This is a genomic window from Vogesella sp. XCS3 (assembly GCF_020616155.1).
Classification (GTDB): Bacteria; Pseudomonadota; Gammaproteobacteria; order Burkholderiales; family Chromobacteriaceae; genus Vogesella.
Map to the genome: position 1 here is coordinate 3,231,509 of NZ_CP085530.1, position 57,055 is coordinate 3,288,563.

Sequence of the window (57,055 nt, forward strand, 5' to 3'; positions counted from 1 at the left end):
CTCATCCGAGCGGGCTTTGCCTTGTTGGCTGTCTGGCCAATAAAAACGATCAGCCGTGCTGGCGCGCCAGTTGCGGCGCGTCTTCGTGTACGTCGCCGGTGGCGATGCAGGCGGCGGCGGTGAACAGCACGTCGGTGGAGCTGTTCAGCGCGGTTTCGGCCGAATCCTGTACCACGCCGATGATGAAGCCCACGGCGACCACTTGCATGGCCACATCGTTGCTGATGCCGAACAGGCTGCACGCCATCGGGATCAGCAGCAGCGAGCCGCCAGCCACGCCGGACGCGCCGCAAGCGGCGACGGTAGACAGCACCGACAGCAGCAGGGCGGTAGGCAGGTCAATGTGGATGCCCAGCGTGTGCACGGCGGCCAGGCTCAGCACCGAGATGGTAATGGCGGCACCGGCCATGTTGATGGTGGCACCCAGCGGGATGGACACGGCGTAGGTGTCTTCATTCAGGCCCAGCTTCTTGCACAGGTTCATGTTTACCGGGATGTTGGCCGCGGAGCTACGGGTAAAGAAGGCGGTCACACCGCTTTCGCGCAGGCAGGTGAAGACCAGCGGGAACGGGTTGCGGCGGATGGTGAGGCCGACGATCAGCGGGTTCACCACCAGCGCGATGAACAGCATGGCACCGACAAGTACCAGCAGCAGCTTGCTGTAGCCCAGCAGTGCCGACAGGCCGGTGGTTGCCACCGCTTCGGCCACCAGGCCGAATACGCCGATAGGGGCAAAGCGGATGATGACGCCCACAATGCGCGACACGCCGTCAGCCAGCTCGTTCAGCAGGGTTTTGGTGCTGTCGCTGGCGTGGTGTAGTGCCATGCCCAGTGCTACGGCCCAGGTGAGGATGCCGATGTAGTTACCGGTAGCGATGGCGTTGATCGGGTTATCCACAATCTGGAACACCAGGTTATTCAGTACCTGGCCGATACCGCCTGGCGGCGTGGTGCCGGTAGCGGCAGCCACCAGCTGCAGCGTGGTGGGGAAGGCGAAGCTGGCCAGCACGCCGGTAACGGCAGCCAGGAAGGTGCCCAGCAGATACAGGGTGAGTACCGGGCGCATATTGGTCTGCACGCCCTGCTTTTTATTGGCAATAGCGCTGGCCACCAGCACGAAGACCAGCACCGGGGCCACGGCTTTCAGGCCTTTGACGAACAGGCTGCCCAGGAAGGTCAGCGACTTGGCGGTGTCAGGGGCAACACTGGCTACGGCGATACCGGCCAGCAAACCGATCAGGATCTGCAGCACAATGCTGCCGTTCATGATGCGGTGGATCAGGGTAGGGTTCTGCTGCATAGGGGTTCCACGGTTCTGTCGTTATAGGTATCTGGCATGCCTGCGGGCGCGCCGGCTGGCTTGCGGCCAACCTCCAAGACGATTCAAAACTGCAGAACAATCAAACGGGTACAGCCGTACAAGCAACAGCGGGGCGCAGTGTAACAAAATTTTATTGGTGACAGAATCCTGTATCCAAAAGCTGTCAACTGTCACCATTGTCAGCCTGGTAAAAACAATCTGTTTACCCTTGCCCGCTTTATGCAGCGGCTGCCGGCGTGGCCTAATGGGTGCTGAGTGGCCTGCGCCCGCTTTGTTTGCCATGCCGCAGGCCAACGCCAGCCCCAAGGAGCCCGCATGCGCCAGTGTTATCCCTACCAGATCGTCAACGTATTTGCCGAAAGCCGCTTTGGTGGCAACCCGCTGGCGGTGTTTACCGACGCGGCCGGCCTGTCCGACGCCGACATGCAGCTGATTGCGCGTCAGTTCAACCTGTCCGAGACAGTATTCATCCACCCCGGCGACGACGCCGCGCTGGCCAGCCTGCGTATCTTTACCCCCAGCTACGAGCTGCCGTTTGCCGGGCACCCAACTATCGGTAGCGCGGCGGTGCTGCACGCGCTGCGCCAGCCGGGCGATGCCTTTACGCTGCGCACGCAGGCGGGGCTGATACCGATCACGCTGAACGATGGTGTGTTTCGCCTCACCGCTGTGGCCGCTACGCAGCGTGCGGCCAACGTTGGCTGCACCGAGGCTGCGGCCATGCTGGGGCTGGACGAGGCCGACATCGCGCTGGCACCGGTGTGGGTGAATGCCGGCAGCGAGCAGATGCTGATCCGCCTGGCCAGCCGCGAGGCGGTGTTGCGCGCGCGGCCGGACCACACGCTGTTTACCCGCCACGCCACCCTGCGGCCCGGCCGTAGCATTGCTTACCTGTGGTATCAGGCCGACGGAGTGGCCACGGTGCGGCTGTTTTTCGAGCAGCAGGGCAGCGTGATCGAAGACCCGGGTACCGGCAGCGCCTGCGCCAACCTGGGCGGCTGGTGTGTGTTGAACGGCCTGGCACCGTTGTCGTGGCGCATCGAACAGGGCGAAGCTATCCAGCGCCCCAACGTGCTATATCTGGACGTGGCGGCCGATGGCAGGGTGCAGGTAGGTGGCAAGGTGCAAGCGGTGGCCGAGGGGGTCTTTACCTTGCCCTAGGGCTAGGTGTTTCCCACAATAAAGGCAGCCGCGGCTGCCTTTTGCCATTTTGCGGTGGCACGGTGCGTTGCGAATACGCCCGTGGCGGGTAAAGCTGGCCGGCCAGCCATTGACGCTACCGCGGCGCGCTGATAATTTTCTGCGCTACGGCTAGAGCCGTAGCTCGAAACAGGCGTTTGATGGCATGAGGGGTGCCGGACGCCCACAAACACAATACGAGGGAGTACAGATGAAAACATTCGCAAAACTGGCCGTGGTGACCGCATTGAGCCTGTGCAGCAGCCTGGCGCTGGCCGCCGGCGCCGGTGGTACCTGGAAAACCATCGATGACGAAACCAAGCAGGCCAAGGCACTGGTGGAAATCACCGAAGCCGCCAACGGCGAGCTGACTGGCAAGATCATCAAACTGTTTGCTAACCCGGATGCCGTGTGCGACAAGTGCGAAGGCGCACTGAAAGGCAAGCCGGTAGTGGGCATGACCATTCTTACCGGCCTGAAAAAAGACGGCGATGACTGGGAAGGCGGCAAGATCCTGGACCCGAAATCGGGCAAGGTCTACAGCGCCAAAGCCAAGCTGACCGACGGCGGCAAGAAGCTGGAAGTGCGTGGCTTCCTGGGCGTCGCCCTGCTGGGCCGTACCCAGACCTGGGAACGCCAGTAAGCGCGCTGCGCACCCTTAGCCTGCCGGCTTGCTAGCCGCCGGGCAGTTATCGAAGCGGGATGGCTTGTGCCATCCCGTTTTGCATTGGGTACAATCGCAGCATGAACGCTACCGTCGACATCGCCAGCCAGCCCATTGTGGCCGCTGCCGCCACCGCCAAGAGGCTGGAAAAGCTGGGTCTGACCCGCCGTTTCGACCTGGTGCTGCACCTGCCACTGCGCTACGAGGACGAAACCCACCTCTACCCCATCCAGCAGGCGCCTTACGGGCAGGCGGTGCTGGTAGAGGGCGAAGTGACTAATTGCGAGGTACAGTTCCGCCCGCGCCGCCAGCTGGTGGCGCAGATCGAAGACAAAAGCGGCAAGCTGGTGTTGCGCTTCATCCATTTCTACCCCAACACCCAGCAGGCGCTGGCCAAGGGCCGCCGTGTGCGCGCGCTGGGCGAGGTGCGGCGCGGCTTCTTTGGCGACGAGATGGTGCACCCCAAGCTGCGCGAGGTGCTAGAGGGCGACCCGCTGGCCGACAGCCTGACCCCGGTCTACCCCACGGTTAACGGCCTGTCGCAGCCGGTACTGCGCCGCCTGATCCATGCCGAATTGAAAGCGCAGCCGATACCGGAAACCCTGCCCGACGAGGTGCGCCGCGGCCTGGGGCTGATGCCGCTGGCCGACGCGGTACACCTGCTGCACCGGCCGGGGCCGGAGTATTCCGCCACCCAGCTCACCGATGGCAACCTGCCGGCCTGGCAGCGGCTGAAGTTTGACGAGCTGCTGGCGCAGCAGCTGTCTATGCGGCTGGCCTACCGCGCGCGGCGCGAGGGCAGTGCGCCGGTGATCCAAGGTGACGGTAGCCTGCGTGTGCAGCTTGCGGCCAACCTGCCGTTTGCCCTGACCGGCGCGCAGCAAAAAGTATTAGGCGAGATCGTGGCCGACTTGGCGCAGCCGCACCCGATGAACCGTTTGTTGCAAGGCGACGTGGGCAGCGGCAAGACCATTGTGGCTGCCATGGCCGCGCTGGCGGCGATCGAGGCGGGGTTTCAGGTGGCGCTGATGGCGCCTACCGAGATCCTGGCCGAGCAACATTACGTGAAGTTGGCCGCATGGCTGGCACCGCTGGGCATCGAGGTGGCTTGGCTCTCCGGCAGCCTGCGCAAGAAAGCGCGGGGCGAGATGGCCGCCAAAATCGCCAGCGGCGAAGCGCGGCTGGCGGTGGGCACCCACGCGCTGTTCCAGGACGACGTGGCCTTTGAGCGGCTGGGCTTGGTGATTGTCGATGAACAGCACCGTTTTGGCGTCGGCCAGCGCCTGGCATTGCAGCAGAAAGGCGCCGAGCCGCACCAGCTGATGATGTCGGCCACGCCGATACCGCGCACGCTGGCCATGAGCTTCTACGCCGACCTGGACGTATCGGTGATCGACGAGCTACCGCCGGGGCGTACGCCTATCGTCACCAAGCTCATCAGCGCCGAGCGCCGCGACGAGGTGGTGCGCTTTGTCGACAAGGCCTGCCGCGAGGGCAACCAGGTGTACTGGGTGTGCCCGCTGATCGAAGAGTCGGAAACCCTGCAGCTGCAAACGGCAGTGGATACCCACGTGGTGCTGCAGCAAGACCTGCCGCAGTGGGGCGTAGGCTTGGTCCATGGCCGCATGAAGGCCGCCGAGAAGGCCGAGGTGATGGGGCAGTTCATCCGCAATGAACTGCAATTACTGGTAGCAACCACGGTGATCGAGGTGGGTGTGGATGTGCCCAACGCCAGCCTGATGGTGATCGAACACGCCGAGCGCATGGGCCTGGCGCAGCTGCACCAGTTGCGCGGCCGGGTAGGGCGTGGTGCGGCCAAGTCCACCTGTGTGCTGCTGTTTGATGCGCCGCTGTCGGAGCTGGCCAAGGCACGGCTGAAGGTGATCTACGAAAACACCGACGGTTTCGAGATTGCCCGTCAGGATTTGAATATCCGCGGCCCCGGCGAGTTTCTGGGCGCGCGCCAGAGCGGCCTGCCCATGCTGCGTTTTGCCGATCTGGAAGCCGATATCGAGCTGCTGGAAGCCGCGCGCGAGCTGGCGCCGCAGCTGCTGCAACGTTGGCCGCAATACGCGCAGGCGCACCTTAACCGCTGGCTGGCGGGGCGGGCACATTTCCTGAAAGCCTAGCGCAGCAGGCGGCCAAGCTGGCCGCTGTGCGGGCATGAAAAAAGGCTGCCGGTTGGCAGCCTTTTGCATGGTGCTAGCGGGTGTTATACGAACAGCTTCACACCAAAGTAGTACAGGGTAATGGCCAGGCCCATGCTTACCGGCAGGGTCAGCACCCAGGTGGTCAGGATGGTCTTCACGGTGCTCATTTGCACACCGGAGCGGTTCACCAGCATGGTACCGGCTACCGCGCTGGACAGAATCTGCGTGGTGGACACCGGTGCGCCGATGGCGCTGGCCAGACCGATGGAAACTGCCGACATGGTCTGTGCTGCCATACCTTGGGCGTAGGTCATGTCCTGTTTGCCGATTTTGGCGCCCACGGTGTTGACTACGCGTTTCCAGCCCACCATGGTACCCATACCGATGGCCAGTGCTACCGCAACAATCACCCAGGTCGGGGCGTATTCGGTGGTGGCGGACAGGTCTTTCTGGATGCCTTTGAGCTGTTTCTGGTCTACTTCGTTGATGCCGGCAACCTTGCCGATTTTCTTGGCCGCATCGCCCAAGCAGATCAGCTGGGTACGTACGTTCCAGCGCTTGTCTTCCGGCAGCTGCTGGAAGGACTTGGCATCGCCAATGGCAGACAATAGTTCGCCGGTTTCTTCGATGACTTTGGAAACGTCACACTTGTGCGAGTTGCTGGCCGGGTATTTGGCATCGATGATGGTCTGGTTGCGCTGGTACAGTTCTTTCAGCTGTACGGCGGCAATCTTGGTGTGCTCGATCTGGATAGGCTCGGCGTCCAGGTTCACCACAAAGTGGGCCGGGGCCAGGGCGATCAGTACCAGCATCACCAGGCCAACGCCTTTCTGGCCGTCGTTGGAACCGTGGGTAAAGCTCATGCCCATGGACGACACGATCAGCATGAAGCGGGCCCAGAATGGCGGGTGCTTGCGGCCTTCGATCTGCTGGCGCTGGAACGGCGATTTGTGGATGTTGGACAGCGGGCGCAGCTTCAGCAGGGTAAACAGCATCAAGCCAGCCAGGCCGGCGCCGAACAGTGGCGACATGAACAGCGACACGAATACGTCGATGGCCTTGCTCCAGTTGATGCCGTTGGCCAGCGAGTCGCCGGTAATCAGCGCATTGCCTACACCAACGCCCAGGATGGCACCGATCAGGGTGTGCGAGCTGGACGCCGGAATGCCGAAGTACCAGGTGCCCAGGTTCCACAGAATGGCGGACGTCAGCAGGGCAAATACCATCACCATGCCTTGGGCAGAGTTGATGTTCAGCAGCAGATCGGTCGGGATCAGGTTAACAATGGCGTAGGCTACAGCCAGACCACCAAAGAACACCCCCAGGAAGTTGAACAGACCGGACAGCATCACGGCGGTCTGCGGTTTCATGGACTGGGTGTAGATAACGGTTGCTACCGCGTTGGCGGTATCGTGAAAACCGTTGATGAATTCAAAAGCCAGGACAAAGGCCACCGAGAGAACCAGGGTGACTGCCAGCGTAGTGTCGAGCCCCGAGAGGAGTTCCAGCATGATGATGTGCAGTGCGTTATCAGAAAGGCGGGATTCTTGGGCTTTGAAGATGACACGTCAAGGGTTTGTAATAATCTTTTTTAGCCTTATCAAAAACCTATCAAAATTGTCATGGCGGGCTTGACAAAGGCGTATTTATTTTTGCTGTATATGCATGATTTTAAAAAGAAAAAAAGCCCTTCGGCACAGGCCGTAAGGGCTTTGTAATAAAACAGTAATAATCAGCCAAATTTGCCGGTGATGTAGTCTTCTGTTTCCTTGCGCTTCGGTGCGGTGAAGATGCCGTCGGTTTCACCAAACTCTACCAGCTCGCCCAGGTACATGTAGGCGGTGTAGTCGGACACACGCGCAGCCTGCTGCATATTGTGGGTCACGATGGCAATGGTGTAGTCCTGTTTCAGCTCGTGAATCAGTTCTTCGATGTGGCCGGTAGAGATCGGGTCCAGGGCCGAGGTCGGTTCGTCCAGCAGCAGTACTTCAGGGCGGGTGGCCACAGCGCGTGCGATACACAGGCGCTGCTGCTGGCCGCCGGACAGCGAATTACCGCTTTGCTTGAGCTTGTCTTTTACCTCGTTCCACAGCGCAGCCTTGCGCAGCGCCCATTCCACGCGGTCGTCCATTTCAGCTTTGGACAGGCTTTCGTACAGCTTCACGCCAAAGGTGATGTTGTCGTAGATGGACATCGGGAACGGCGTAGGCTTCTGGAACACCATGCCTACCTTGGCGCGCAGCATGTTCACATCCACGCTCTTGGCCAGCAGGTTTTGCGAATCCAGGAGGATCTCGCCTTCGGCACTCATGCCCGGGTACAGCTCGAACATGCGGTTGAAGGTGCGCAGCAAGGTGGACTTGCCGCAGCCGGACGGGCCGATGAAGGCGGTAACCTGGCCTGCGGGGATATCCAGATTGATGTTCTTCAGCGCGTGGAATTTGCCGTAGTAAAAGTTCAGGTTTTTGACCTGGAGCTTGATGGCGTTAGTAGTCATGGTCGTCAAGCCTTAATGAGTAGAGTTGTTTTTGCTGGCAAACCAGCGGGCCAGAATATTCAGAGTAAGAACGCTGAAGGTAATCAGCAGGGCGCCGGCCCAGGCCAGTGCGTGCCAGTCTTCGTACGGGCTCATGGCAAACTGGAAGATCACGATCGGCAGGTTGGCCATTGGCTGGTTCATATTGCTCCAGAACTGGTTGTTCAGGGCCGTGAACAGCAGTGGCGCGGTTTCACCGGAAATACGTGCTACCGCCAGCAGGATGCCGGTGATCACCCCGGCCTTGGCTGCACGCAGCGTCACGAACATGATGACTTTCCACTGTGGTGCACCCAGCGCAATAGCCGCTTCACGCAGGCTGTTGGGTACCAAGCGCAGCATGTTCTCGGTGGTGCGCACCACTACCGGAATCACCAGTAGCGCCAGTGCCATGGATCCAGCCCAGCCCGAGAAGTGCCCCACGCTAACGACATAGACTTCGTATACAAACAGGCCGATCACGATGGACGGGGCCGACAGCAGAATGTCGTTGATAAAGCGTGTGGCCGGTGCCAGCCAGCCGCGCTCGCCGTACTCTGCCAGGTAAACACCTGCCAGGATGCCGATAGGCGTGCCGAACAGGATGCCAAAGAAGGTCATCTGCAGCGAGCCGGCAATGGCGTTGGCCAAGCCGCCTGCCGAGCCCGGCGGCGGGGTGATCTGGGTAAAGACGTCGGCGGACAAGCCGGACAGACCGTGTTGCAGCAGTGTCCAGAGAATCCAGAACAGCCAGAACAGGCCAAAGCCCATCGCCAGGGTTGCTGCCAGCATGTTGAAGCCGTTTACCAGGCGACGACGGGCATAGATGGCGTTATTGCGTTGTGTAGACTGTGACATAACCTTGATCGCTTTCTCGGAGCCGATAGCTTGGCTGGTGCTCATGGCAATGCTCCGATCAGGAAGAGCGGCCTTCCTGCTTTTTCAGCTGCAGCAACAGCAGCTTGGAGCAGGACAGCACGACAAAGGTAATAAAGAACAGGATCAGACCCAGCTGGATCAGCGAGGACAGATACAGTTCACCGTTCGCCTCGGCAAACTCGTTCGCCAGGGTAGAGGCAATCGAGTTGCCAGCTTCAAACAGGCCGGTAGCGAAAATGGACGAGTTACCGATAACAAAGGTGACCGCCATGGTTTCACCCAGGGCGCGACCCAGGCCCAGCATGATGCCGCCAACCACACCGGTTTTGGTGTAGGGCAGTACCACGTAGCGGACCACTTCCCAGGTAGTGCCGCCCAGGCCGTAGGCGGACTCTTTCAGCATCGGCGGCACCACTTCAAACACGTCGCGCATGACCGAGGCAATGAACGGAATCACCATGATGGCCAGAATCAGGCCTGCGGTGAAAATGCCGATACCCATGGGCGCACCCTGGAACAGGAAGCCCACCACGGGCAGGTCGCCCATGTTTTCCAGGATCCACGGCTGCACGTGTTCGCCAAACAGCGGGGCAAACACAAACAGGCCCCACATGCCGTAAATGATGGAAGGAATACCTGCCAGCAATTCCACCGCAATACCCAGCGGACGTTTCAGCATGGGCGGGCAAAGTTCGGTCAGGAAGATGGCAATGCCAAAGCTGATGGGTACGCCAATCAGCAGGGCGATAAACGAGGTGATCAGTGTGCCGAAGATAGGTACTACAGCACCAAACTGTTCGGTAACCGGGTCCCACTCGCTACTGGTGAGAAAACCCCAGCCGAAGTGGCGAATGCTCGGCATGGCGCCGATCAGCAGCGAAATCAGGATGCCGATGAGCATGGCCAGCACAAGGAAGGCAAAGAAGCGGGTTGCCACCCGGAAGACCGAGTCAAGCAGCATCTGGCGTTTCAGATGAGCTGAGTACTGATTATTTTCCATGGGAAATCTCTAAGCGCTTGCAGACAAAAAGCCGGGAACGGGTCCCCGGCCTGCGTTGCTTGATGCCTGTGGGCATTATTTCCAGATCGGGGCGCCGGAGGCGTCAGTGATCTGTTTCCAGCTATTGCGAATGGTTGTCTTCACATTAGCCGGCATTGGTACGTAGTCCAGCTGGTTAGCTGTGGCGTCACCGTTGGTGTAAGCCCAGTCGAAGAACTTCAGTGCTTCCTGGCCTTGCACCGGTTTGTCCTGTTTCTTGTGCATCAGGATGAAGGTGGCGCCAGACAGCGGCCAAGTGTCTTTGCCTGGCTGGTTGGTCAGAATCAGGTAGAAGCCTGGTGCCTTGGCCCAGTCAGCGTTGGCCGCAGCCGCCTTGAAGGTGCTGTCATCCGGGTTGACGTAGGCACCGGAGGCGTTCTGCATCTGGGTATGGGCAATCTTGTTCTGCTTGGCGTAAGCGTATTCAACGTAGCCGATCGCACCCTTGATGCGGGTTACATAGTTGGCCACACCTTCGTTACCTTTACCGCCCACACCGACAGTCCACTTCACTGCGGAGTTTGCGCCGATGGTGCTGTTCCATTCTGGCGATACTTTGGACAGGTAGTTGGTGAAGATAAAGGTCGTGCCGGAGCCGTCAGAGCGGCGTACCACAGTAATTTTCTGGTCTGGCAGCTTGACGCCCGGGTTCAGCTTGGCGATGGCAGCATCGTTCCAGTTAGCGACTTTGCCAAGATAAATGTCAGCCAGCAGCGGGCCGGTCATTTTTAGTTGGCCAGCGCTCACGCCTGGCACGTTGATTACCGGTACCACGCCACCAATAACGGTCGGGAACTGGGTCAGGCCGGCTTTATCCAGTTCTTCCGGTTTCAGCGGCATGTCGGAGGCGCCGAAATCGACGGTTTTGGACTGGATTTGTTTAATACCACCACCAGAGCCGATGGACTGGTAGTTCATGTTGTTGTTGGTCTTGGCTTTGTAAGCTTCTGCCCATTTGGCGTACAGCGGGTACGGGAAGGTTGCGCCGGCGCCAGTGATATCTGCCGCAAACGCGTGGCCTGCTACAAAACCGGAAAAAGCCAGAGTGGCGACCAGGCGGGTAGTGTGTTTCATTGCGTGCTCCAAAGTTTAACGGCGTGTTTCGATGGAGTGCATCGTAATGCTTGGTGATTTCAGAAATATTACAGTTCGTCACATTGCAGCCGGTGGGGTTGGCGCGGGTATAATCCGCCCATTCTTAATGGTTCACCTAGAGGCAGGGCGCAATGGATAGCAAGCTGGTAATTGGCAACTGGAAGATGAACGGGCGGACTGCGGCCAACCAGGCCTTGGTGGCCGGCATGCTGGCGGATGCCGACATCAATCGTGCCGGTGTGGGTATTGCTGCGCCTGACATCTATCTTTCACAGCTGGCAACTATGCTGCAGGGCAGCCAGATGGCCGTGGCAGCGCAAGACGCCAGCCGTTTTGCTGCTGATGGTGCATTTACCGGCGAGACCAGTGCCGCCATGCTGGCCGATATTGGCTGTCGCTACGTATTGGTAGGTCATTCCGAGCGTCGCCAGTACTTTGCAGAGGATAATGCGGTATTGTCTGCCAAGCTGCAGTCTGTCGTGGCCGCCGGCATGGTGCCGGTATTGTGCGTGGGCGAAACACTGGCGCAGCGTGAAGCAGGCCAGGTTGAAGTAGTGATTGGCCAACAACTCGAAGCACTAGCTGCTATAAAAGGACAGCACTACGTCGTAGCGTACGAGCCAGTCTGGGCGATTGGCACAGGCAAGGTCGCAACTATCGAACAAATAGACGAAGTGCATAAGCAGATCCTGGATGTCGTGTTGCAATGCTATGGTGCGTCTGATAGTATTCGCGTCCTCTACGGCGGAAGCGTAAAGGCAGACAATGCCGACGCAATCCTGTCGCTGGCAAGTGTCGGTGGCGCCTTGGTTGGTGGTGCGTCCCTCGAGGTTAACGGATTTGGCAAGATTTGCCAGGCTGCTAAAAAGTTGATATAGTATGGAACTCTTGAATACGTTTGCACTTGTCGCGCTGCTGGTTTCTGCGCTGGCAATTATTGTCCTTGTCTTGATGCAGCATGGCAAGGGGGCTGATATGGGAGCTGCTTTTGGTAGCGGCTCTTCGGGAAGCCTATTTGGTGCAAGTGGTTCCGCTAATTTCCTGAGCAGGGCAACCGCCGTGTCGGCTGCTGTGTTCTTTTCGATGTTGATGTTGATTAGTTACTTGCACGTCGCAAATGATAGCAAGCTTGGCGTAATGGACTCGGCAATCGAAAAAGCGACATCGCAAATCCCGGGCGGTGCTGCTAAGGGTAATGCCTCCGGCGTGATTCCGGAATAAAAGTTAAAATTGTGCCGACATGGTGAAATTGGTAGACACGCTATCTTGAGGGGGTAGTGGCCGTAGGCTGTGTGAGTTCGAGTCTCACTGTCGGCACCACATTCAAAAAACAGGCCGCCGGGATTCCGGTGGCCTGTTTTGTTTGGAGTCAAGGAGGTCTGTCCTCCTTTCTTTTAGGGGTGTGCGGGAAATGCTGCAAAATTACTTTCCCATTCTGTTGTTTGTCGTCGTCGGCCTCTTGGTCGGGGTAGGTCCGCTGGTTCTGGGCTGGTTGCTCGCTCCTAACAGACCTGATCCTGAGAAACTGTCTCCTTACGAGTGCGGTTTTGAAGCCTTCGAAGACGCACGAATGAAGTTTGATGTCAGGTATTACCTGATAGCCATTCTTTTTATCCTTTTCGATCTCGAGGTCGCATTTCTGGTTCCTTGGGCGGTCGTATTTAAGGAATTGGGCGTGTACGGCTTTGGCGTCATGCTGGAATTCCTGACCGTTCTGACACTTGGCTTTATTTACATGTGGAAAAAAGGAGCGCTGGAATGGGAGTAGAAGGCATTCTCGAAAAGGGTTTTGTCACTACCACTGCTGACAAGCTGATCAACTGGACGCGTACCGGCTCGCTGTGGCCGATGACGTTCGGCCTGGCCTGTTGTGCCGTAGAGATGATGCACGCAGGTGCAGCCCGCTACGACCTGGACCGCTTCGGTATCGTGTTCCGACCAAGCCCGCGTCAGTCTGACCTGATGATTGTGGCTGGTACCCTGTGCAACAAGATGGCACCCGCCTTGCGCAAGGTTTACGACCAGATGGCCGAGCCGCGCTGGGTAATCTCCATGGGTTCCTGTGCCAACGGTGGTGGCTACTACCACTATTCTTATTCTGTCGTGCGCGGCTGCGACCGCATCGTGCCGGTAGATGTCTATGTTCCAGGCTGTCCTCCTACTGCAGAAGCCCTGCTGTACGGCATCATTCAGCTGCAGAACAAGATCAAGCGTACCAACACCATCGCCCGCTGAGGTAAAACCATGTCATTGAAAATGGAAGAGCTCAAGTCGGCGGTTGAACAGGTGCTCGGCGACAAGCTGGTTAGCGCCAAAATCGCGCTGGACGAGCTAACGATTGTCTGTAAATCCGCTGATACGCTCTCTGTGATGACTTCGCTGCGTGACAACGCTGCGCTGTCGTTTGAGCAGTGCATCGACATCTGCGGTATGGACTACAGCACCTATAAAGACGAGCCACAAGATGGCCCGCGCTTTGCCGTTGTCTACCACCTGCTTTCCCTGACGCATAACACCCGCATCCGTGTGCGCATTTTTGCCGAGGACGACAGCTTCCCTGTTGTGCCTAGCGTGAATGACATCTGGTCTGCGGCCAACTGGTTCGAGCGCGAAGCATTCGACCTGTTCGGTATCGTTTTCGAAGGCCATCCGGACCTGCGCCGCCTGCTGACCGACTACGGTTTTGTCGGCCACCCGTTCCGCAAGGATTTCCCGGTGTCTGGTCATGTGGAAATGCGCTATGACGCAGCCCAGCAGCGAGTCATCTACCAGCCTGTAACCATCGAGCCGCGCGAAATTACGCCGCGTATCGTCCGCGAGGAGAACTACGGTGGCTGAAATCCGTAACTACACGCTGAACTTTGGTCCACAGCACCCGGCCGCGCACGGTGTTTTGCGTCTGGTTCTGGAGCTGGATGGTGAAGTGGTACAGCGTGCCGACCCGCATATCGGCCTGCTGCATCGCGGCACCGAGAAGCTGGCGGAAAGCAAGACTTTCATCCAGTCCCTGCCATACATGGACCGTCTGGACTACGTGTCCATGATGTGTAACGAGCACGCTTACTGCCTGGCCATCGAAAAGCTGATGGGCATCGAAGTACCGGAGCGTGCGCAGTACATCCGTGTGATGTTTGCCGAAATCACCCGTGTGCTGAACCACTTGCTGTGGATCGGTGCACACTCCATCGATATCGGCGCCATGACCATGTTCCTGTACGCTTTCCGCGAGCGTGAGGACCTGATGGACTGCTACGAGGCCGTATCGGGTGCCCGCCTGCACGCAGCGTACTTCCGCCCGGGTGGTGTGTATCGCGACCTGCCGGACAGCATGCCACAGTACAAGGCTTCCAAGATCCGCAATGCCAAAGAAATCGCGCGCCTGAACGCAACCCGTGCCGGCACCATGCTCGATTTCATCGAAGACTTCACCCAGCGCTTCCCGGCTTGTATCGATGATTACGAAACCCTGCTGACAGATAACCGTATCTGGAAACAGCGTACCGTAAACATCGGTATCGTTACCCCTGAGCGCGCCAAGAACCTGGGCATGACCGGCCCGATGCTGCGTGGCTCCGGTATCGCTTGGGATCTGCGCAAGACCCAGCCGTACGATGTATACGACCGTATGGACTTCGACGTGCCGGTTGGCGTAACAGGCGACTGCTACGACCGCTATCTGGTGCGCGTGGAAGAAATGCGCCAGTCCAACCGCATCATCGCGCAGTGCGTGCAATGGCTGAAAGCCAACCCGGGTCCGGTGATTACCGATAACCACAAGGTGGCACCGCCTAGCCGTGAAGGCATGAAGTCGAATATGGAAGAGCTGATCCATCACTTCAAGCTGTTCACCGAAGGCATGCACGTACCGGAAGGCGAAGCTTACGCTGCGGTAGAGCATCCAAAAGGCGAGTTCGGTATCTATCTGGTGTCCGATGGCGCGAACAAGCCATACCGCCTGAAGATTCGTGCCCCTGGCTATGCCCACCTGGCCAGCCTGGATGAAATGTCGCGTGGCCATATGATTGCCGACGTGGTGGCCATCATTGGTACTCAGGATATCGTGTTTGGGGAGATTGACCGCTGATGTTATCCGCAGAATCGCTAGCCAAGATTGATCGCGAACTGGCCAAGTACCCAGCCGATCAATTCCGTTCCGCGGCCATGTCGGCGCTGCGCATTGCGCTGACCGAACGTCGTGAAACGGGGGCAACGCCAGAAGAGCGTTGCCTGAATGCAGACGTGATCGAGTTCGTGGCCAACTACATCGGCATTCCGCCGGTAGCGGCCTACGAAGTGGCCACGTTCTACAACATGTACGACATGAAGCCGGTAGGCAAGTACAAGATCACGGTCTGTACCAACCTGCCATGCGCGCTGCAAGGCGGCGTGAATGCTGCCCAGTACATCTCCGGCAAGCTGGGTATCGCCCTGGGCGAAACCAGTGCCGACGGCAAGTACACCTTGCTGGAAGGGGAGTGCATGGGTGCTTGTGGTGATGCACCGGTACTGCTGCTGAACAACCACAAGATGTGCAGCTTCATGACCCCTGAAGCCATCGATAAAAAACTGGCGGAGTTGGAATAATGGCAGTCTTCGTCAATGGTGTGATTTTCGAGGGGGTGGATACCCACGCCCCGGATTGCTGGCGCATCGATGCCTATATGGCTCGTGGCGGCTACCAGGCGCTGAAAAAGATCCTGGAAGCCAATATGCCGCAGGAAGACGTGATTGCCGAGGTGAAAAACTCCGGCCTTCGCGGTCGCGGCGGCGCTGGTTTCCCTACCGGTCTGAAGTGGAGCTTCATGCCGCGTTCCTTCCCGGGTGACAAGTACGTCGTCTGCAATACAGATGAGGGCGAACCGGGCACCTTCAAGGACCGCGACATCTTGCTGTACAACCCGCACGCGCTGATCGAAGGCATGATCATCGCCGGCTACGCCATGGGTTGCAAAGCCGGTTACAACTACATTCACGGTGAAATCTTCGAAGCTTACGAGCTGTTCGAAGAGGCGCTGGACGAAGCACGCAAGGCCGGCTTCCTGGGTGAAAAAATCCTGGGTACCGACTTCAGCTTCGACCTGTTCGCCCACCACGGCTACGGTGCCTATATCTGTGGCGAGGAAACCGCGCTGCTCGAATCGCTGGAAGGCAAAAAAGGCCAGCCGCGCTTCAAGCCGCCATTCCCGGCCAGCTTCGGCCTGTACGGCAAACCCACCACCATCAACAACACCGAATCGTTTGCGTCGGTGCCGTTCATCATTCGCGACGGCGGCCAGAAATTCCTGGAAGCCGGCAAGCCGAATAACGGTGGTACCAAGCTGTTCTCGATCTCCGGCCATGTCAATCGTCCGGGTAACTACGAGATTCCGCTGGGCACCCCGTTTGCCACCTTGCTGGAAATGGCGGGCGGCATGAAAGACGGCAAGAAGCTGAAAGCGGTCATCCCGGGTGGTTCGTCTGCTCCGGTTCTGCCTGGCGACGTGATGATGGGCCTGACCATGGATTACGACAGCATCTCCAAAGCCGGCTCCATGCTGGGTTCGGGTGCCGTAATCGTGATGAACGAAGATGTCTGCATGGTAAAAGCGCTGGAGCGTCTGGCTTACTTCTACCATGAAGAATCTTGCGGCCAGTGCACGCCGTGCCGCGAAGGCACCGGCTGGCTGTACAAGGTCATCCATCGCATTGCCAACGGCGAAGGCCGCCCAGGCGATCTTGAGTTGCTGGACTCGGTAGGCAACAACATGGCTGGTCGCACCATCTGCGCCCTGGCCGATGCCGCTGTGTTCCCGGTTCGTAGCTTCACCAAACACTTCCGCAATGAGTTCGAGTACCTCATCGAGCACAAGAAGTCTTTGGTGGATCACAAATGGTGTTGAGCGATGCTTGAAATCGAAATCGACGGTAAAAAACTGACAGTCAACCAGGGCAGCACCATTATTGATGCCGCCCATACTGCCGGTACCTACATCCCTCACTTCTGCTACCACAAGAAGCTGTCCATTGCGGCCAACTGCCGCATGTGCCTGGTAGAAGTGGAGAAAGCACCGAAGCCGCTGCCGGCCTGCGCCACGCCGGTAACAGATGGCATGAAAGTGCACACTGCGTCCCCGCTGGCCAAAAAGGCCCAGCAAGGCGTAATGGAATTCCTGCTGATCAACCACCCGCTGGATTGCCCTATCTGCGACCAGGGCGGTGAGTGCCAGCTGCAAGATCTGGCCGTGGGCTACGGTAATTCCGGCTCCCGTTACCAGGAAGAAAAGCGTGTTGTGGTAGGCAAAGACATGGGCCCGCTGGTTTCCGCCGAGGAAATGAGCCGCTGCATTCATTGCACCCGCTGCGTACGCTTCACCGACGAAATCGGTGGCTTCCAGGAAATCGGTATGGCTAACCGTAGCGAATTCTCGGAAATCATGCCGTACCTGGGCAAAACCGTGAATTCGGAAATCTCCGGTAACGTGATCGACCTGTGCCCGGTGGGCGCGCTCACTTCCAAGCCGTTCCGTTACAGCACCCGTGCCTGGGAGCTGTCGCGTCGCAAGTCGGTGAGCCCGCACGACGGCCTGGGTGCCAACCTGATCGTGCAGGTCAAACAGAACGAAGTCATGCGCGTTCTGCCACTGGAAAACGAAGCCATCAACGAATGCTGGCTGGCCGACCGTGACCGCTTCTCCTACGAAGGCCTGAACAGCGCCGAGCGTCTGCACAAGCCGATGATCAAGTTCGACGGCAAGTGGCACGAAACCGACTGGCAGACTGCGCTGGAATACGTAGTGAAAGGCCTGAACGGCGTATCTGCCGACCATGGCAAAGACGCTATCGGCTTCCTGACCAGCCCGCACAGCACCACCGAAGAGCTGTATCTGGCCCAGAAACTGGCCCGCAGCTTCGGCGTAAACAACATCGACGCCGCCCTGCGCCGTAGCGACAGCCGCGTAGCAGCCGCCCAGCAAGGTGCACTGTGGCTGGGCTCCTCCATCACCGAGTTGGCCGCGGCCAAGTCGCTGCTGGTAGTGGGTTCCTCGCAGCGCCAGGAACAGCCGCTGCTGGCTTCCCGTATTCGCCAATCGGTGAAAAAGGGTACCCAGCTGAACGTGATTCACGTTGCCGACGACGAGCTGTTTACCACGCTGAATGCCAAGCTGATCGTTTCCCCGGCTGCGCTGGTGAATGGTCTGGCCCAGGTACTGAAGGCTGCCGTGTCGATCAAGGGTGCGGAAAGTGCGCTGGATCTGTCTGCGGCCAACGTGGGCGAGCAGGCGCAAGCCATCGCCGCCAGCCTGTGCGCAACTGATAACGCCGCCATCATCCTGGGTAACGTAGCGCAACACCACCCGGCGTTCTCTGAGCTGCTGTCGCTGGCGCAAGAACTGTCCCGCGTGACTGGCGCACGTTTCGGTATTACTGCCGAAGCCGCCAACAGCGTAGGTGCCGACGTAGCGGGCGCGAACCCGGCACGTGGCCCTATGGGTGCTGCCGTGACGGCCGGCCTGTCCGCTGCCGCCATGCTGGCTGCCCCGCGCAAGGCTTACTTCCTGCTGAACGCCGAAGTGGAAGCCGATACCTATAACGGCCAGCAAGCCGTTGCTGCCATGAAACAGGCTGCCACCGTGATTGCGCTGACTGCTTATAAAGGTGCCGGTCTGCTGGACTACGCCGACGTACTGCTGCCGGTAGCGCCGTTCTCCGAAACTGCCGGCTCTTTCGTGAACATGGAAGGCAAGCTGCAGAGCTTCAACGGTGTGGTGCGCCCGCAAGGTGAAGCGCGTCCGGGGTGGAAGGTGCTGCGCGTGCTGGGCAATATGCTGAGCCTGGACGGCTTCGAGCAAAACTCCGCCGAAGACGTACGCGCTGAGCTGCTGGCCAAGGGTGACATCGCCGCCAAGCTGAATAATGCACTGGCTACCACTGCGGCCAACGTGGCTGCACCGGCTGCTGCCGGCCTGGTACGTGTGGGTGAGGTACCGCTGTACCACGCCGACCCGATCTGCCGCCGTGCACCGTCCCTGCAGCAAACCGAAGCCGCCGCTACTCCGGTAGTGCGCGTTAGCCCTGTCGATGCCGCCCGTCTGGGCCTGAACGACGGTGACGCCGTTGTGGTAGAGCAGGGTGGTGCCTCGGTAAGCCTGCAAGTACGTGCCGACAAGGCGCTGGCTGAAGGAGTGGTACGCGTTGCTGCGGCTCATCCTGCTACCCAGGCGCTGGCTGGCATGTTCGAACCGATTCAGATCAAGCGAGGTTAATCCATGGAACTTCTGCAAAGTTTGCTGGGTAGCGAGGCCGGTATGGCAGTGTGGACACTGCTGAAAATCCTGGCCATTGTTGCCCCGCTGATGATTGGTGTGGCCTACCTGACGCTCGCAGAGCGCAAGGTGATCGGCTACATGCAGATCCGTATCGGCCCCAACCGCGTCGGCCCGAAAGGGCTGCTGCAGCCACTGGCTGACGGTGTGAAACTGCTGATGAAGGAAATCATCCTGCCGACCCAGTCGAGCAAGGGTCTTTTCCTGCTGGCTCCGGTGCTGTCCATCATGCCGGCGCTGGCTGCCTGGGCGGTGATCCCGTTCAACGACACCATGGTGCTGGCTAACATCAACGCCTCGCTGCTGTACATCATGGCCATTACGTCCATGGGCGTGTATGGCGTGATCGTGGCCGGCTGGGCGGGTAACTCCAAGTACTCCTTCCTGGGTGCGCTGCGCTCTTCGGCTCAGATCGTGTCCTACGAACTGGCCATGGGCTTTGCGCTGGTAGGTGTACTGATGGTGTCCAGCAGCCTGAACCTGGTGGATATCGTGAACCAGCAAGGCCAGGGCATTGCCGGTGGCTCGATCTTCTCCTGGAACTGGCTGCCGCTGTTCCCGCTGTTCATCGTGTACCTGGTATCCGGTGTAGCAGAAACCAACCGTGCCCCGTTTGACGTGGCCGAGGGTGAGTCCGAGATCGTGGCCGGTTTCCACGTGGAATACTCCGGTATGGCTTTCGCCATCTTCTTCCTGGCCGAATACGCCAACATGATCCTGGTGGCAGCACTGACTTCCATCATGTTCCTGGGTGGCTGGCTGTCGCCGTTCCCGGCAAGCTGGGGCGCACTGGGTGCATCCAGCATTGTCTGGCTGCTGGTGAAGATGTCCGCGGTACTGTTCTGCTTCCTGTGGTTCCGTGCAACGTTCCCGCGTTATCGCTATGACCAGATCATGCGTCTGGGCTGGAAAGTGTTTATTCCGGTAACGCTGGTGTCGATTCTGGTTCTGGGCCTGTGGATGCTGAGTCCGCTGTCGCTCTGGAAGTGATGGAGCTTAAAGCATGGAAATGATCCGCAATTTTTTCAAAACCTTCCTGCTGGTTGAACTGGTGCAGGGCTTGATGGTGACCGGTCGTCACTTCTTTGCCCGCAAGATCACCGTTCAGTTCCCGGAAGAGAAGACGCCGATTTCACCGCGCTTCCGCGGCCTGCATGCGCAGCGCCGTTACGCCAACGGTGAAGAGCGCTGCATCGCCTGTAAGTTGTGCGAAGCAGTGTGCCCGGCCATGGCCATCACCATCGAGTCCGAACAGCGCGACGACGGCACCCGCCGTACCAGCCGCTACGATATCGACCTGACAAAGTGCATTTTCTGCGGTTTCTGCGAAGAAGCCTGCCCGGTAGATGCCATCGTCGAGACGCATATCTTCGAATATCACGGCGAGAAGCGTGGCGATCTGTACTACACCAAACCGATGCTGCTGGCGGTAGGTGACAAGTACGAAGCTGAAATCGCGGCCAACAAGGCTGCCGATGCCAAGTATCGCTAAGGGGGACTCATGAGCTTTCAGGCTGTCGTTTTTTATATTCTGTCGGCGATCCTGATCTTCGCGGGTTTCCGCGTGGTGACGGCTAAAAACCCGGTACATGCTGCACTGTACTTGGTGCTGGCTTTCTTTACTGCGTCCGGCCACTGGCTGCTGCTGCAGGCCGAGTTCCTGGCGATTGCCCTGGTACTGGTCTACGTCGGCGCGGTGATGGTGCTGTTCCTGTTTGTGGTGATGATGCTGGACATCAACGTAGAGAAACTGCGTGAAGGTTTCTGGCGTCATTTCCCGCAGGCCGCCACCGTGGCGCTGATCATGATGGCCGAGATCGTACTGGTTTTGTCCAGCCCGGAAGCGCATCTTGCCGATGTGAAACCGGCTGCTGCCGCTGCTGCGGCAGGCGAGATCAGCAACGTGAAGGTGCTGGGTCGTCAGCTTTACACCACGTACCTGCTGGCCTTTGAAGCTGCGGCCGTGATTCTGCTGGTAGCCATGGTGGCTGCGATCGGTATCACCATCCGTCAGCGTAAAGACAGCAAGTATGTTGATCCGGGGGTACAAGTACGCGTGCAGAGCAAAGACCGCGTACGTGTCGTGAAAATGGCAGCTACCAAGCGCCAGGACGACGCCGTATCCGATTCTAACGAGCAACAGGCCTGACGGCCGTAGATTGGGAGGACACGTGCTTACACTCACACACTTCCTGGTGCTGGCCGGCATCCTGTTCGCCATCAGCGTACTGGGTATTTTCCTGAACCGGAAAAACCTCATCGTGCTGTTGATGGCCATCGAGCTGATGCTGCTCGCGGTGAACTACAACTTCATCGCTTTCTCGCACTTCCTGTCGGATTCGGCAGGGCAGATTTTCGTCTTCTTCATCCTGACCGTTGCTGCCGCTGAGTCGGCAATCGGTCTGGCTATCCTGGTGGTACTGTTCCGCAATATGGACACCATCAACGTAGAAGACTTGGGCAGCCTCAAAGGCTAAAGAAACCGGATTTCAATTCTAAAAAGCACGACAAACATGGATATGAAGAGCTTATACCTGCTGATTGCGCTCTCACCTCTGGTGGGGTCGGTCATTGCAGGCCTGTTTGGATGGGCGATTGGTCGCCGTGCTGCTCACGTCGTGACAATTCTCGGCGTGGCGGTATCGGCGGTTCTCTCGATTGGCGTACTGAAGGGCTTCCTTGATGGAAGCGCCCAGGTATTCAATGGCCCTGTCTATACCTGGTTGACGGTGAATGGTTTTGAATTCTCTGTCGGCTTCCTGGTGGACTCCCTCACCGCGATGATGCTGGTCGTAGTCACCAGCGTTTCGCTGATGGTGCACATCTACACAATCGGCTACATGCACGAAGACCCGGGTTATCAGCGTTTCTTCAGTTACATCTCGCTGTTTACCTTCTCCATGCTGATGCTGGTGATGTCCAACAACTTCATCCAGCTGTTCTTCGGCTGGGAAGCTGTGGGCCTGGTGTCCTACCTGCTGATCGGTTTCTGGTTCAAGCGCCCGACGGCGACTTTTGCCAACCTGAAAGCGTTCCTGGTGAACCGTGTGGGTGACTTCGGCTTCCTGTTGGGTATCGGTCTGGTACTGGCGTATTTCGGCGGCTCGCTGAACTACACCGACGTGTTTGCTGCCGCGCCTGCGCTGGCCAGCAAAACCATCCAGATCATTCCTGGCGTGGAGTGGTCGCTGCTGACGGTCACCTGCATCCTGCTGTTCGTGGGTGCCATGGGTAAGTCTGCCCAGTTCCCGCTGCACGTGTGGCTGCCGGATTCCATGGAAGGCCCGACCCCGATCTCCGCGCTGATCCACGCTGCCACCATGGTGACAGCCGGTATCTTCATGGTGTCGCGCATGAGCCCGCTGTTCGAGATGTCTGATACCGCACTGAACGTGGTGATGGTAGCCGGCTCGATTACCGCGCTGTTCATGGGCTTCCTGGGTATTGTGCAGAACGACATCAAGCGCGTGGTGGCTTACTCCACCCTGTCGCAGCTGGGTTACATGACTGTTGCGCTGGGCGCGTCTGCCTACTCGGTAGCCATGTTCCACGTGATGACCCACGCCTTCTTCAAAGCCCTGCTGTTCCTGGGCGCCGGTTCCGTGATCATGGGCATGCACCATGACCAGGACATGCGCAATATGGGCGGCCTGCGCAAGTACATGCCGATTACCTGGCTGACTTCGCTGCTGGGCTCGCTGGCGCTGATCGGTACGCCGTTCTTCTCCGGCTTCTACTCCAAGGATTCCATCATCCTGGCGGTACAGGCGAGCAATCTGTCGGCATCGGGCTTTGCCTACTTTGCCGTGATTGCCGGTGTATTCGTTACCGCGTTCTACTCCTTCCGTATGTACTTCCTGGTCTTCCATGGCAAGGAGCGCTGGATGGAGGTGAAGCACGATCACCATCACCACGATGATGATCACGGTGACGAGCACCATCATGGTCTGGGCCCGAACGACAAGCCGCACGAATCGCCATGGGTGGTAACCCTGCCGCTGGTGATGCTGGCGATTCCGTCCGTGCTGATCGGTTTCTTTGCCCTGCACCCTCTGGTAGGTGGCGAGTTCTTCAAAGGCGTGATCTTCACCAACCTGGAGAAACACCCGGGTCTGGAGGCGGCCATGCACCACGCACACGATGCCGTGGCCATGGGTACGCATGCCTTTGTTAGCCTGCCGTTCTGGTTGGCCGCAGCTGGTGTGGCACTGGCCTGGTTCTTCTACATGAAGGCGCCGCATATTCCGGCCGCTATCAAGCAGAAGTGCTCCGGTGTGCATGCCCTGCTGGAAAACAAATACTACCTGGACGAAATCTATTTCGCCGTGTTCGCCAAAGGCTCTCGTGCGCTGGGTACTTTCTTCTGGAAAGTCGGCGACATGCTGCTGATTGACGGCTTGCTGGTAAACGGCACAGCGCGTCTGGTGGGCTACTTCTCCAGCGTGGTTCGCAAGCTGCAAACCGGCTTCATCTACAGCTACGCCGCCATCATGATTGTGGGCGTGCTGGTATTGATGACTTACTGGTTCAAGCCGCTGATCCTGCGCTAGGGTTGGTTACCGGAATCGATTTAACAAATAGGCTATCTATATGTTTTCTAATCCTTTGAGTCTGGTGATCTGGACTCCGATTGTGGCGGGCCTTCTGGTGCTGGCCACCGGCGGTGACCAGCGTGCCACGCTGGCGCGCTGGCTGGCACTGGCTGGTGCCCTGGCGGGGTTCCTGGTATCGCTGCCGCTGTTTACCCAGTTCAACAACCTGCATGGCGGCATGCAGTTTGTTGAGAACCTGCCGTGGATCGAATCCCTGGGGATTCGCTACCACCTGGGTGTAGACGGCATCTCCATGTTGTTTATCGTGCTGAACAGCTTTACCACCCTGATGGTGGTACTGGCTGGCTGGGAAGTTATCCAGAAACGTGCCGGCCATTACATGGCCGCCTTCCTGATCATGTCGGGCCTGATCAACGGTGCTTTTGCAGCACTGGATGCCATCCTGTTCTACGTGTTCTTCGAAGGCATGCTGATCCCGATGTACCTGATCATCGGTATCTGGGGCGGCCCGCGCCGTGTATACGCATCGGTGAAGTTCTTCCTGTACACCCTGCTGGGTTCCCTGCTGATGCTGGTAGCGTTCATCTACCTGTATTTCCAGGCTGGCAAGACTTTCGAGATCGAAGCCTTTCAGGCATTGGCCAAGATCCCGCGTGATGTGCAGCTGCTGCTGTTTGTAGCGTTCTTCCTGTCGTTTGCGGTGAAAGTGCCGATGTGGCCAGTTCACACCTGGCTGCCGGATGCCCACGTGGAAGCGCCTACCGGTGGCTCCATGGTACTGGCTGCTATCACCCTGAAGATCGGTGCTTACGGTTTCCTGCGATTTGCCCTGCCTATCGTGCCGGACGCTGCGCTGGAAGTGGCCCCGATCATGGTGGGCCTGTCGCTGGTCGCCGTGGTGTATATCGGCCTGGTGGCACTGGTGCAAACCGACATGAAAAAGCTGGTGGCGTACTCGTCCATCTCGCACATGGGTTTTGTTACTCTGGGCATGTTCCTGTTTACCGGTAGCCAGATGAACGTCTGGGCGCTGGAAGGCGCGCTGGTGCAGATGGTGTCGCACGGCTTCATTTCTGCCGGCATGTTCTTCTGCATTGGTGTGATGTACGACCGCGTGCATAGCCGCAATATCGCCGACTACGGTGGTGTGGCCAACAAGATGCCTATCTTTGCTGCCTTCATGATGCTGTTTGCCATGTCCAACTCCGGCCTGCCGGCTACCTCCGGTTTCGTGGGCGAGTTCATGGTGATCATGGGCGCGGTACAGGTGAACTTCTGGGTTGCTGCTTTGGCTGCCACTACCCTGATCTTCGGTGCTGCGTACACCCTGTGGATGTACAAGCGCGTGATCTTCGGTGAAGTAGGCAACGACCACGTAGAACACATGCAAGACGTGAACAAGCGCGAGTTCCTGGTGCTGGCCATCCTGGCGCTGGCGGTACTGGGCATGGGTCTGTACCCGCAGCTGTTCGTGGAGAAGATGCACCTCTCCGTGAACGATCTGATTGCGCACGTTGCGCAAAGCAAGCTCTAAGCTTACAAGGACAACGCTAATGAATTGGGCTGATCTCAACCTGATGCCGGCATTGCCCGAGATGTTTCTGCTCGGAGCTTTGCTGGTCATCCTGATGCTTGACCTCTTTATCTCGGATGCCAAGCGCGGCATTACCTACGGCCTGTCCCTGGTGACACTGGCGGTAGCTGCGTTCCTGCAGGTATCTACTTTTGAAACCTTCAGCACCATTACCCTTAGTGGCCTGTTTGTCGATGACCCGATGGCGGACATCGTCAAGGTCGCCATGTATGGCGTAACTGCTACTGTGCTGGTGTACACCCGCCAGTATGTAAAAGATCGTGGCCTGTTCAAGGGCGAGTACTACACCCTGGCGCTGTTTGCGCTGCTGGGCATGAACATCATGGTGTCGGCCGGTAACTTCATCAGCCTGTACATGGGCCTGGAGCTGCTGTCGCTGTCGCTGTGCTCGCTGATTGCCCTGCAACGTGACTCGGTAAAAGCCACTGAAGCCGCGATGAAGTACTTCGTACTGAGCGCACTAGCTTCCGGCCTGCTGCTGTACGGCATGTCCATGGTGTACGGTGCTACCGGCACACTGGATCTGGCTACCGTGGCGAAAGCCGTTGCCGGTGGCAGTGCCAATACCACCCTGATGGTCTTCGGCCTGGTGTTCATCGTAGCGGGTCTGGCGTTCAAACTGGGCGCCGTACCGTTCCACATGTGGGTGCCGGACGTTTACCAGGGTTCGCCTACTGCGCTGACGCTGATGATTGGTGCCGCGCCGAAACTGGCCGCCTTCGTGTTTGTCATCCGTATCCTGGTACAGGGTCTGGGTGCCATGGTGGCGGATTGGCAGGGCATGCTGATCATCATCGCGGTACTGTCCATGGCAATCGGTAACATTACCGCCATTGCCCAGACCAATATCAAGCGCATGCTGGCTTACTCCACCATCTCGCACATGGGTTTCCTGCTGCTGGGCCTGATCGCGGGTACACCGGAAGGCTACGCCTCGGCACTGTTCTATGCCGTGGTATACGTGCTGACCACGCTGGTAGGCTTCGGCATCTTGCTGGGTCTGTCGCGCGCCGGTTTTGAGTGCGAAACCCTGGACGACCTGAAAGGCCTGAACGGCCGCAACAGCTGGTACGCCCTGCTAATGCTGCTGGCGCTGTTCTCCATGGCTGGTATTCCGCCGCTGGCTGGCTTCTATGCCAAGTTTGCCGTGATCCAGGCTGTCGTGAACATCAACCTGGTATGGCTGGCCGTGGTGGCTGTGATCATGTCGCTGATCGGCGCCTTCTACTACTTGCGCGCCGTGAAAGTGATGTACTTCGATGAAGTACAGGACAACAGCCCGATTGCCATGCCGGCAGACATGAAGCTGGTACTGTCGGTAAACGGTATTGCCCTGCTGGTATTGGGCGTGGTGCCGGAACGTTTGGTGGCCATGTGTGTCGAAGCGATGCAATTGTCGCTTCACAGCCTGTAATCAAGGAATAGTTGATGGAAACCAGCGTTATCACCCTGCTCGTTCTGGCCTTTGTTGCGGCCAACCTGCCTTTCGCTACCCAGCGTCTGGCAGGTATCAAGAAACTGGCCAACAAGCATTTTGGCTGGCACTTGCTGGAGCTGGTAGCGCTGTACCTGTTGCTGGGTCTGCTGGCGCGCGTGCTGGAGGGCCGTATCAGCCCTGTGCACGTGCAGAACTGGCAGTTCTATGTGACAACGTTTTCGCTGTTCATGGTTTTTGCCTTCCCGGGCTTTGTCGCCCGGTATTTCTGGCAGGCACGCAGCCACTAAGTTGGCCGCATGAAAAAGCCCGGCGCATGCCGGGCTTTTTTCGTTTCTGTGCTGGCGTGTGGTATCCAGTATAAGTAGTAGTGACTGATGATCCCCGCCCCTGCGTCAGCTGTTTTCTTGTGCTGCGGCCAACCTTGCAGGCATGGCAAGGCTTGATGCTTGTGCGCATGGTTTGCACGGGCTGGCTAGGCAGCATGGCTGCCAGTGGGCGGGGGGATAAGGATGGAAGCTGGTGTTGATAGATCAATAAAAAACCGCTGCACTGGCAGCGGCTTTTTGCATGCGGGGCAGCGGGCTTAGTAAAAGCGCGCCTCGCCTTGCGGGCGGCTCTTGAAGCGCTTGTGCAGCCAGAAATACTGTGCCGGCGTTTCGCGGATGCGCTCTTCCAGGAAGGCATTCATGCGGCGGGTATCGGCTACCACGTCATCCGACGGGTAGTTTTCCCACGCCGGGTAGATGTCCAGCACAAAACGGCTACCTTCGCGGCGGGCAATGGCCGGTACCACCTTGGCGCGGGCCAGCCCGGCAATGCGCGACAGGCCGGTAATGGTGGCGGCGTCGGTTTCAAAGAACTTCACGAATACCGAGTCGCGTGCGCCAAAGTCCTGGTCGGGTAGATACAGGAATGGCGTGTGGTCCTTGCGCATGGCCTTGATGATGCTGCGCAGGCTTTCCTGGCGCGACACGATGTAGGCGTTATTAAAGCGGTTGCGGCCTTTGTAGAACTGTTCGTCCAGCGTCTTGTTTTTCTGGTGCGCATAGACGCTGACCAGCGGTACTTCCAGGTTCAGACGGTAGGCGCACATTTCGAAGGCGACAAAATGCGGGTAGAACAGGATGACATCTTCGCCGGCGTCGCGCAGGCGGCTAAGGTGCTCCAGGCCGCGTATCTCGACCAGATTGCGTAACCTGTCCGGCGACGACCACCACACCACGCCGTATTCCAGTACCAGTTTCATCATTTCGACAAAGTGGGCGCGTATCAGCGTACGCCGCTGCGCCGGGCTCATGTCGGGGAAGCACAGGCGCAGGTTGATCAGCCCCACGCGACGGCGTTCTTTGGCTAGTGCGTAAGCCAGCTGGCCCAGCAGCCAGGCCAGGGCATGAATGAGGCGCAGGGGGAGCAGGTGAATCAGCCACAACAGGGCCAGAGCAAGTTTCATCAGACAGCTTTCATTCGGAATCAGGGGCAGGCGCGCCAGCCGGGCGCTTGTAACGGTTGTAGCTCCACAGGTACTGGGCAGGCCAGCGGCGGATCAGGCTTTCCACTTCGGCGTTCAGGATGGCGCCATCCTGCTGCTTGTCCCCGGTAAAGGGTACGTTTTGCGGTTGGATGTGCACGGCAAAGCCTTGGCCATTCGCCAGGCGCTCGCCAGTAAACCACAGCACGGCAACGTCCTGCATCTGCGCCAGGCGCGGCAACAGGCTCATGGTAAACGCAGGTTGGCCGAAAAATGGTGCCCAGACGCCCTCGCCACTGCCTGGCACCTGGTCGGGCAGGATGATGGTGGCTTCGCCGGATTTCAGTGCCTTCATCAGCAGGCGCACACCGGCACCCGTTGCGGGGGCCGTTTTGGCGCTACCACGCGCACGGCCTTCGTTCATGATGGGTTCCAGCCAGGCCAGTTTCGAGGGCTTGTACATGGCGGTAAGCGGGAAGGGCAGGCGCGAGCTGAGATAGCGGCCGGCAATGTCGTAGCTGCCTAGGTGAGGCGTGACAAAGATCAGCCCCTTGCCTGCGGCCAACGCTGCCTCGACGTGCTCCCAGCCATGGCATTGTTTCACCAGCGATATCATATAGGCCGGCTCACGACACCACGCTATCGATAACTCCAGCATGCCTTTACCGCTTTCTGCGGCAGACTGTTTGACGAGGGCTTGATAAAGCTGATAACTTCCAGCGATTTTACTCGTGTCGAGATTCTCGCGTATGCGCGAGCGGACACGGGGTGACGCATAATAAAGCATTCGCCCAAGCAAGCTGCCCAAGGCATGCAACACAGGCAGGGGCAGGGACGCGAGTGCCTGCAGTATCAAACGTGCGAGTCGGGTCATGGGCTTGTACGCTAACGAAACGCGCTATTTTACCTTAACTCACTGGCCATTATCTGGAACGAAGACAATGAGCGAATATCTCTTTACCTCTGAATCGGTCTCGGAAGGTCACCCGGACAAAGTAGCGGACCAGATTTCCGATGCGATTCTGGACGCCATCCTGACCCAGGACAAATACGCCCGCGTAGCGGCCGAGACGCTTGTGAACACCGGCCTGGCCGTACTGGCCGGCGAAATCACCACCACGGCCAACGTGGACTACATCAAGATTGCGCGCGAAACCATCAAGCGCATCGGTTACGACAGCTCCGAAATGGGCTTCGACTATAACGGCTGCGCCGTGATGGTGTGCTACGACAAGCAGTCGCCGGATATCGCCCAGGGCGTGAACGAAGGCCAGGGCCTGGACCTGGAACAAGGCGCTGGCGACCAGGGCCTGATGTTCGGCTACGCTTGCGACGAAACGCCAACCCTGATGCCGTTCCCGATCTACTACGCGCACCGCCTGGTGCAGCGTCAGGCGGAGCTGCGCAAGGACGGCCGCCTGCCATGGCTGCGCCCGGATGCCAAGAGCCAGATCACCTGCGTATACGATACCGCTACCGGCCTGCCCAAGCGTATCGATACTGTCGTACTGTCTACCCAGCACCACCCGGATGTGGACTACGACACCCTGCGCGAAGCGGTAATCGAGCAGATCATCAAGCCGGTACTGCCGCCAGAGATGCTCACCGCTGAAACCAAATACCTGATCAACCCGACCGGCCGCTTTGTTATCGGCGGCCCGCAAGGCGATTGCGGCCTGACCGGTCGCAAGATCATTGTGGACACCTACGGTGGTGCCGCACCGCACGGCGGTGGCGCGTTCTCCGGTAAAGATCCGTCCAAGGTAGACCGCTCTGCCGCCTACGCTTGCCGCTACGTGGCCAAGAACATCGTTGCTGCCGGTCTGGCTCGCCAGTGCCAGGTACAGGTTTCCTACGCTATTGGCGTGGCGCAGCCTACCTCCATCGCCGTGGATACCTTCGGTACCAACGCGATCCCGAACGAGCAAATCGTCGAGCTGGTTAAACAGCACTTCGACCTGCGCCCGAAAGGCATCGTGCAGATGCTGGACCTGCTGCGCCCGATCTACGCCAAGACCGCCGCTTACGGCCACTTCGGTCGCGAAGAGCCGGAGTTCACCTGGGAGCGTACCGACAAGGTAGAAGCGCTGCGCGCTGCTGCCGGTCTGTAAGGCCCAAGGTTGGCCGCATACTGCGGCTTGCCATCCGCGCCCTGCCTGTTACCAGGTGGGGCGTTTTTACGTCTGGAGGCTTGTATGGCGCGGCCAGGCGGTAGAACACGCATGCCGGTGGGGCTGATTGTTGCGGCCTGTATTTTTTACGCGAATTGCGGCCAACCTTTTAACCATCTTCTGCCATAATGTCAGGATTCCGGGGAGCGCTGCGAGGCCATGCCCCAGGCCCGGAACAGTTCAAAACGGCGCTCACCTGCTTGTTCATCGGCCACCCTACCTGGTAGCCGGAATAACCCGTGCCGGGCACGGGATGCGCGGGTGAGCCATCCCTCCCGGCCTTCGTGATAAAGGATTTGCACGATGGCTGACTTCAACGACTACGTTGTTGCCGATATCAACCTGGCCGCCTGGGGCCGCAAAGAGCTGAACATTGCCGAAACCGAAATGCCGGGCCTGATGGCAATTCGCGAGCAGTTCAAGGATGCGCAGCCGCTGCGTGGCGCGCGCATTGCCGGTAGCCTGCACATGACCGTGCAGACTGCCGTGCTGATCGAAACCCTCACCGCGCTGGGTGCCGACGTACGCTGGGCCTCGTGCAATATCTTCTCTACACAAGACCACGCCGCCGCCGCGATTGCCGCCGCCAAGATTCCGGTATTTGCCTTCAAGGGCGAGAGCCTGGACGAGTACTGGGAATTCAGCCACAAGATCTTCGAATGGCCGGACAACCAGCCTGCCAACATGATTCTGGACGACGGCGGCGACGCCACCCTGCTGCTGATGCTGGGCAGCAAGGCCGAAAAAGACATCAGCGTGGTGGCCAACCCCACCAACGACGAAGAAACCGCGCTGTACGCCGCCATCAAGCGCTACCTGGCCATCGACCCGCAGTGGTACTCCAAACGCCTGCAGCACATCCAGGGCGTAACCGAAGAAACCACCACCGGTGTACACCGCCTGTACCAGCTGGAAAAAGACGGCGCGCTGCCGTTCCCGGCTTTCAACGTGAACGATTCCGTTACCAAGTCCAAATTCGACAACCTGTATGGCTGCCGCGAATCGCTGGTTGACGGTATCAAGCGTGCTACCGACGTGATGATCGCCGGTAAAGTAGCCGTGGTGCTGGGCTACGGCGACGTGGGCAAGGGTTGCGCACAAAGCCTGCGTGGCCTGGGCGCTACCGTATGGGTCACCGAAATTGACCCGATCTGCGCACTGCAGGCAGCGATGGAAGGCTACCGCGTGGTACGCATGGATGAAGTGGCCGACCAGGCCGACATCTTTGTGACCACCACCGGTAACGTGGGCGTGATCACCCACGACCACATGGTTCGCATGCGCAACAACGCCATCGTGTGCAATATCGGCCACTTCGACAGCGAAATCGAAGTCGCCAGCCTGCGCCAGTACCAGTGGGACAACATCAAACCACAGGTTGACCACATCATCTTCCCGGACGGCAAGCGCATCATCCTGCTGGCCGAAGGTCGTCTGGTAAACCTGGGTTGCGCCACCGGCCACCCGAGTTTCGTGATGTCCAACTCGTTTACCAACCAGGTACTGGCCCAGATCGAGATCTTCGCCAACCCGGGCAAGTACGACAGCAAAGTGTACGTGTTGCCGAAACACCTGGACGAAATGGTGGCCCGCCTGCACCTGGAGCGCATCGGTGCCCGCCTGACCGAGCTGAGCGACCAGCAAGCTGCCTACATCAGCGTGCCGAAAGAAGGCCCATATAAGCCTGCACACTATCGTTATTGATATTTGATGTCAGCGTGAAACGGGCAGGGCAGTAAAATGACCTGCCCGTTTTTGCGGCCAACGTTGGCCGCACCCGTTAGCGGCAGCAGACCGGCGCGGGGTGCCAGGGACCATCACAGACTATTTGCTAGAGTTCGCCATGACAGAACGTAACCGTACCTTCAGTTTCGAGTTTTTCCCGCCGCGCACGCCAGAAGGCGTGGCCAAGCTGCGCACGACGCGCCAGCAGCTGGCGCAGTTCAACCCGGAATTTTTCTCTGTGACCTTTGGTGCCGGAGGTACCACGCGTGACGGTACGCTGTCCACCGTGCTGGAGATCCGTAACGAGGGCTACGCCGCTGCACCGCATCTGTCGTGTATCGGCTCCACGCGCGACAACATCCGCGCCATCCTGAACGAATACCGTAATCATGGCATCCGCCATATCGTGGCGCTGCGTGGCGACATGCCATCCGGCATGGTGGAGGCGGGCGAATTCCGCTACGCCAACGAGCTGGTGAGCTTTATCCGTGAAGAACACGGTGATCACTTCCATATCGAAGTGGCGGCCTACCCGGAATTTCACCCGCAGGCCAAGTCGGCCGAAGACGACATCAACAACTTTGTGCGCAAGGTAAAGGCTGGTGCCAACTCGGCGATGACGCAGTACTTCTTTAACGCCGACGCCTACTTCCGCTTTGTGGACGAGGCACAGGCGCGTGGCGTGGACATCCCTATCGTGCCGGGCATCATGCCGATCGCCAACTTCGGCCAGCTGTGCCGCTTCTCGGACATGTGCGGCGCCGAAGTGCCGCGCTGGCTGCGTTTGCGCATGCAGGCGTATATGGACGACACCGCGTCTATCCGTGCGCTGGGGCTGGATGTGGTGACCGAGCTGTGCGACCGCCTGCTGGCAAATGGTGCGCCCGGCCTGCATTTTTACACGCTGAACCAGGCCGGTACTGTATCCACCATCTGGCAGCGTTTGGGGCTATAAATCCCGGCATGATCACAACCCCCTGCCGCGTTGCGGCAGGGGGTTTTTGTTTATGCGGATACGTCGTCGTCCAGGCCGAGTCTGGCGCTGATGACACGGTTGCGCCCCAGTTGTTTGGCTTGGTACAGGCATTGTGCTGCGGCTTCTTGCAGGGTGTTCTCATTGTCGTGTTGCGCACTATCCAGGCTGGCTACGCCCACGCTGGCTGTGATGCAGGTGGAGACGCTGGAGCTGATGTGCGGTATGCCAAGTTGCCAGATGGCTTGCCGCAGGTTTTCTGCCTGGCGGTAGGCGGCGTCGGCGCTGGTGCCGGGTAGCAGAATGCCGAATTCGTCTCCGCTCAGGCGGGCTATCACCACGGTTTGCCGGGCAAAGTGTTGTTGCAGTACGTCGGCCAGGCGTATCAGGCAGTGATCGCCTTCCAGGTGGCCAAAGCAGGCGTTGTAGTCGCTGAAGGCATCGATATTGAGCAGCAGCAGGGAAAGCGCCTGGCTGTTTTCTCTGGCTTGCTTATAGGCTTTCCGTAGTTGCAGCTGAAAGGTCGTGCGGTTTGCCAGGCCGGTCAGGCCGTCGATATTGGCCATGGCATCCAGCTTGTCACGTGCCAATGCCAGTTCTTGCCGTGTGGTTTCGTGCGTTTGCCGATATTGGCGTTGCAACAAGATATGGCTCAGCATCTCGCTGAACAGCCGCATCAGGGTGAGCTCCTTGTCCAGCCAGTCGCGCTTTTGCAGCACACTGTCGCAGCCAAAGAAGCCCAACACTTGCCCCTGATAAGACAGGGTAACCACCGCAATGCTCTGGATGCCGTGGGCGGCAAAGCGCATGCGCTCGTTATGGCCTTCTGGCGGCATATCCTCCAGCTGGCTTAAGGCCACCAGATGCTGCTTGATCAGCTGCGGCACAAACCAGGCGGACTCCTGTAGCGGGTAGTTTTCGTACAGGTGGGCTGTACTCGGTATGCCGGCACGGCACCATTCCTGGGTGTTGTGAATGCGTAGCGATGGCGCCACCCTGAACAGGTAGCAGCGATCCACTTCCAGCAAGTTACCGATGCGCGACAGGGCGATGCGGATCTCGCTTTCAATCTCGGCGTGGTCCAGCTGTATCAGGCGGCTAGACATTTCCGAGACCATCTGGTGAAAGCGTGATAGCTGGTCTAGCTCGGCGGTGCGCATGGCCAGCAGGCTGGATAACTGGTCGCGTTGTTGTGTCAGCTCGAAGCACGTTTGTCTGGTGCTTTGCAGTAGCGCCTCCCTGGCCTGGTCGTAGCGCTGCAATGTCTGGTCTAGCAGGTCGATTTCATTTTTTGCCGCGTGTACCCCGGCGCTATCCGGGCTGTGCCAACGGGTTGTCAGCTGTGCCAGTGGCGTCAGGATCTGGCGTTGCAGGTAACGCTGTGTCAGCCCTGTCATTAACAGAATAGCTACGATCAGTTCGGCCAGAGTCTGGGCGATATCCCGCCACAGTGTGTATTCGAGGCTGCGTAGCGACAAGCTTAAGCGCAGGGTGCCCAAGGGTTGTTCGCCGGTGCCTGCAGCCTGTATTGGCAGCTCGATACGATGGCTAGCCGGCAGCTGGCTGCTTAAGACCAGTTGCACCTGGCCACGGTTGTTCAGCAGGCTGACTTCTGCCACGCCCTCCAGGCTTTGTATACCCTTTAGCAGCTTTTGCTCCATGAGCGGGTCGACATCCCACACGCTTTGCGCCAGCAGTGGCATGAACTGTTGCTGCACCTGTACTGGCACGCGCTGCAAGAGCTGCTGCTGTTGCTCGCTACCCAGATAGAAGCGAACGCCTGCCACCAGCAGGCAGAATGCGCAGCTGGCGGCAACGATGGCGATGAGCCACGGGCGGGCGAGTGGATTGGCGAGTTTCAAGGCGGGCATTCCAGGGGGATATGGCTGCAATATAGGCAGTTGCAGGTGGCTTGAACAGGGGGTGGCAGGCGTGAAAAAGGCAGCCCGCAGGCTGCCTTGGTGAACCGTGTGGTTTTACTGGCCCAGGTGGTAGATGGGCAGCGAGGTGGTTTGTTTGAACTCTTTCAGGACAAAGCTGGATTTCACGTCCTCGACACCAGGCTGTTGTAGCAGCTCGTCCATGACAAAGCGCGAGAAATGTTGCAGGTCTTCAAAGTACACCTGCAGCAGGTAATCCATCTCGCCGGTCATGGCGTAGCAATTCACTACCTCTGGCCAGCGCTGCACCGCTTCCATAAAGCTGGTCAGATGCGCGCTGCCACCGCGCTTTTCCAGCGAAACACGTACAAATGCCTGCAGACCCAGGCCCAGTTTGGCTGGGTCTAGCAGTGCTACGTACTGGCGGATCACGCCGGACTCTTCCAGCTGTTTTAGCCGGCGCAGGCACGGGGAAGGGGACAGGGCAACTTTCTCGGCAAGTTCGACGTTGGTCAGACGTCCATTGGCTTGCAGGGCTGCCAACATTTTGATGTCGGTCTTGTCCAGGTTGGCCGTAAGCATGTTATCTCCTGATTTTGGGTTTGCTCTGGAATATTGTTTTATGTTTTTTACTTTCTCGGCACTATATCGCAAGAAAATTGCCAGCAAGTTTACTTAGAATAAAGCGCCTGAGCCAGACATTTTACACGGTGGCAGCAGATCACCGCAGGCTGAGTGAACAAGAGGAGACGCCGGTAGCCGCTAAAGCAGGCTGCAGGCATACAATTCGGGCATTTCTACGCAGGTGGCCAAGCTGCCGGCATGGAGCTGTGTTGTATTTTCATCTCCCGCTCTGCCTCGATGCGCCCCGGTGGCTGGCACGTCGCTGCAATACCCAACAGAGAAGCAGGCCCACGCAGGCCGCAAGAGGAGAGATAGATGAAAATGGAACATCAGCTGATGAACCCGCTGGCCACCGATGGTTTCGAGTTTGTTGAATACACCGCCCCCGACGCCGCTGGTGTCGAGAAGCTCAAGCAACTGTTTCTGTCGCTGGGCTTTATCGAAGTAGCGCGCCACCGCAGCAAAAACGTCAGCCTGTTCCGCCAGGGCGACATCAACTTTATCCTGAATGCCGAGCGCAGCCAGCCTGCCGCCGAGTTCGCCTCTGCCCACGGCCCATCCGCCTGCGCCATGGCCTGGCGTGTGAAAGACGCCGCCAAAGCTTACGAGTACGCGCTGGCACACGGTGCCACCCCGTACAACCGCCCGGTGGGTGCCATGGAGCTGAACATTCCGGCCGTGGAAGGTATCGGTGGCTCCGCGCTGTACTTTGTCGACCGCTACGGCCACGACAAGAACATCTACGATATCGACTTCGTACCGCTGGAAGGCGTAGAGCAATACCCGGCTGGTGTGGGCCTGATGGTGATCGACCACCTCACCCACAATGTGGTGCGCGGCAATATGGAGAAGTGGGGCGGCTTCTACGAGAACATCGCCAACTTCAAGGAAATCCGCTACTTCGATATCGAAGGCAAACTCACCGGCCTGGTGTCCAAGGCCATGACCAGCCCGTGTGGCAAGATCCGCATCCCGATCAACGAGTCGTCCGACGACAAGAGCCAGATCGAGGAATTCCTGAAGCAGTACAACGGCGAAGGCATCCAGCACATTGCGCTGACCACCGAAAACATCTACGAAACCGTGGAAACCCTGAAGGCACGTGGCACCCGCTTCCTGGACACCCCGGACACCTACTACGCCAAGGTAGACCAGCGTGTGCCGAATCACGGCGAAGACTTGGCCCGCCTGCAGAAAAACAGCATCCTGATCGACGGCGCTCCGGTAGAAGGCATCCTGCTGCAGATCTTTACCGAAACCGTGATCGGGCCGATCTTCTTCGAGATCATCCAGCGCAAAGGCAATGAAGGCTTTGGCGAAGGCAACTTCCGCGCGCTGTTCGAATCCATCGAAGAAGACCAGATCCGCCGTGGCGTGCTGAAAGCCGACTAAGCCCGCGCTACCGTATCGCGGCAAAGGGTTGGACGCCGGGCGCCGCCGGTACGGTCAACGGCTCTATATAAGGTTGGCCGCAGCCCATGCTGCGGCCAACGCATATCGATACTGCAAGACGAGACACACACATGAAACTCGCTACCTATCAGAACCAGACCCGCGACGGCCAGCTGCTGGTAGTCAGCCGCGACCTTAGCCGTGCCGTGGCCGTGCCGCAGATTGCGGCCAACCTGCAAGCTGCACTGGATAACTGGGCGCAGGCCGAACCCAAACTGCAAGAAGTGTACGCCGCACTGAATCAGGGCGAGGTGGCTGGCGAATTCGCCTTCGACCAGGCGCGTTGCCACAGCCCGCTGCCGCGTGCTTACCAGTGGGCTGACGGCTCGGCCTACCTGAACCACGTGGAGCTGGTGCGCAAGGCGCGGGGTGCCGAGGTGCCGGAAAGCTTTTACACCGACCCGTTGATGTACCAGGGCGGTTCCGACGCCTTTCTGCCGCCGCGTGCCGGCATCCCGCTGCGCGATGCTGCATGGGGCCTGGATTTTGAGGGCGAAGTCGCCGTCGTGACCGGAGATGTACCGCTGGGTGCCGATGCGGCCGAGTGCGCCAAGCATATCCGCCTGCTGATGCTGGTGAACGATGTGACGTTGCGCAACCTGATCCCCAACGAGCTGGCCAAAGGCTTTGGTTTCTTCCAGAGCAAGCCGGCTACCGCCTTCTCGCCGGTAGCGGTGACCCCGGACGAGCTGGGCGATGCCTGGCAAGACGGCAAGGTGCACCTGCCACTGTTGGTGGACTACAACGGCGCGTTCTATGGCAAGCCTAACGCCGGGGTGGAAATGCAGTTCAACTTCCCGCAGCTGGTGGCACACGTTTCGAAAACCCGCGAGCTGGTGGCCGGCTCCATCGTCGGTTCCGGTACCATTTCCAACCGCGACCGCAGCGTCGGCAGCTGCTGCCTGGCTGAGCAGCGCATGATCGAGATCATCGATAGCGGCGCCGCCACCACCCCGTTCATGAAGTTGGGCGACAGCGTGCGTATCGAGATGAAAGACGGCAGCGGCGCCAGCATCTTCGGCAGCATCGAACAGACCGTGGTGCAGCATGGCTGATGCGGCCAACGTTGGCCGCGTGCTGTATGGCTACTTTCGCTCCTCGGCGGCCTATCGTGTACGCATCGCCCTCAACCTGAAGGGGCTAGCGTACCGGCAGGCGCCCGTGAGCCTGGTAAAAGCCGAGCAGCGCAGCGCCGACTTTCTGGCATTAAACCCGCAGGGCCTGGTGCCGGCACTGCAGGATGGCGATGTGCTGCTGACCCAGTCGCTGGCCATTTGCGAATACCTGGACGAAGCCTATCCGGACACCGTGCAACTACTGCCTGCCGACCCGGCACAGCGTGCTCACATACGTGCCGTTGCCCAGGCTATCGCCTGTGACATCCACCCGGTAAACAATCTGCGCATCCTGAACTACCTCAAGACGGAGCTGGGGCAGGATGAGGTTGCGCGTAATAGTTGGTACCGGCATTGGGTGCAGGAAGGCTTTGCCGCGCTGGAGCAGCAGCTGGCGGCCAGTGCAGGGCAGTACTGCTTTGGCGACAGCATTACGCTGGCGGATGTTTGCCTGCTGCCACAGGTGTTCAATGCCCAGCGCTTCAACGTAGACATGGCGCCGTACCCCAGGCTGGCCGCCATTGCCGACGCTCTGGCTGCGGTGCCTGAGTTTGCCGACGCACACCCGTCGCGCCAGCCGGACGCAAACTGATTCGCCTCCTACCAATGCAAGCCCTGCCATCGAAAGGCGGCAGGGCTTTTTGACGTCTGCAAGCTGGGCAATATCCGCTAGTCTCTATCGATGCGATCTAATAACCCAGTTCTTTCTTGGTAGGTCAGAGCGCTACTTGCATACGCTATTGCTGACTTCGTCATTCCAACGCTTTGTGCTGGTAGTGGTTATTGAACCCAATCCACTCGCCATCACAGGGCTGGTGTGTGTCCAGCCTGTAAAACGATATTGCACTTTCGTCGATCGCCCATTCAACCTATCGCTCCGCGCCTGCGTATACGATGTGATGAACCCCTGTTGTGGGCCGTATCGCCGTTCACCAGTGTAGAGTAGCTGCAGCCGGTAAATATCAAGCCGTTGTCCCGGTACCGCAGCTGCTGTTGCTGCGCTCGGCCCGGGCAGCCAAAGCGAACGACACTAGCCACGTTCGGTACCCCCACATTGCCGCCCCACGACGAAACCACCAGTATCGCCAGATGATGGAACGCAGTGCCGGTCTTTGCCCCGCCATTGCCCTGCTCACGGCCCATGCTTGCGGTGAGGCTTGAACCACGCCGCAGTATTGCCATCACCAGTGAGATGCGGCAGCTTGCATCAGGGCCGGTGAGCAGTCTTGGTGCCCGCGGTGGCTAGTGCCACCGTTGATGCGCTGTCGATAGGGCATCAAACAGGTCAGGAGACGTTTGTTACTTTGTGGGACGATTTGGTGGTGTAAAAGCAAGTGCAGGCAGACGGCGAATGTCTTTGTGCCGGATGACACGAGTGGTAGTGGCAAGTCAGTAGCGGCTGGAGGTCGCGTGCTGCCAGGCTGCACTCATAGTGAGTCAGTATCTGCGGCCAACCTCTATGTTACTCAGGTGCTGTCGGGTGCAAGCGCCACAGGGTAATCAACGCTGGTGCGAGCCGCTATGGCCGGCATAGCACCGTTACTAGCTGGCCCACGGCAGCGGGAAATGCAGATTTTTGCGTATTTTTCCATAAATGCCTTGACGCCATTGGCTGCGTCTGCTTTAATGCGTGTCTCTGATGCAACGCGACAGCGTTGAGCAAGAAGGCCAATTAGCTCAGTTGGTAGAGCAACGGATTGAAAATCCGTGTGTCCTTGGTTCGATTCCGAGATTGGCCACCAAAAAACTTGCAGGTACCATACCGGTCAGCAGACTGGCCAATTAGCTCAGTTGGTAGAGCAACGGATTGAAAATCCGTGTGTCCTTGGTTCGATTCCGAGATTGGCCACCAAATATAAAACCCCAGCTAGAAATAGCTGGGGTTTTTTATTCCAAGAAGCGGCTGGTCTATGGTGTGCTGTAATTTTCCAATATAAACCAGCTCGGGTCATAATTTGCACTGACCTCAGACTGGACTATCCCTGGTGCAGTAAACGAACTCCTGCCACACGCCAAGGAGCGCTCAAGGCCTCGGGACTGGTGCAGCCACAAGTGACTGTGGCGGCGGTCAGCTTCACTGCAGTGGATTCCGCGTCGACTCATGTTGGGTTCAAGATCGTGGGAGAGGCAGAAACGGCGCCAATCATCACTGCGATATGGCGAGCCCTGATCTGAATGGACCAGCACGCGTCCTGTAGATTCGCGCCCCCACGGCGCCACCAGCAGAGCGTCCAACGCCAATTCGCAGCTCAATATCGGTGTCATCGACCAGCCGACCCACCTTGCGTGAGAGCAAGTCGATCGCCATCGCCAGATAAAGCCAGCCTTGCCAGGTACTGATGTAAGTAATGCCCATTACCCAGGGGCAGGCTGTGACGTCGTGAACTCGCGATTCAGATGGCTGGGGGCCAGACCAGCGATAGGTCGTGGCGCCTTATAGCCGCGCTGTGTCTTGGTGCTGTGTTGGCGCATGATTCGGGCGACACAGTGTTTGCCGCATGCCTCTCTGATCTCGTATAGGTCACCCGGCACTCGGAGCGACCCATAAGCCCCGCCACTGGCTCGTCAGTGAGTCGCGAATCAACGCTAGCAATCTAGCATCTTCCTTGGAGTGATCAGACTCGGGGCGGTATAGCCATTGATAGCAGCCGGCGCGGGCAATTTGCAACAAGCAGCGCATGGTCGTCAGCGGCCAGGTATGTCGATGCTCGTTCATGAAGCGGTATCTTGCTCGGACTCCCTGGCAAAGTACCGCGCGGCTTTTTTTTAGATCCTTCATGGAATAGTGGGAACGTGATGTAAACGCCAGACGTGAGAACGGCGCTATCAGGTAGGTTGTTTATGCGACCAAACCAGCCAAGCCACACCGCCTTCTCATGCCCGATGATATGCGCACCTTCCGTTCTGGGAAGGCTTCACCGTCACTTCCTTCCAGCGCCCCGCCGATGCCCTCCATCTGGTCCTGGAGCCAACACCCGATATGCCACGCCGTTGCAGTGGCTGCCAGCGCGTAGGCAGCCCCTTGCATAAGTCCCGCTGGCGCACTCTACGCGACCTGCCCATCCTCAGCCACCCCGTCTGGCTGTGCGTCAGGCTACGCCGCGTGCGCTGCCCGTACTGCGGCCCGAAGCAGGAATAAGTTCGCTGGCTCGGCCGCTATACCCGGCTGACCTACCGTCTGGCCGAGACCGTCGCGCACTGGTGTAGCAAGCTGCCGATTCGTCACGTCGCCGCGCTGTTTGGCTTGCACTCAGACACTATTCGGCTGCTGGAGCTACCCCGCCTTGGGCACCTTGTCCGAGCCTGAGCCGCGCCACCTGGTGATGGACGAATTTGCGCTCTACAAAGGCCATCGCTACACCACCGTCGTCATGGACATCAATACCGCCTTCGACCTGGCGGTGAAGGCGCACTGCCCGAAGGCACGGGTGGTCTACGACCTGTTTCACGTGGTGGCCAAATACGGGTGGGAGGTGATCGACCGGGTGTGCGTGGACGAGGCCAACCGTCTGTGCGATGACCGCTCGGCCCGTCGGGTGATCAAGCAGTCGCGTTGGTTGCTGTTGCGCAATACGGAGAACCTGAAGAACGACGGGCAGCGCATCCATTTGGGCGAGTTGCTGGCAGCCAATCAGGACTTGGCGACGGTGTACGTGATGAAAGCGGGGCTGAAGGAGACGGGTTGGGCGTGGCTGCGGGCGTGGAAAGACTGGCTGGCGCAAGCCAAGGAAAGCGGTATCGAATCATTGGCGGCTATCGGGCTACTGGCGGGACATTCTGAGCTGGGTGCGCTGGCCGATGCACCCCGGCCAGCTGGAAGGCCTCAACAACCGGATCAAGGTGATGAAGCGAATGACCTATGGTTACCGGGACCGCCAGTACTTCTTCCTGAAGATCAAAGCCGCCTCCCCGGTAATCCGTGAAGAACCTCTTCTTAGAATATCTCGTTCTTCTGTGCGACGCGGTTGCGCCTTCCGGCGAAGGATTTCGCTCGTGGCCTCGATCAGCTCGGCAGTCTGTTTCTCTGAGTTATCCCGGGCGACTGCTGTCACCCATTTGTACAGGCTATGGCTGGAAACCCCAAGCCGGACTGAAGCCTCGGCCACAGAGTAGCTGCGTTCAGTGGCCTGCTTGACGGCTTCATCTTTGAATTTTGGGGGGAATGCTGTGTGCTCATGGATATTCTTTCATGCTAAAGTCATGGCGCAGAGTTGCCTACAGGAGCCGGGTCAGTTCAAGCCGAAGCATGACTGGGGTTGCTGCGCTTCTCTCCATGCCAGTTGTCTGGGGGGGCGATCGTCATCGCCGCGATCCTTACGTCGCACGCTTTTATGGCTGGTCCACGCCTGAATCAAGGTACCATTGACGTTGAAATGTTCACCAGATAGCAGCCCTGTATTGGCGGCCATCTCGACAGTGGTATTGAATAATTCGGTGATGGCATCAAAGGTAAGCAGCCGGTCACGGTTCTGAGTGGTTCTACATGGGGTCCTTGATGGCGAGGCTGACGAACCAGCGGAACAGTAGGTTGTAGGAGATCTGTTCGACCTACAGTCGCTCGCTGCGGATGCTGTAGCGCACCTGAAACAACATGGAGTGCATCCGTTTCTAGGGTGCAATGCTTGGTCGTCCGCCTTTGACCTCGGGCTCGTACATTGCGGAGAGGCGGGTATCCATATTGGTGAGGGCTTGGTTGAGCTAGGTGCAGATGGGGAGCAGGGGATAGTTGGGCGGAACGAATTCCTCAAACCATATAGTGGTGAACAGCGCTCCGTTATAACCGTCCGTTCCATTCATTGGGCATCCTTCCATCTTGAGTGCTTGTTCGCATCGTCGCTGATCGGTGTGCGAGACGCCAGTATTTCAACAGCCTGCTAAGTATCTAGCCTCGGACGATTAGGTACCTACTTTTTGAACAGTTCAGCATGTGATTTTTGCCACTGCTTCATCGCCTGCAATGGTGTCTGATGCGCCAACATCCTTTGCGGCAGATGCTGGTTGTACTGCAAGACATGGTGCAGCAGCGTCGCCTCCATATCTTGCCCAGACTCGAAGCGATGTGCGGCAAGTACCTCGCTGATACGCCCGTTGAAGCGCTCTACCATGCCATTCGTCTGCGGATGGCTGTAATGGCCCACTAAAAACCTGCACAGGTCATAATTCACACAGGAGCACGTGATGAGCATGACCATGGAAGACGATATCAAACGCTGGACCGCCAAGCGCAAAGCCGCGCTGGTGATGGAGATCATTCAAGGCAAGAGCACGGTGGCAGGGGCCTCCCGCGCCTTCGACCTGGCCTCCCTCCGAGATCGAAACCTAGGTCGATGAGGCAAAGCGCGGCATGGAGAACGCCCTGCGTGCCAAGCCGATGGACATCCGCGAGCAGTACGAAAAACAGCCCAAAGAACTGCAGGAAGCCTACGGCGAAGCCATGCTGGAGCGGCGCGCCCGAACAGGCTTTTGCTGCTTGTTTGTGCGGGATATTGTTATGACGATGTGGACCCGGAAAAAAGTTGCTGGGTATAATGTTCAAGTTCTTACAGAACATTAGCGCTGCCGCTGCAAGAAATTGTTGCTAGCGGAATGCCAAAGTAGTAGCAAAACGGAAGTGCAATCATGTCCCTGTCAGTCAAAGTGAGTTCGTTAGTGACCAGTCGTCAAGCAAAGCTACAGGAAGATACATACTTCCGTGTGATGCGGATCTTGCAAGAAAACCCAGATCTTACCCAGCGAGAGCTGGCAGAGCGGCTGGGCATCAGTGTGGGGGGGCTCAATTATTGCTTAAAGGCACTGATGGATAAAGGTCTTGTGAAGATGAAAAATTTCGCCAACTCAAAGAACAAATTTGGTTATGTCTATGTGCTTACTCCACGAGGCATGGTAGAGAAAGCGGCTATCACACAGGGGTTTTTGCTACGAAAAATGGCAGAGTATGACGCACTGAAGGCTGAGATCGACGCACTAAAGGCAGAGGTTGCAATATCAGATGAGAAAGAAACCCCAAGATATGATTAAAGTAGCGCCTGTTATTCTGTGCGGAGGCTCCGGTACTCGCCTATGGCCACTGTCGAGAACCGGTTTTCCAAAGCAATTCTTATGCTTGACAGGCGGTGAGAGTTTGTTTCAGCAAGCTGCGATGCGTTTTTCTAGCCTAAAGACCTCCGAGATTGTGTTGGCTCCTCCACTCATTGTTACTGGTGAAGACCATCGGTTTCTGGTTGTCGAACAATTGCGAGAAATAAACGTTGAATCTTGTTCTGCGCTGCTGGAGCCTGTTGGAAGGAACACCGCGCCAGCACTAACCCTGGCAGCACTAGCAGCATCTGCTGACGGCGAAGATCCTGTGCTTGTTGTGACGCCTGCGGATCAGACGGTAGTTGATACTGATGCTTTTATTAAAGCTACTCAAGCTGCGATTAAAGAGGCACAAGCTGGTGCAATAGTTATTCTCGGTATAAAACCCGATGTACCTGAAACAGGTTATGGATATATCCAAGTAAGTAATGAGGCTAGATTAGGTGCATCTTATAACGTAGCTCGCTTTGTTGAGAAACCAAATCAGGCTACTGCACAGCGCTACCTTGCCGAGGATGGTTACTACTGGAATGCTGGGATATTTGTGCTGAAAGCATCTGTGTGGTTAAGTGCGCTCAATGAGTTCCGACCAGATATTCTTGATGCCACCCGTTTGGCATGGGAGGGGAAATCTACTGACTCACAGTTTATTAGGCCTAGTAGAGATGAGTTTTCCGCCGTTCCATCAGAGTCAATTGACTATGCGGTTATGGAGCAATGCCATAATAGTCAATTTGCAGTTAAGATGATTCCGCTTGATGCAGGCTGGAGCGATTTGGGATCATGGGATGCTGTATGGAAAGTTTTATCAAAGGATGGCTTCGGTAACGCCCATATTGGTGATGTAGTAGCAACGGATAGCTCAAATACTCTGGTGCATGCTACAAGCCGGTTGGTAAGTCTGGTTGGTGTTAATGATATTGTTGTGGTCGAGACGCCCGATGCCATCCTTGTTGCGGATAGATCTCGTAGCCAGGATGTTAAGCATATTGTCAATGTGCTGAGTAAAAATAAACGTGAAGAAGAAACACTGCACCGTAAGGTTCATCGTCCGTGGGGGTGGTACGATAGCGTGGACGAAGGTGGACGTTTTAAAGTAAAAAGAATTCAAGTTAACCCGAAGGCTAGTTTAAGTCTTCAAATGCACCATCACCGAGCCGAACATTGGATAGTAGTCAAAGGTACGGCTAAAATTACAAATGGTGATAAAGTTTTTTTATTGACTGAAAATCAGTCGACTTATATTCCACTGGGCGAAGTGCACCGGCTTGCTAATCCTGGGACGATACCGCTTGAAATCATAGAAATTCAATCAGGTACATACCTAGGGGAAGATGATATTGTACGATTTGAAGATCCATATGGAAGAGAATAGAATGGAAAATTCTGTTAAGAAAGTTGCTTTAATTACTGGCATAACTGGTCAGGATGGCTCATATCTGGCTGAATTTTTACTGGGGAAAGGCTATCTTGTGCATGGTGTAAAGCGCAGGGCTAGCTCATTCAATACTCAGCGTGTAGATCATATTTTTCAGGATCCACACGCTGAAAATGTAAACCTAAAACTACACTATGGTGACTTGACAGATACAAGTAACTTGGTTCGTATCATACAGGAAGTTCAGCCTGACGAGATTTATAATCTTGGTGCGCAAAGTCACGTCGCTGTTAGCTTCGAAAGCCCTGAATATACTGCAGATGTTGATGCTATGGGGACACTGCGTATACTTGAAGCAATACGTATCCTTGGTCTTGAAAAAAAGACACGCTTTTATCAAGCATCTACTTCTGAACTTTACGGCTTAGTTCAAGAAATCCCACAAAGAGAAACAACGCCATTCTATCCTAGAAGTCCCTATGCTGTTGCAAAAATGTATGCCTATTGGATAGTTGTGAATTACCGTGAAGCATATGGGATATATGCATGTAATGGCATTTTGTTTAATCATGAAAGCCCCCGCCGTGGTGAGACTTTTGTAACAAGGAAGATAACGCGCGGTCTTGCTAATATCGCGCAAGGTCTGGATAAGTGCATGTTCATGGGAAATATGGATGCGCTGAGAGACTGGGGGCATGCAAAAGATTATGTCCGAATGCAGTGGATGATGTTGCAGCAAGATCACCCCGAAGACTTTGTGATAGCAACAGGTGTGCAATATAGTGTCCGTCAGTTTATACAATGGTCTGCATCAGAGTTAGGCATTTCATTGCGTTTTGAGGGTTGTGGGGTAGATGAGCATGCGATAGTTGATGCAATTGTTGGCGATAAAGCACCAGCTCTAAAAGTTGGAGACATTGTTGTTAGAGTTGATTCACGTTATTTCAGACCAACTGAAGTTGAGACACTGCTCGGTGATCCTTCTAAAGCTAAAGAGAAGTTAGGGTGGGTGCCAGAGATAACAGTGCAAGAAATGTGTAAAGAAATGGTATTGCATGACCTTGAACAAGCACGACAACATGCGCTACTGAAACAGCATGGTTATGATGTTTCGCACTCTATCGAGTAATGAGGTGATTATAATATGAGAGTTCTTATTACTGGTGGTGGGGGCATGGTTGGCAGGAATCTCCAAGACTACTTAGCATCTAAGGGTTATGAGATTTTTGTGCCAAATAGCAAGGAGCTTGATCTTTGTAATTACACTGATGTAGAAGAGTACTTGCAGGTAGTTAAACCAGATTTTGTAATTCATGCAGCAGGAAAAGTTGGCGGTATACAGGCTAACATGAGAGAACCAGTCGAGTTTCTAATGAAGAATCTTGATATGGGGAGGAATATTGTATGGGCGTCTAAGTCTGTGGGTGTGAGACGTCTTATAAATTTAGGGAGCTCATGCATGTATCCGCGCGGTTACAACAGTCCACTGCGTGAGGATCAAGTCTTAAGCGGGGAGCTAGAACCCACAAATGAAGGGTATGCTCTCGCCAAAGTAGTAGTTTCGCGTCTTTGTGGCTATATAAGTGCACAAAGTCCTGACTATCAATACAAAACAATAATCCCATGTAATTTATATGGGCAGTATGATAAATTTGACCCTGCACACTCGCACTTAATCCCAGCGATAATTCATAAGGTTTATCAGGCTAAAATTAATAATGAGCCAACTGTGGAAATTTGGGGTGATGGTACGGCTCGTCGTGAATTTATGTTTGCCGGTGATCTGGCTGATTGTTTGGTTGAGGCCGTCGTTAGATTCGAAACCCTACCTGCTTTGATGAACGTGGGCTTGGGCTATGATTATACGATAAATGAATATTACCAAGCGGTTGCTGATGTAATGGATTATAAGGGTTCATTTCATCATGATCTAACTAAGCCAGTTGGTATGGCTCGTAAATTGGTTAGTGTCGAAAAGCAGGTGTCTTGGGGCTGGCAGCCCAAGCATGATCTTAAATCTGGCATTGAGAAAACTTTCAAATTTTATTTGCAGGAGATGGTTGATGAGCTATAAATTTCCGTTGGCAACTGCTACTTGGGGGCAGGAAGAAATTGATGTGATGCAAAAAGTAATTGCATCTGGGATGTTTACCATGGGTGCGCATGTTAAAGAATTTGAACGTGTTTTTTCTGAGTACGTTGGTAGTAAGTATTGTGTAATGGTAAATTCCGGCTCGTCTGCTAATTTACTTATGGTTGGTGCGTTATTCTATTCAAAAAATCCTGACTATAAACTCCAGCGTGGTGATGAGGTAATCGTTCCCGCTGTTTCGTGGAGCACAACATACTATCCACTCTATCAGTACGGCTTAAAAATTAAATTTGTAGATATCGATCTTGATACACTCAATTTTGATTTGGAGCAGCTCGAATCTGCTATAACTGATAAGACAAGACTTATTTTTGCAGTGAACCTATTGGGTAATCCGAATGATTATGCGGAAATTAATAGAATCATTGGTGATCGCAATATTACACTCATGGAAGATAACTGTGAATCCATGGGTGCTGAGTTTAATGGTAAGCAAGCAGGTACTTTTGGCGTAATGGGGAGCTATAGCTCATTTTTTAGCCATCACATCTCAACTATGGAAGGTGGTTTGATCGTTACGGACGATGAAGAGCTATATCATATTCTTCTATCTTTACGTGCGCATGGGTGGACAAGAAATCTTCCAAGGGAGAATCATGTTTGCGGTACAAAAAGCGATGATCCTTTTGAGGAGTCATTTCGTTTTGTTTTGCCAGGATACAACGTTAGGCCTCTTGAACTCGAGGGGGCGCTTGGTGTAGAACAAGTGAAGCGCTTGCCTGCTATTATTAGGGAGCGGCAGAAAAATGGTAAGCTATTGCAAAGTGCTTTATCGAATCATCCTGATATAATCATTCAGAAGGAAATTGGTACGAGCAGCTGGTTCGGTTTTAGTCTGGTCATTCGCCCTGGTAGCAGGCTTACTCGCAAAGAATTACTTGCAAAGCTTAACGCCCTTGGTTTCGAATGTCGCCCTATAGTGGCAGGAAACTTTGCAAAGAATGAAGTTGTCAAATACTTTGACTCTGAAGTTCATGGCGATTTGAAGAATGCCAATCATATTGACCAGTATGGCTTATTTATTGGCAATCACCACTATCCGATGCCTGAGGCATTTGAAGTGTTGAAAGATATTTAATCACTTATGTCTTTTATAGTTAAAATAGCTTCGGGTGATAGTTTTTCGCTTCCGCCTGGCGAGCCAATTTTATCTGGAGCCAAGAATTCTGGAATTACACTGCCATACAGCTGTAATGCAGGAAGATGTCTGTCTTGCAAGTGTCGGGTAGTGAGTGGTGCCACTCAGGCTTTGCATCCTGAGTTGAATCTTTCCGAGCAAGAGAAAAGCGATGGCTGGATTCTGACGTGTGTGCGATCTGCTATCTCAGACATCGAATTGGATGTTGAGAGTTTATCGTGCGGTATATTTCCAGATTCAAAAACTTTTCCATGTAAGATAGATAAAATGGAAGTGGTTGCACCTGATATTTTGAAGGTGCAGCTCCGATTGCCATCAAGTGCAAATTTCAATTTTATCCCTGGGCAATACGTTGATGTCATTGGTCCCTCTGGTGTTCGGCGTAGTTACTCATTCGCCTCCGCGGATTTTGTCAGTAGGCAAGTTGAGCTTCATATTCGTAATGTGAAGGGGGGTGTTATGAGTGACTATTGGTTTAGAAAAGCCAAAATAGGTGATCTGCTGCGGATCCATGGTCCGCTTGGAACATTCTCTCTGCGAGATATTCAAGATGTGGATTTATTATTTTTGGCTACAGGAACCGGTATCGCACCAGTGAAGAGTATGGTCGATTCCGTACTGTCGAACATCGAGCGGTTACCCAAGTCTATTACAGTGCTATGGGGAAACAGGGCGCAATGTGATTTTTACATGGATATGAGCAGGGCATCAGATTTGTACCGGTATGTTCCGGTGTTGTCTCAGTTTGATGATTCCTGGTCTGGCGAGCGTGGTTACGTTCAGGATGTAGCTATGCGCTTGTTGCATGACGTACAGAATGTTTGTGTTTACGCATGTGGCTCTCCTGCAATGATTAATAGTGCAAAACACCAACTGATGGACTCAGGGCTGGCACCCAAAAGATTTTTCTCTGATGCTTTTGTATGTTCAGCTAACTAAATTTATGAGTAAGGATGGTTGAAATGAAGGCAGTTATTCTGGCTGGTGGACTTGGTACCCGTTTGAGTGAAGAGACAGCTGTGCGTCCAAAGCCCATGGTCGAAATTGGTGGTAAGCCTATTTTATGGCACATCATGAAAATGTACTCTGCCCATGGTATTAATGATTTTATTGTATGCTGTGGCTATAAGGGCTACGTCATCAAAGAATACTTTGCCAACTACTTTCTACACATGTCGGACGTAACCTTCGATATGCAGGCCAATACCATGCATGTGCATGAAAAGCGCGCCGAGCCATGGAAGGTCACTTTGGTGGATACCGGCGATGATTCCATGACGGGTGGCCGCCTGGGCCGCGTTGCGGACTATGTCAAAGATGAAGAAGCGTTCTGCTTTACCTACGGCGATGGTGTAAGCGATATCGATATTGCAGCAACCATCGAGTTTCACAAAAAGCACGGTAAGACGGCCACCCTGACGGCTACCTTCCCGCCGGGCCGTTTTGGCGCGCTTGATATTCAGCAAGGCCAGGTACTTAGTTTCAAGGAAAAGCCGAAAGGTGATGGCGCCATGATTAATGGCGGCTTCTTTGTGCTGTCGCCCAAAGTACTAAAGCACCTGAATGGCGACCAAACTGTCTGGGAGCAAGAGCCGCTGATGAATCTGGCTGCAGAAGGCGAGTTGATGGCCTACGAGCATCACGGCTTCTGGCAACCGATGGATACCCTGCGTGACAAGCATTTGCTGGAAGAGCTGTGGGCTACTGGTAAGGCACCGTGGAAGAAGTGGGATTAACATGACGCCGCAGCAAACCAACCCGGCATTCTGGCAGAACAAGCGTGTGCTGGTTACCGGCCATACCGGTTTCAAAGGCAGCTGGCTTTCCCTGTGGCTGCAGTCCATGGGGGCCAACGTGTGCGGCTTGGCACTGACGCCGCCTACCAGCCCGGCGTTGTTCGATATTGCCGGCGTTGCCGAGCACATGGCGCATCACGTTGTCGATATCCGCGATTACGAACAAGTGCACGCGGTGATGGCCGGTTTTCAGCCGGAAATCATTTTCCATATGGCGGCGCAGCCCTTGGTGCGCCTGTCGTACCAGCAGCCTGTGGAAACCTACGCTACCAACGTGATGGGTACCGTGCATGTTCTGGAAGCCGCCCGGCATGTCGGCTCGGTAAAAGCGATTGTCAACATCACCACCGACAAGTGCTACGAAAACCGGGAATGGGCATGGGGTTATCGCGAAGACGAGCCGATGGGCGGCCACGATCCTTACTCCAATAGTAAAGGTTGTGTTGAGCTGGTAAGCAGTGCTTACCGCAAGTCGTTCTTGCAACAAGCCGGTATTGCCATGGCAACCGTGCGTGCCGGCAACGTGATCGGCGGCGGTGACTGGGCACTCGACCGCCTGGTGCCCGATATTCTGCGTGCCCTGCAAAATGGGCAGCCGGTGGCTATCCGCAACCCGCATGCCATTCGCCCCTGGCAGCATGTGCTGGAGCCGCTTTCCGGTTACTTGTTGCTGGCCGAGCGCCTGTACCAGCACGGGCAGCAGGACGCCGAAGGCTGGAACTTTGGCCCGCGCGATGAAGATGCCCAACCGGTACAATGGATAGTTGAAAAGCTGTGCGAAGCATGGGGCAACCATGCTACATGGACTTTGCAAGCGGGCGACCATCCGCATGAGGCCAACTACCTGAAGCTGGACATTTCCAAAGCCCGCCAGCGTTTGAGCTGGACGCCGCGCTGGCCGTTGCAAACGGCACTTCAGCACATTGCCGAGTGGCATAAAGCCTGGCTGGATGGCCAGGATATGCGCGCTATGTGCCTTAAACAAATTAACCTGTATCAGACACGGCTATGACAACTTCTCCTATTCAGTTCCAACCGCAGCTGGACAAGCTGCGCGATCAGATCAACGATCTGGTGCAACAGTATGCAGACATCGCATATGCGCCCAAACCGTTTGTGCCAGGCCAAAGTGCCGTGCCGGTGTCCGGCAAGGTAATTGGCGCCAAAGAGCTGCAACTGATGGTGCAGGCATCGCTGGATGGCTGGCTGACAACCGGCCGCTTCAACGAACAGTTCGAAGCGCGTCTCGCCCAGTTCCTGGGGGTGAAGTACCTGATTACCGTCAACTCCGGCTCTTCGGCCAACCTGGTCGCGTTTTCCACGCTGACCAGCGCCAAGCTTGGCGACCGTGCCATCAAGCAGGGCGACGAAGTGATTGGTGTTGCCGCTGGCTTCCCCACTACAGTCAACCCTATCCTGCAGTTTGGCGCTGTACCGGTATTTGTCGATGTGGATCTGGCTACGCACAATATTGATGCCAGCAAGATTGAAGCCGCCATCACCCCGAAAACCAAAGCTATCATGCTGGCGCATAGCTTGGGTAACCCGTTCAATCTGGACGTGGTCACCGCACTGTGCAAAAAGTACAACCTGTGGCTGGTTGAAGACTGTTGTGATGCGCTGGGCGCTACCTATAACGGTCAGCTGGTGGGTACCTTCGGCGATATCGCTACCCTCAGTTTCTACCCGGCGCACCATATCACCATGGGTGAGGGCGGTGCAGTGTTCACCAACAATGCCGAACTGAAGCAGATTGCGGAATCTTTCCGCGACTGGGGCCGTGACTGCTACTGCCCGCCAGGCAAAGACAACACCTGCGATAAGCGTTTCTGCTGGACCAAGAAAGAGCTCGGTGGCGATCTGCCGGATGGCTACGATCACAAGTACACCTACAGCCACCTCGGTTACAACCTGAAGATTTCCGACATGCAGGCTGCTTGTGCCCTGGCACAGATGGACCGCGTCGATGAGTTCATCGCCAAGCGCCGTGCCAACTTTGCCTACCTGAAAAACCGTCTGCAAAGCTGTGCCGAGTTCCTGCATCTGCCCGAAGCCACGCCCAACTCCGAGCCGTCCTGGTTCGGTTTCCCGCTGGTTGTGAAGGAAAGCAGCGGCATTAAACGTGCCGACCTGATCAATTACCTGGAAGAAGGCAAGATCGGTACCCGCTTGCTGTTTGCCGGCAACCTCACCAAGCAGCCCTACATGGCTGGCCGCAACTTCCGCGTTAGCGGTGATCTCACCAATACCGACGTGGTGATGAACCAGACATTCTGGCTGGGTACCTTCCCGGCGCTGGGCGAGCCGCAGCTGGATTACATTGCGGACAGAATCGAAGAGTTCTTTGGCATCAACTTTTAAAGGAATGCGTATGCTGGCTAAAGATCAGTCATTTCAACCTGCACGCTTGCGTAAGACTGTTATTGAAATGGCATACGCAGGTTCGACAGTTCATATCGGGTGTGCATTTTCAATCATAGAAATATTAGCAGTGCTGTATCGGAAGTTCCTGCGCTATCCAGATAATGATCCACGCTCACCGTCACGTGATTACATGGTGCTAAGTAAGGGGCATGGCGTTATGGCGCAGTATGCATGTATGAGAGAACTGGGCTGGTTAGATGAAAGTAAGCACATTACTGGTTATTTTAGTAATGGCAGTGAACTAAAAGGCTTATCCGACTCACGATTCCCCGGTCTCGAAGTGACGTCTGGATCCTTGGGACATGGTTTCTCTGTTGGTGTTGGTTTGGCGATGGGTATCAAACGGCTGAATACCGATCAGAAAGTTTATGTTCTCGTCGGTGATGGTGAGTTGAATGAAGGGCCAATCTGGGAAGGAATGCTTGTTGCTGCTCATCATAACCTAGATAATTTTATGGTCATTGTTGATCAAAATGGCTTCCAAGCAATGGGGACAACAGCGGACGTATTGTCGCTTGGCAATCTCAAAGCTAAATTTGACAGTTTTGGTTTTGATGTCATTGAAGTCGATGGACACGACGAAGGTGAGATAGATAATGCGGTAAAGTCGCTCTGGCATAATACAAGCCGAAAGCCTAAAGCTATCATTGCAAATACTGTCAAGGGTAAGGGTGTCAGCTTTATGGAGTCGAATAATCGATGGCATTACACTAGACTGGATAAGCATAGTTTCGATAATGCGATTGCTGAATTGTCAAAATCTGGAGTGATGCAGTGAGAGATTCTTTTTCCGATGCCCTGGTTGATATTGCACTAGCAGACCCGAAGGTATTGTTGATAACCGGTGATCATGGATATGCATTGTTTGATTCATTTCGCAGTAAATGCCCAGGTCAGTATATAAACGCAGGCATAGCGGAACAAAACATGATCGGTCTTGCCGCAGGTTTGGCTAAAGTAGGTTTTCGTCCTTTTGTGTATGGTTTGGCTGCCTTTGTACCTGTTCGTACGTTGGAACAAATAAAGCTTGATATCGCGCATGATAACCTGCCAGTAGTTTTGTTAGGAGATGGTGCGGGATTTGTTTATAGTCACTTAGGGACTAGTCACCAGTCCCTTGAAGATATTGCATGCACAAGAGCGATTCCTAATTTAGATATTCTTTCGCCCGCAGACAAGTTCGAAATGGAAGCGTGCATGATGAAAGCATACAATTCATCGGGTTCAGTTTATTTACGGATGGGGAAATCTGATCGTGGCGTCATTCATGCAGGCAATGTTGAAATAACTGATTTCGGTCATTTACTGCAGATCAGAAGTGGGAATAGTACCAAACCTGCAATTATAGCAACAGGGTCGATGCTAAAAATAGCCAGTATCATTGGCGATAAATTAAACCTGTCTGTGTGGAGCGCACCCTCAATTAAACCGATTGACGTAGAGCAAGTGTGCCATATTGCTAGCATGCATAAAAGCATGATTACAATGGAAGAGCACTCCATATATGGGGGATTAGGCTCACTGATCGCCGAAATAACAAGTGAGAGTTGCCCCGTTCACATTTTGCGTATTGCCTCCGCTGATAGATTTTCAGAGCATTGTGGCTCGTATGAGTATCTTCTGGAAGAGCATGAGTTAGATCTAATCTCTGTTGAGAGAAAAGTAAACGCATTCATTTGCAAGGTGACCTAGTGTGCATAACGATCGTGTTATTTTTCCGATATCTGAAGAGGATCAGCAGTATATATACGATGGGTTGCCTGAAGCCACATGGAGAAGCTTATCGGGCTCGAGAATATTTATTACGGGTGGTACCGGCTTTGTTGGGAAGTGGTTAGTCTTATCGATTCTCCTCATTAGTCGAAAGTTGAGTCTTGGCGTAAAAATAACCTTACTCAGCCGAAATCCCGATGGTGCGATACGTGATTTGCCTTTTTTGGCTGATGCGGCGGAAGTTGATTGGGTTAAGGGCGATGTTCGGAATTTCTCTTATCCACATGGTCACTATGATTTCGTTATTCACGCAGCAACGGACGTTGCGGCAAATGTGTCTCCCGAAGAAATTATAGATACATGTATTAGTGGCACAAAGCATGTCCTTAAGTTTACCGAAGCAGTGAGTGCTAAAGCGTTTCTGAATGTAAGCTCAGGTGCCGTATATGGAAATCAGGCGTGCGAAGTTGAAAAAGTGAGCGAATGTTACCTAGGAGCACCCAACTCGCTTTTGGAGAGTTCGGCATATGGTGAAGGTAAGCGTGTATCCGAGTGGCTGGTTTCTTCATTTGGTAGACGCAGTGCTACCAGAGTGTGCTCTGCTCGCTGCTTTGCTTTTGTTGGACCTTATCTGCCACTGGATAAGCAATTCGCCATAGGAAACTTTCTTGCAGCTGCCATGAATCAGCAAGGAATTTTTATCCGAGGAGATGGAACACCATTGCGAAGCTATATGTATTCGGCTGACATGGCAGTTTGGTTGTGGGCGATCTTACTCAATGGAAAACCGGGTGCGGCATATAACGTGGGGTCCGAAGAAGCAATTTCCATTCGCGATCTAGCTTATCGAATTTGTACTGTTCTTAGCTTGCCACCAAGAGTGACTATCAATCAAAAAGCTATACCAGGGGTTTCGCCAGAGCGGTACATCCCTAGTACTATAAATGCACGATCTGATCTAGGAGTAAATCATCCAATATCTCTTGATGAGGCAATAATAAGAACGGTGGCATGGCACAGTAAAGCATGAATTTAGCTTTATAATCCGTCTTTCTTGGAATAAAGTAATCTTGTTTTGCTAATTTTATATTAAGCATATTTATCAAGAAATTTTTAAAGTGGCATGTTAATTTCATTATTGGGCCGTGTGCTTCAGTTCATTATTGCTTTTGCTTCAGTGCGAATAATGACACAGCTGTTATCGCCAGCGCAAATGGGCGTTTTTGCGCTGATCACTACAGCAACCTCATTTTTCGCTTTATTTTTTATTAACCCCGTTGGTATGTTTTTTAATAGAAGACTTCATGCATGGTTAAGCGGAGGATATGCAAAACAGAGATTCAGTTTGTATGTGGTCTATATGCTGGGTGTTTCATGCTTTGCTGCCATTCTGATTAGCATTTGTCACGTTATTGGTGTTTTTATTGGGGGTATTTCTCTTTTTTGGTTTGTAATTTTGGTCTGCGGGTCCTTGATATTCAATACGGCTATACAAACTCTTGTGCCATCTCTCAATATGATAGATAGGCATGGTGCATTTGCAGTTTTGAACTTGGCTGTTCTTTTGCTAGGGCTTTTTATTTCGGTGTTTTTTTCAGCGTTCATAAGGCCTACAGCAGAAATGTGGTTGCTGGGAACCCTTTTGTCGCAAGTTGTATGCTCTGCAGTAGCCTATAAAATTTTCTTTGGAAAGGTTGTGACGAATAGCTCTATTCCTTTGTGGGTTAATTCCAGCCAGTTTGAGCATGTCACTAGGTTTTGTTGGCCAATAGCTATTGCTGTTTTGTTGCAATGGCTGCATATGCAAGGTTACCGTTTTTTCTTGGCAGATAGCTTTGGTATTGCACAGCTGGGCTTATACTCGGCTGGCTATGGTATTGCATCGTCACTCATGTCTGCGGCCGAAACAATATTTACAACGTGGTTTCAACCCCAGTTTTATAAAGATGTTAATGCTGCATGTTCTACGCAGCGAAACCGTGCTTGGGCTAGGTATGCCGAAGTTATGATCCCGTCGTCGCTGTTATTTCTTAGTGCACTGATTGCGGCCTCTCCCGCTTTACCGCGTCTCATGCTTGGCTCTGCGTTTCATGATGTCGGACAATTTATAGTACTGGGTGCTTTGGCTGAGTGGACACGTGTCATGGTGGGTATCGTCAGTCTTAATGCACACAGGCATATGACTACAAAATTGCTGATCGCACCTAATGCAATCGGTGCCGCAGGTGCGTATATTGT

Annotated in this window: 52 protein-coding genes, 3 tRNA genes, 4 pseudogenes and 1 riboswitch (1 of these 60 only partly in view); of the genes and pseudogenes, 45 read left to right on the top strand and 14 right to left on the bottom strand. The window is 55.7% G+C overall.

All coding sequences use genetic code 11. The annotated features are described in order from the left end of the window. Nucleotides 1-49 precede the first annotated feature (49 nt). Nucleotides 50-1,300 carry a serine/threonine transporter SstT gene (gene sstT / locus LCH97_RS15380; RefSeq protein ID WP_227302451.1) on the bottom strand — a complete coding sequence of 417 codons (1,251 nt, stop codon included), beginning with the start codon at nt 1,298-1,300 and terminating at the stop codon, nt 50-52. Between the two features lie 336 nt (nt 1,301-1,636). Between sstT and LCH97_RS15385 the strand changes: the two genes are divergently transcribed. From LCH97_RS15385 to recG, 3 genes are all read left to right on the top strand, one after another. Next, the gene (locus LCH97_RS15385) at nt 1,637-2,482 is read left to right on the top strand and encodes a PhzF family phenazine biosynthesis protein (protein WP_227302452.1); all 846 of its coding nucleotides are present in this window, start codon (nt 1,637-1,639) and stop codon (nt 2,480-2,482) included. 229 nt (nt 2,483-2,711) lie between these two features. Next, nucleotides 2,712-3,143, top strand: coding sequence for a DUF2147 domain-containing protein (locus LCH97_RS15390; RefSeq protein ID WP_227302453.1), 432 nt, complete (start codon nt 2,712-2,714; stop codon nt 3,141-3,143). 101 nt (nt 3,144-3,244) lie between these two features. Next, entirely contained in the window at nt 3,245-5,293 is a 2,049-nt protein-coding gene (gene recG, locus LCH97_RS15395) for an ATP-dependent DNA helicase RecG (protein WP_227302454.1), read from the top strand. Nucleotides 5,294-5,376: 83 nt separating this feature from the next. Here the strand turns inward: recG and LCH97_RS15400 are convergent, their stop codons facing one another. The 5 genes from LCH97_RS15400 to pstS all read right to left on the bottom strand — a co-directional run bounded on the left by LCH97_RS15400 (nt 5,377) and on the right by pstS (nt 10,821). Continuing rightward, entirely contained in the window at nt 5,377-6,825 is a 1,449-nt protein-coding gene (locus LCH97_RS15400) for an inorganic phosphate transporter (RefSeq protein WP_227302455.1), read from the bottom strand. Between the two features lie 221 nt (nt 6,826-7,046). Then, nucleotides 7,047-7,811, bottom strand: coding sequence for a phosphate ABC transporter ATP-binding protein PstB (pstB, locus tag LCH97_RS15405; protein WP_227302456.1), 765 nt, complete (start codon nt 7,809-7,811; stop codon nt 7,047-7,049). A gap of 12 nt (nt 7,812-7,823) precedes the next feature. Continuing rightward, the gene (pstA, locus tag LCH97_RS15410) at nt 7,824-8,687 is read right to left on the bottom strand and encodes a phosphate ABC transporter permease PstA (RefSeq protein WP_227305388.1); all 864 of its coding nucleotides are present in this window, start codon (nt 8,685-8,687) and stop codon (nt 7,824-7,826) included. Nucleotides 8,688-8,745: 58 nt separating this feature from the next. Next, complete coding sequence (gene pstC, locus LCH97_RS15415; RefSeq protein WP_227302457.1) at nt 8,746-9,708, bottom strand: phosphate ABC transporter permease subunit PstC; 963 nt, start codon at nt 9,706-9,708, stop codon at nt 8,746-8,748. 75 nt (nt 9,709-9,783) lie between these two features. Beyond that, the gene (gene pstS / locus LCH97_RS15420; RefSeq protein ID WP_227302458.1) at nt 9,784-10,821 is read right to left on the bottom strand and encodes a phosphate ABC transporter substrate-binding protein PstS; all 1,038 of its coding nucleotides are present in this window, start codon (nt 10,819-10,821) and stop codon (nt 9,784-9,786) included. A 152-nt stretch (nt 10,822-10,973) separates the two neighbouring features. On the opposite strand from pstS, the gene tpiA reads away from it, so the two are divergent. The 18 genes from tpiA to LCH97_RS15510 all read left to right on the top strand — a co-directional run bounded on the left by tpiA (nt 10,974) and on the right by LCH97_RS15510 (nt 27,017). Continuing rightward, a complete protein-coding gene (gene tpiA, locus LCH97_RS15425; RefSeq protein WP_227302459.1) occupies nt 10,974-11,720 on the top strand; it encodes a triose-phosphate isomerase in 747 nt (248 codons plus the stop codon). A gap of 1 nt (nt 11,721) precedes the next feature. Beyond that, complete coding sequence (gene secG / locus LCH97_RS15430; RefSeq protein ID WP_227302460.1) at nt 11,722-12,063, top strand: preprotein translocase subunit SecG; 342 nt, start codon at nt 11,722-11,724, stop codon at nt 12,061-12,063. 13 nt (nt 12,064-12,076) lie between these two features. Further along, nucleotides 12,077-12,162: transfer RNA gene (locus LCH97_RS15435), tRNA-Leu, on the top strand. A 91-nt stretch (nt 12,163-12,253) separates the two neighbouring features. Next, a complete protein-coding gene (gene ndhC, locus LCH97_RS15440) occupies nt 12,254-12,610 on the top strand; it encodes an NADH-quinone oxidoreductase subunit A (RefSeq protein ID WP_017509631.1) in 357 nt (118 codons plus the stop codon). Continuing rightward, the gene (locus LCH97_RS15445; protein ID WP_017509630.1) at nt 12,601-13,077 is read left to right on the top strand and encodes an NADH-quinone oxidoreductase subunit B family protein; all 477 of its coding nucleotides are present in this window, start codon (nt 12,601-12,603) and stop codon (nt 13,075-13,077) included. The genes ndhC and LCH97_RS15445 overlap by 10 nt, the downstream gene beginning before the upstream one ends. Before the next feature lie 9 nt (nt 13,078-13,086). Continuing rightward, entirely contained in the window at nt 13,087-13,680 is a 594-nt protein-coding gene (locus LCH97_RS15450; protein WP_026108089.1) for an NADH-quinone oxidoreductase subunit C, read from the top strand. Then, nucleotides 13,673-14,926 (top strand): NADH-quinone oxidoreductase subunit D, encoded by a 1,254-nt coding sequence (locus LCH97_RS15455; RefSeq protein WP_017509628.1) that lies wholly within the window; start codon nt 13,673-13,675, stop codon nt 14,924-14,926. The genes LCH97_RS15450 and LCH97_RS15455 overlap by 8 nt, the downstream gene beginning before the upstream one ends. After that, nucleotides 14,926-15,426, top strand: a complete 501-nt coding sequence (gene nuoE / locus LCH97_RS15460) for an NADH-quinone oxidoreductase subunit NuoE (protein ID WP_017509627.1) — start codon at nt 14,926-14,928, stop codon at nt 15,424-15,426. The genes LCH97_RS15455 and nuoE overlap by 1 nt, the downstream gene beginning before the upstream one ends. Beyond that, entirely contained in the window at nt 15,426-16,721 is a 1,296-nt protein-coding gene (nuoF, locus tag LCH97_RS15465) for an NADH-quinone oxidoreductase subunit NuoF (RefSeq protein WP_017509626.1), read from the top strand. The genes nuoE and nuoF overlap by 1 nt, the downstream gene beginning before the upstream one ends. A gap of 3 nt (nt 16,722-16,724) precedes the next feature. Further along, a complete protein-coding gene (nuoG, locus tag LCH97_RS15470; RefSeq protein WP_227302461.1) occupies nt 16,725-19,085 on the top strand; it encodes an NADH-quinone oxidoreductase subunit NuoG in 2,361 nt (786 codons plus the stop codon). Between the two features lie 3 nt (nt 19,086-19,088). Further along, a complete protein-coding gene (gene nuoH, locus LCH97_RS15475; protein ID WP_227302462.1) occupies nt 19,089-20,135 on the top strand; it encodes an NADH-quinone oxidoreductase subunit NuoH in 1,047 nt (348 codons plus the stop codon). A 22-nt stretch (nt 20,136-20,157) separates the two neighbouring features. Further along, the gene (gene nuoI / locus LCH97_RS15480; RefSeq protein ID WP_197693963.1) at nt 20,158-20,637 is read left to right on the top strand and encodes an NADH-quinone oxidoreductase subunit NuoI; all 480 of its coding nucleotides are present in this window, start codon (nt 20,158-20,160) and stop codon (nt 20,635-20,637) included. 9 nt (nt 20,638-20,646) lie between these two features. Beyond that, nucleotides 20,647-21,294: an NADH-quinone oxidoreductase subunit J gene (locus LCH97_RS15485; RefSeq protein ID WP_227302463.1), complete on the top strand. Its 648-nt coding sequence runs from the start codon at nt 20,647-20,649 to the stop codon at nt 21,292-21,294. 22 nt (nt 21,295-21,316) lie between these two features. Further along, nucleotides 21,317-21,622, top strand: coding sequence for an NADH-quinone oxidoreductase subunit NuoK (gene nuoK, locus LCH97_RS15490; protein WP_026108088.1), 306 nt, complete (start codon nt 21,317-21,319; stop codon nt 21,620-21,622). A 36-nt stretch (nt 21,623-21,658) separates the two neighbouring features. Next, nucleotides 21,659-23,695: an NADH-quinone oxidoreductase subunit L gene (nuoL, locus tag LCH97_RS15495; protein ID WP_227302464.1), complete on the top strand. Its 2,037-nt coding sequence runs from the start codon at nt 21,659-21,661 to the stop codon at nt 23,693-23,695. A 40-nt stretch (nt 23,696-23,735) separates the two neighbouring features. After that, nucleotides 23,736-25,232 carry an NADH-quinone oxidoreductase subunit M gene (locus tag LCH97_RS15500; RefSeq protein ID WP_026108086.1) on the top strand — a complete coding sequence of 499 codons (1,497 nt, stop codon included), beginning with the start codon at nt 23,736-23,738 and terminating at the stop codon, nt 25,230-25,232. Between the two features lie 19 nt (nt 25,233-25,251). Then, nucleotides 25,252-26,706, top strand: a complete 1,455-nt coding sequence (gene nuoN / locus LCH97_RS15505; protein ID WP_227302465.1) for an NADH-quinone oxidoreductase subunit NuoN — start codon at nt 25,252-25,254, stop codon at nt 26,704-26,706. A 14-nt stretch (nt 26,707-26,720) separates the two neighbouring features. Beyond that, nucleotides 26,721-27,017 (top strand): DUF2818 family protein, encoded by a 297-nt coding sequence (locus tag LCH97_RS15510; RefSeq protein WP_017509617.1) that lies wholly within the window; start codon nt 26,721-26,723, stop codon nt 27,015-27,017. Nucleotides 27,018-27,313: 296 nt separating this feature from the next. Here the strand turns inward: LCH97_RS15510 and LCH97_RS15515 are convergent, their stop codons facing one another. Both LCH97_RS15515 and LCH97_RS15520 read right to left on the bottom strand, forming a co-directional pair. Beyond that, the gene (locus LCH97_RS15515) at nt 27,314-28,180 is read right to left on the bottom strand and encodes a lipid A biosynthesis lauroyl acyltransferase (RefSeq protein ID WP_227302466.1); all 867 of its coding nucleotides are present in this window, start codon (nt 28,178-28,180) and stop codon (nt 27,314-27,316) included. Nucleotides 28,181-28,190: 10 nt separating this feature from the next. Then, the gene (locus LCH97_RS15520; RefSeq protein ID WP_227302467.1) at nt 28,191-29,072 is read right to left on the bottom strand and encodes a lysophospholipid acyltransferase family protein; all 882 of its coding nucleotides are present in this window, start codon (nt 29,070-29,072) and stop codon (nt 28,191-28,193) included. A 67-nt stretch (nt 29,073-29,139) separates the two neighbouring features. On the opposite strand from LCH97_RS15520, the gene metK reads away from it, so the two are divergent. From metK to metF, 3 genes are all read left to right on the top strand, one after another. Next, nucleotides 29,140-30,309 (top strand): methionine adenosyltransferase, encoded by a 1,170-nt coding sequence (gene metK, locus LCH97_RS15525; protein ID WP_227302468.1) that lies wholly within the window; start codon nt 29,140-29,142, stop codon nt 30,307-30,309. A gap of 195 nt (nt 30,310-30,504) precedes the next feature. Continuing rightward, nucleotides 30,505-30,570: riboswitch (S-adenosyl-L-homocysteine riboswitch) on the top strand. Between the two features lie 102 nt (nt 30,571-30,672). Then, complete coding sequence (ahcY, locus tag LCH97_RS15530; RefSeq protein WP_227302469.1) at nt 30,673-32,073, top strand: adenosylhomocysteinase; 1,401 nt, start codon at nt 30,673-30,675, stop codon at nt 32,071-32,073. A gap of 139 nt (nt 32,074-32,212) precedes the next feature. Continuing rightward, nucleotides 32,213-33,049 (top strand): methylenetetrahydrofolate reductase [NAD(P)H], encoded by an 837-nt coding sequence (metF, locus tag LCH97_RS15535; protein WP_227302470.1) that lies wholly within the window; start codon nt 32,213-32,215, stop codon nt 33,047-33,049. A 50-nt stretch (nt 33,050-33,099) separates the two neighbouring features. Here metF and LCH97_RS15540 read toward each other — a convergent pair whose 3' ends face one another. Further along, the gene (locus tag LCH97_RS15540; protein ID WP_227302471.1) at nt 33,100-34,929 is read right to left on the bottom strand and encodes a sensor domain-containing diguanylate cyclase; all 1,830 of its coding nucleotides are present in this window, start codon (nt 34,927-34,929) and stop codon (nt 33,100-33,102) included. A gap of 114 nt (nt 34,930-35,043) precedes the next feature. Next, nucleotides 35,044-35,529, bottom strand: a complete 486-nt coding sequence (locus LCH97_RS15545; RefSeq protein WP_017509610.1) for an Lrp/AsnC family transcriptional regulator — start codon at nt 35,527-35,529, stop codon at nt 35,044-35,046. A 357-nt stretch (nt 35,530-35,886) separates the two neighbouring features. Here LCH97_RS15545 and hppD point away from each other — a divergent pair, with 357 nt between their 5' ends. The 5 genes from hppD (at nt 35,887) to LCH97_RS15570 (ending at nt 39,990) form a co-directional block, all read left to right on the top strand. Then, nucleotides 35,887-36,963, top strand: coding sequence for a 4-hydroxyphenylpyruvate dioxygenase (gene hppD, locus LCH97_RS15550; RefSeq protein ID WP_227302472.1), 1,077 nt, complete (start codon nt 35,887-35,889; stop codon nt 36,961-36,963). 131 nt (nt 36,964-37,094) lie between these two features. After that, complete coding sequence (locus LCH97_RS15555; RefSeq protein ID WP_227302473.1) at nt 37,095-38,078, top strand: fumarylacetoacetate hydrolase family protein; 984 nt, start codon at nt 37,095-37,097, stop codon at nt 38,076-38,078. Continuing rightward, nucleotides 38,071-38,730 (top strand): maleylacetoacetate isomerase, encoded by a 660-nt coding sequence (gene maiA, locus LCH97_RS15560; RefSeq protein ID WP_227302474.1) that lies wholly within the window; start codon nt 38,071-38,073, stop codon nt 38,728-38,730. Before LCH97_RS15555 ends, maiA begins: the two co-directional genes overlap by 8 nt. 1,074 nt (nt 38,731-39,804) lie before the next feature. Beyond that, nucleotides 39,805-39,880, top strand: a tRNA-Phe gene (locus LCH97_RS15565). A gap of 34 nt (nt 39,881-39,914) precedes the next feature. Continuing rightward, a tRNA-Phe gene (locus tag LCH97_RS15570) sits at nt 39,915-39,990 on the top strand. 236 nt (nt 39,991-40,226) lie between these two features. Here LCH97_RS15570 and LCH97_RS18895 read toward each other — a convergent pair. Beyond that, nucleotides 40,227-40,905: pseudogene (locus LCH97_RS18895) on the bottom strand (IS3 family transposase); the annotation flags it as partial. 135 nt (nt 40,906-41,040) lie between these two features. On the opposite strand from LCH97_RS18895, the pseudogene LCH97_RS18900 reads away from it, so the two are divergent. Further along, nucleotides 41,041-42,050 (top strand): annotated as a pseudogene (locus tag LCH97_RS18900) (transposase); the annotation flags it as partial. On the opposite strand, the gene LCH97_RS15590 reads toward LCH97_RS18900, so the two are convergent. The 3 genes and pseudogenes from LCH97_RS15590 to LCH97_RS15600 all read right to left on the bottom strand — a co-directional run. Then, nucleotides 42,002-42,319 (bottom strand): transposase, encoded by a 318-nt coding sequence (locus tag LCH97_RS15590; protein WP_370630737.1) that lies wholly within the window; start codon nt 42,317-42,319, stop codon nt 42,002-42,004. The pseudogene LCH97_RS18900 and the gene LCH97_RS15590 sit on opposite strands and share 49 nt — an antisense overlap. Nucleotides 42,320-42,375: 56 nt before the next feature. Beyond that, nucleotides 42,376-42,935 (bottom strand): annotated as a pseudogene (locus LCH97_RS15595) (transposase); the annotation flags it as partial. Between the two features lie 107 nt (nt 42,936-43,042). After that, nucleotides 43,043-43,261, bottom strand: a pseudogene (locus LCH97_RS15600) (integrase core domain-containing protein); the annotation flags it as partial. Nucleotides 43,262-43,316: 55 nt separating this feature from the next. Here LCH97_RS15600 and LCH97_RS15605 point away from each other — a divergent pair. The 15 genes from LCH97_RS15605 to LCH97_RS15675 form a co-directional block, all read left to right on the top strand. Further along, complete coding sequence (locus tag LCH97_RS15605) at nt 43,317-43,469, top strand: hypothetical protein (protein ID WP_227302476.1); 153 nt, start codon at nt 43,317-43,319, stop codon at nt 43,467-43,469. Nucleotides 43,470-43,482: 13 nt separating this feature from the next. Continuing rightward, the gene (locus LCH97_RS15610; protein WP_227302477.1) at nt 43,483-43,692 is read left to right on the top strand and encodes a hypothetical protein; all 210 of its coding nucleotides are present in this window, start codon (nt 43,483-43,485) and stop codon (nt 43,690-43,692) included. A gap of 65 nt (nt 43,693-43,757) precedes the next feature. Beyond that, nucleotides 43,758-44,156, top strand: a complete 399-nt coding sequence (locus tag LCH97_RS15615) for a MarR family EPS-associated transcriptional regulator (protein ID WP_227302478.1) — start codon at nt 43,758-43,760, stop codon at nt 44,154-44,156. Then, nucleotides 44,128-45,591 carry a mannose-1-phosphate guanylyltransferase/mannose-6-phosphate isomerase gene (locus LCH97_RS15620; protein ID WP_304956718.1) on the top strand — a complete coding sequence of 488 codons (1,464 nt, stop codon included), beginning with the start codon at nt 44,128-44,130 and terminating at the stop codon, nt 45,589-45,591. The genes LCH97_RS15615 and LCH97_RS15620 overlap by 29 nt, the downstream gene beginning before the upstream one ends. Then, nucleotides 45,578-46,723 carry a GDP-mannose 4,6-dehydratase gene (gene gmd, locus LCH97_RS15625; protein WP_227302479.1) on the top strand — a complete coding sequence of 382 codons (1,146 nt, stop codon included), beginning with the start codon at nt 45,578-45,580 and terminating at the stop codon, nt 46,721-46,723. The genes LCH97_RS15620 and gmd overlap by 14 nt, the downstream gene beginning before the upstream one ends. A 15-nt stretch (nt 46,724-46,738) precedes the next feature. Beyond that, nucleotides 46,739-47,668 carry a GDP-L-fucose synthase gene (locus LCH97_RS15630; protein ID WP_227302480.1) on the top strand — a complete coding sequence of 310 codons (930 nt, stop codon included), beginning with the start codon at nt 46,739-46,741 and terminating at the stop codon, nt 47,666-47,668. Continuing rightward, nucleotides 47,658-48,824 (top strand): DegT/DnrJ/EryC1/StrS aminotransferase family protein, encoded by a 1,167-nt coding sequence (locus tag LCH97_RS15635; protein WP_227302481.1) that lies wholly within the window; start codon nt 47,658-47,660, stop codon nt 48,822-48,824. Before LCH97_RS15630 ends, LCH97_RS15635 begins: the two co-directional genes overlap by 11 nt. Nucleotides 48,825-48,830: 6 nt before the next feature. Beyond that, the gene (locus tag LCH97_RS15640) at nt 48,831-49,823 is read left to right on the top strand and encodes an FAD-binding oxidoreductase (RefSeq protein WP_227302482.1); all 993 of its coding nucleotides are present in this window, start codon (nt 48,831-48,833) and stop codon (nt 49,821-49,823) included. Nucleotides 49,824-49,846: 23 nt separating this feature from the next. Beyond that, complete coding sequence (gene rfbF, locus LCH97_RS15645; RefSeq protein WP_227302483.1) at nt 49,847-50,620, top strand: glucose-1-phosphate cytidylyltransferase; 774 nt, start codon at nt 49,847-49,849, stop codon at nt 50,618-50,620. 1 nt (nt 50,621) lies between these two features. Further along, nucleotides 50,622-51,692 (top strand): CDP-glucose 4,6-dehydratase, encoded by a 1,071-nt coding sequence (gene rfbG / locus LCH97_RS15650; protein WP_227302484.1) that lies wholly within the window; start codon nt 50,622-50,624, stop codon nt 51,690-51,692. Beyond that, nucleotides 51,689-53,041: a lipopolysaccharide biosynthesis protein RfbH gene (gene rfbH / locus LCH97_RS15655; protein ID WP_227302485.1), complete on the top strand. Its 1,353-nt coding sequence runs from the start codon at nt 51,689-51,691 to the stop codon at nt 53,039-53,041. The genes rfbG and rfbH overlap by 4 nt, the downstream gene beginning before the upstream one ends. A 10-nt stretch (nt 53,042-53,051) precedes the next feature. Next, nucleotides 53,052-53,882 (top strand): transketolase, encoded by an 831-nt coding sequence (locus LCH97_RS15660; RefSeq protein WP_227302486.1) that lies wholly within the window; start codon nt 53,052-53,054, stop codon nt 53,880-53,882. Continuing rightward, nucleotides 53,879-54,796 (top strand): transketolase family protein, encoded by a 918-nt coding sequence (locus LCH97_RS15665; RefSeq protein WP_227302487.1) that lies wholly within the window; start codon nt 53,879-53,881, stop codon nt 54,794-54,796. Before LCH97_RS15660 ends, LCH97_RS15665 begins: the two co-directional genes overlap by 4 nt. 1 nt (nt 54,797) lies before the next feature. Beyond that, the gene (locus LCH97_RS15670; RefSeq protein WP_227302488.1) at nt 54,798-55,847 is read left to right on the top strand and encodes an NAD(P)-dependent oxidoreductase; all 1,050 of its coding nucleotides are present in this window, start codon (nt 54,798-54,800) and stop codon (nt 55,845-55,847) included. 156 nt (nt 55,848-56,003) lie between these two features. Next, nucleotides 56,004-57,055 carry the 5' portion of a lipopolysaccharide biosynthesis protein gene (locus LCH97_RS15675; RefSeq protein ID WP_227302489.1) on the top strand. The gene runs 322 nt beyond the window's last position, so 1,052 of the gene's 1,374 nt are visible here — the first part of the coding sequence; the start codon lies at nt 56,004-56,006; the stop codon falls past the right edge of the window.

Excerpts from the sequence above, each read along its gene's own strand:
- LCH97_RS15390 (WP_227302453.1), top strand. The coding sequence starts at position 2,712 with ATGAAAACATTCGCAAAACTGGCCGTGGTGACCGCATTGAGCCTGTGC.
- ndhC (WP_017509631.1), top strand. The coding sequence starts at position 12,254 with ATGCTGCAAAATTACTTTCCCATTCTGTTGTTTGTCGTCGTCGGCCTC.
- pstS (WP_227302458.1), bottom strand. The coding sequence starts at position 10,821 with ATGAAACACACTACCCGCCTGGTCGCCACTCTGGCTTTTTCCGGTTTT.
- LCH97_RS15400 (WP_227302455.1), bottom strand. The coding sequence starts at position 6,825 with ATGCTGGAACTCCTCTCGGGGCTCGACACTACGCTGGCAGTCACCCTG.
- pstA (WP_227305388.1), bottom strand. The coding sequence starts at position 8,687 with ATGTCACAGTCTACACAACGCAATAACGCCATCTATGCCCGTCGTCGC.
- LCH97_RS15615 (WP_227302478.1), top strand. The coding sequence starts at position 43,758 with ATGTCCCTGTCAGTCAAAGTGAGTTCGTTAGTGACCAGTCGTCAAGCA.
- LCH97_RS15510 (WP_017509617.1), top strand. The coding sequence starts at position 26,721 with ATGGAAACCAGCGTTATCACCCTGCTCGTTCTGGCCTTTGTTGCGGCC.
- LCH97_RS15515 (WP_227302466.1), bottom strand. The coding sequence starts at position 28,180 with ATGAAACTTGCTCTGGCCCTGTTGTGGCTGATTCACCTGCTCCCCCTG.
- LCH97_RS15445 (WP_017509630.1), top strand. The coding sequence starts at position 12,601 with ATGGGAGTAGAAGGCATTCTCGAAAAGGGTTTTGTCACTACCACTGCT.
- LCH97_RS15450 (WP_026108089.1), top strand. The coding sequence starts at position 13,087 with ATGTCATTGAAAATGGAAGAGCTCAAGTCGGCGGTTGAACAGGTGCTC.
- tpiA (WP_227302459.1), top strand. The coding sequence starts at position 10,974 with ATGGATAGCAAGCTGGTAATTGGCAACTGGAAGATGAACGGGCGGACT.
- LCH97_RS15500 (WP_026108086.1), top strand. The coding sequence starts at position 23,736 with ATGTTTTCTAATCCTTTGAGTCTGGTGATCTGGACTCCGATTGTGGCG.
- rfbG (WP_227302484.1), top strand. The coding sequence starts at position 50,622 with ATGACGCCGCAGCAAACCAACCCGGCATTCTGGCAGAACAAGCGTGTG.
- maiA (WP_227302474.1), top strand. The coding sequence starts at position 38,071 with ATGGCTGATGCGGCCAACGTTGGCCGCGTGCTGTATGGCTACTTTCGC.
- rfbF (WP_227302483.1), top strand. The coding sequence starts at position 49,847 with ATGAAGGCAGTTATTCTGGCTGGTGGACTTGGTACCCGTTTGAGTGAA.
- LCH97_RS15545 (WP_017509610.1), bottom strand. The coding sequence starts at position 35,529 with ATGCTTACGGCCAACCTGGACAAGACCGACATCAAAATGTTGGCAGCC.
- LCH97_RS15605 (WP_227302476.1), top strand. The coding sequence starts at position 43,317 with ATGAGCATGACCATGGAAGACGATATCAAACGCTGGACCGCCAAGCGC.
- nuoL (WP_227302464.1), top strand. The coding sequence starts at position 21,659 with ATGGATATGAAGAGCTTATACCTGCTGATTGCGCTCTCACCTCTGGTG.
- nuoF (WP_017509626.1), top strand. The coding sequence starts at position 15,426 with ATGGCAGTCTTCGTCAATGGTGTGATTTTCGAGGGGGTGGATACCCAC.
- LCH97_RS15635 (WP_227302481.1), top strand. The coding sequence starts at position 47,658 with ATGAGCTATAAATTTCCGTTGGCAACTGCTACTTGGGGGCAGGAAGAA.
- pstC (WP_227302457.1), bottom strand. The coding sequence starts at position 9,708 with ATGGAAAATAATCAGTACTCAGCTCATCTGAAACGCCAGATGCTGCTT.
- recG (WP_227302454.1), top strand. The coding sequence starts at position 3,245 with ATGAACGCTACCGTCGACATCGCCAGCCAGCCCATTGTGGCCGCTGCC.
- LCH97_RS15640 (WP_227302482.1), top strand. The coding sequence starts at position 48,831 with ATGTCTTTTATAGTTAAAATAGCTTCGGGTGATAGTTTTTCGCTTCCG.
- secG (WP_227302460.1), top strand. The coding sequence starts at position 11,722 with ATGGAACTCTTGAATACGTTTGCACTTGTCGCGCTGCTGGTTTCTGCG.
- nuoH (WP_227302462.1), top strand. The coding sequence starts at position 19,089 with ATGGAACTTCTGCAAAGTTTGCTGGGTAGCGAGGCCGGTATGGCAGTG.
- LCH97_RS15485 (WP_227302463.1), top strand. The coding sequence starts at position 20,647 with ATGAGCTTTCAGGCTGTCGTTTTTTATATTCTGTCGGCGATCCTGATC.
- LCH97_RS15520 (WP_227302467.1), bottom strand. The coding sequence starts at position 29,072 with ATGACCCGACTCGCACGTTTGATACTGCAGGCACTCGCGTCCCTGCCC.
- LCH97_RS15660 (WP_227302486.1), top strand. The coding sequence starts at position 53,052 with ATGCTGGCTAAAGATCAGTCATTTCAACCTGCACGCTTGCGTAAGACT.
- ahcY (WP_227302469.1), top strand. The coding sequence starts at position 30,673 with ATGGCTGACTTCAACGACTACGTTGTTGCCGATATCAACCTGGCCGCC.
- gmd (WP_227302479.1), top strand. The coding sequence starts at position 45,578 with ATGGAAGAGAATAGAATGGAAAATTCTGTTAAGAAAGTTGCTTTAATT.
- metK (WP_227302468.1), top strand. The coding sequence starts at position 29,140 with ATGAGCGAATATCTCTTTACCTCTGAATCGGTCTCGGAAGGTCACCCG.
- metF (WP_227302470.1), top strand. The coding sequence starts at position 32,213 with ATGACAGAACGTAACCGTACCTTCAGTTTCGAGTTTTTCCCGCCGCGC.
- nuoE (WP_017509627.1), top strand. The coding sequence starts at position 14,926 with ATGTTATCCGCAGAATCGCTAGCCAAGATTGATCGCGAACTGGCCAAG.
- nuoN (WP_227302465.1), top strand. The coding sequence starts at position 25,252 with ATGAATTGGGCTGATCTCAACCTGATGCCGGCATTGCCCGAGATGTTT.
- rfbH (WP_227302485.1), top strand. The coding sequence starts at position 51,689 with ATGACAACTTCTCCTATTCAGTTCCAACCGCAGCTGGACAAGCTGCGC.
- LCH97_RS15620 (WP_304956718.1), top strand. The coding sequence starts at position 44,128 with ATGAGAAAGAAACCCCAAGATATGATTAAAGTAGCGCCTGTTATTCTG.
- LCH97_RS15630 (WP_227302480.1), top strand. The coding sequence starts at position 46,739 with ATGAGAGTTCTTATTACTGGTGGTGGGGGCATGGTTGGCAGGAATCTC.
- LCH97_RS15610 (WP_227302477.1), top strand. The coding sequence starts at position 43,483 with ATGGAGAACGCCCTGCGTGCCAAGCCGATGGACATCCGCGAGCAGTAC.
- pstB (WP_227302456.1), bottom strand. The coding sequence starts at position 7,811 with ATGACTACTAACGCCATCAAGCTCCAGGTCAAAAACCTGAACTTTTAC.
- LCH97_RS15555 (WP_227302473.1), top strand. The coding sequence starts at position 37,095 with ATGAAACTCGCTACCTATCAGAACCAGACCCGCGACGGCCAGCTGCTG.
- sstT (WP_227302451.1), bottom strand. The coding sequence starts at position 1,300 with ATGCAGCAGAACCCTACCCTGATCCACCGCATCATGAACGGCAGCATT.
- nuoG (WP_227302461.1), top strand. The coding sequence starts at position 16,725 with ATGCTTGAAATCGAAATCGACGGTAAAAAACTGACAGTCAACCAGGGC.
- hppD (WP_227302472.1), top strand. The coding sequence starts at position 35,887 with ATGAAAATGGAACATCAGCTGATGAACCCGCTGGCCACCGATGGTTTC.
- LCH97_RS15385 (WP_227302452.1), top strand. The coding sequence starts at position 1,637 with ATGCGCCAGTGTTATCCCTACCAGATCGTCAACGTATTTGCCGAAAGC.